The sequence below is a fragment of the Micromonospora sp. A200 genome (genome assembly GCF_029893845.1).
In the GTDB taxonomy this organism is placed as follows: Bacteria; Actinomycetota; Actinomycetes; order Mycobacteriales; family Micromonosporaceae; genus Micromonospora; species Micromonospora purpureochromogenes.
Genome location: NZ_JARXXY010000010.1, coordinates 1 through 55,753, shown reverse-complemented (window position 1 = coordinate 55,753; position 55,753 = coordinate 1). Strand labels below are relative to the sequence as shown.

The 55,753-nt window shown below is 74.8% G+C and carries 51 protein-coding genes, 1 tRNA gene, 3 pseudogenes and 1 riboswitch (1 of these 56 cut by a window edge); of the genes and pseudogenes, 22 read left to right on the top strand and 33 right to left on the bottom strand.

All coding sequences use genetic code 11. The features are described 5' to 3' along the window. The 4 genes from M2302_RS12035 to M2302_RS12020 all read right to left on the bottom strand — a co-directional run. On the bottom strand, positions 1 to 895 hold the 5' portion of the coding sequence (locus M2302_RS12035; RefSeq protein WP_280838116.1) for a MerR family transcriptional regulator. The gene continues 188 nt to the left of window position 1, outside the view; only the first 895 of its 1,083 coding nucleotides appear in the window; its start codon is at positions 893 to 895; its stop codon lies beyond the left edge, outside the window. 69 nt (positions 896 to 964) lie between these two features. Beyond that, positions 965 to 2,146 (bottom strand): saccharopine dehydrogenase NADP-binding domain-containing protein, encoded by a 1,182-nt coding sequence (locus M2302_RS12030; RefSeq protein WP_280838001.1) that lies wholly within the window; start codon positions 2,144 to 2,146, stop codon positions 965 to 967. A 30-nt stretch (positions 2,147 to 2,176) separates the two neighbouring features. Then, a complete protein-coding gene (locus M2302_RS12025; protein WP_280838000.1) occupies positions 2,177 to 3,349 on the bottom strand; it encodes a zinc-dependent alcohol dehydrogenase in 1,173 nt (390 codons plus the stop codon). Further along, entirely contained in the window at positions 3,346 to 3,786 is a 441-nt protein-coding gene (locus M2302_RS12020; protein WP_280837999.1) for a hypothetical protein, read from the bottom strand. Before M2302_RS12020 ends, M2302_RS12025 begins: the two co-directional genes overlap by 4 nt. 190 nt (positions 3,787 to 3,976) lie before the next feature. Between M2302_RS12020 and M2302_RS12015 the strand changes: the two genes are divergently transcribed. Continuing rightward, positions 3,977 to 6,682 carry a LuxR C-terminal-related transcriptional regulator gene (locus M2302_RS12015; RefSeq protein ID WP_280837998.1) on the top strand — a complete coding sequence of 902 codons (2,706 nt, stop codon included), beginning with the start codon at positions 3,977 to 3,979 and terminating at the stop codon, positions 6,680 to 6,682. Positions 6,683 to 6,742: 60 nt separating this feature from the next. Here M2302_RS12015 and M2302_RS12010 read toward each other — a convergent pair whose 3' ends face one another. The 3 genes from M2302_RS12010 to M2302_RS12000 are packed head-to-tail and all read right to left on the bottom strand — an operon-like array spanning position 6,743 to position 8,521. Continuing rightward, positions 6,743 to 7,291 carry a DsbA family protein gene (locus tag M2302_RS12010; protein WP_280837997.1) on the bottom strand — a complete coding sequence of 183 codons (549 nt, stop codon included), beginning with the start codon at positions 7,289 to 7,291 and terminating at the stop codon, positions 6,743 to 6,745. Beyond that, a complete protein-coding gene (locus M2302_RS12005; RefSeq protein ID WP_280837996.1) occupies positions 7,288 to 7,785 on the bottom strand; it encodes a redoxin domain-containing protein in 498 nt (165 codons plus the stop codon). Before M2302_RS12005 ends, M2302_RS12010 begins: the two co-directional genes overlap by 4 nt. Before the next feature lie 55 nt (positions 7,786 to 7,840). Beyond that, complete coding sequence (locus M2302_RS12000; RefSeq protein ID WP_280837995.1) at positions 7,841 to 8,521, bottom strand: BON domain-containing protein; 681 nt, start codon at positions 8,519 to 8,521, stop codon at positions 7,841 to 7,843. A gap of 176 nt (positions 8,522 to 8,697) precedes the next feature. Here M2302_RS12000 and M2302_RS11995 point away from each other — a divergent pair, with 176 nt between their 5' ends. Continuing rightward, positions 8,698 to 10,431 (top strand): hypothetical protein, encoded by a 1,734-nt coding sequence (locus M2302_RS11995; RefSeq protein WP_280837994.1) that lies wholly within the window; start codon positions 8,698 to 8,700, stop codon positions 10,429 to 10,431. Between the two features lie 200 nt (positions 10,432 to 10,631). Here M2302_RS11995 and M2302_RS11990 read toward each other — a convergent pair whose 3' ends face one another. Together M2302_RS11990 and M2302_RS11985 are read right to left on the bottom strand one after the other, a co-directional pair. Then, positions 10,632 to 11,033, bottom strand: coding sequence for a hypothetical protein (locus M2302_RS11990; RefSeq protein ID WP_280837993.1), 402 nt, complete (start codon positions 11,031 to 11,033; stop codon positions 10,632 to 10,634). Positions 11,034 to 11,153: 120 nt separating this feature from the next. Continuing rightward, complete coding sequence (locus M2302_RS11985; protein WP_280837992.1) at positions 11,154 to 11,297, bottom strand: hypothetical protein; 144 nt, start codon at positions 11,295 to 11,297, stop codon at positions 11,154 to 11,156. A gap of 337 nt (positions 11,298 to 11,634) precedes the next feature. Here M2302_RS11985 and M2302_RS11980 point away from each other — a divergent pair, with 337 nt between their 5' ends. Then, entirely contained in the window at positions 11,635 to 12,003 is a 369-nt protein-coding gene (locus M2302_RS11980; protein ID WP_280837991.1) for an STAS domain-containing protein, read from the top strand. On the opposite strand, the gene M2302_RS11975 is transcribed toward M2302_RS11980, so the two are convergent. After that, positions 11,952 to 12,251 (bottom strand): hypothetical protein, encoded by a 300-nt coding sequence (locus M2302_RS11975; protein ID WP_280837990.1) that lies wholly within the window; start codon positions 12,249 to 12,251, stop codon positions 11,952 to 11,954. The two genes, M2302_RS11980 and M2302_RS11975, sit on opposite strands and share 52 nt — an antisense overlap. 160 nt (positions 12,252 to 12,411) lie before the next feature. Between M2302_RS11975 and M2302_RS11970 the strand changes: the two genes are divergently transcribed. Next, positions 12,412 to 12,879, top strand: a complete 468-nt coding sequence (locus M2302_RS11970; protein WP_280837989.1) for an SRPBCC family protein — start codon at positions 12,412 to 12,414, stop codon at positions 12,877 to 12,879. Positions 12,880 to 12,892: 13 nt separating this feature from the next. Here the strand turns inward: M2302_RS11970 and M2302_RS11965 are convergent, their stop codons facing one another. The 5 genes from M2302_RS11965 to M2302_RS11945 form a co-directional block, all read right to left on the bottom strand. Continuing rightward, complete coding sequence (locus M2302_RS11965; protein ID WP_280837988.1) at positions 12,893 to 13,399, bottom strand: hypothetical protein; 507 nt, start codon at positions 13,397 to 13,399, stop codon at positions 12,893 to 12,895. Between the two features lie 117 nt (positions 13,400 to 13,516). After that, entirely contained in the window at positions 13,517 to 14,572 is a 1,056-nt protein-coding gene (locus tag M2302_RS11960; RefSeq protein ID WP_280837987.1) for a hypothetical protein, read from the bottom strand. Between the two features lie 4 nt (positions 14,573 to 14,576). After that, positions 14,577 to 14,708, bottom strand: a riboswitch (cyclic di-AMP (ydaO/yuaA leader). Between the two features lie 141 nt (positions 14,709 to 14,849). Further along, positions 14,850 to 15,764 carry a cation diffusion facilitator family transporter gene (locus tag M2302_RS11955; protein WP_280837986.1) on the bottom strand — a complete coding sequence of 305 codons (915 nt, stop codon included), beginning with the start codon at positions 15,762 to 15,764 and terminating at the stop codon, positions 14,850 to 14,852. A 156-nt stretch (positions 15,765 to 15,920) separates the two neighbouring features. Next, the gene (locus tag M2302_RS11950; protein ID WP_280837985.1) at positions 15,921 to 18,038 is read right to left on the bottom strand and encodes an AAA family ATPase; all 2,118 of its coding nucleotides are present in this window, start codon (positions 18,036 to 18,038) and stop codon (positions 15,921 to 15,923) included. A 132-nt stretch (positions 18,039 to 18,170) separates the two neighbouring features. Continuing rightward, positions 18,171 to 19,163: an alpha/beta hydrolase gene (locus M2302_RS11945; protein ID WP_280837984.1), complete on the bottom strand. Its 993-nt coding sequence runs from the start codon at positions 19,161 to 19,163 to the stop codon at positions 18,171 to 18,173. A 147-nt stretch (positions 19,164 to 19,310) separates the two neighbouring features. Between M2302_RS11945 and M2302_RS11940 the strand changes: the two genes are divergently transcribed. After that, positions 19,311 to 19,925, top strand: a complete 615-nt coding sequence (locus M2302_RS11940) for a carbonic anhydrase (protein WP_280837983.1) — start codon at positions 19,311 to 19,313, stop codon at positions 19,923 to 19,925. Between the two features lie 208 nt (positions 19,926 to 20,133). On the opposite strand, the gene M2302_RS11935 is transcribed toward M2302_RS11940, so the two are convergent. Then, the gene (locus tag M2302_RS11935; RefSeq protein WP_280837982.1) at positions 20,134 to 20,463 is read right to left on the bottom strand and encodes a hypothetical protein; all 330 of its coding nucleotides are present in this window, start codon (positions 20,461 to 20,463) and stop codon (positions 20,134 to 20,136) included. Between the two features lie 318 nt (positions 20,464 to 20,781). Between M2302_RS11935 and M2302_RS11930 the strand changes: the two genes are divergently transcribed. The 4 genes from M2302_RS11930 (at position 20,782) to M2302_RS11915 (ending at position 26,499) form a co-directional block, all read left to right on the top strand. Next, complete coding sequence (locus M2302_RS11930) at positions 20,782 to 21,273, top strand: DUF3145 domain-containing protein (RefSeq protein WP_088960915.1); 492 nt, start codon at positions 20,782 to 20,784, stop codon at positions 21,271 to 21,273. A gap of 95 nt (positions 21,274 to 21,368) precedes the next feature. Further along, positions 21,369 to 23,090 (top strand): glycoside hydrolase family 3 protein, encoded by a 1,722-nt coding sequence (locus tag M2302_RS11925; RefSeq protein WP_280837981.1) that lies wholly within the window; start codon positions 21,369 to 21,371, stop codon positions 23,088 to 23,090. Positions 23,091 to 23,182: 92 nt separating this feature from the next. Further along, positions 23,183 to 24,223: a glycosyltransferase family 2 protein gene (locus M2302_RS11920; protein ID WP_280837980.1), complete on the top strand. Its 1,041-nt coding sequence runs from the start codon at positions 23,183 to 23,185 to the stop codon at positions 24,221 to 24,223. After that, positions 24,220 to 26,499: a hypothetical protein gene (locus tag M2302_RS11915; RefSeq protein WP_280837979.1), complete on the top strand. Its 2,280-nt coding sequence runs from the start codon at positions 24,220 to 24,222 to the stop codon at positions 26,497 to 26,499. The genes M2302_RS11920 and M2302_RS11915 overlap by 4 nt, the downstream gene beginning before the upstream one ends. Before the next feature lie 37 nt (positions 26,500 to 26,536). On the opposite strand, the gene M2302_RS11910 is transcribed toward M2302_RS11915, so the two are convergent. The 9 genes from M2302_RS11910 to M2302_RS11870 all read right to left on the bottom strand — a co-directional run bounded on the left by M2302_RS11910 (position 26,537) and on the right by M2302_RS11870 (position 34,927). Further along, positions 26,537 to 27,169, bottom strand: a complete 633-nt coding sequence (locus tag M2302_RS11910; RefSeq protein ID WP_280837978.1) for a lipoprotein — start codon at positions 27,167 to 27,169, stop codon at positions 26,537 to 26,539. 88 nt (positions 27,170 to 27,257) lie between these two features. After that, on the bottom strand, positions 27,258 to 27,968 hold the full coding sequence (locus M2302_RS11905) for a class I SAM-dependent methyltransferase (protein WP_280837977.1): 711 nt from the start codon (positions 27,966 to 27,968) through the stop codon (positions 27,258 to 27,260). A 302-nt stretch (positions 27,969 to 28,270) separates the two neighbouring features. Next, positions 28,271 to 29,695 (bottom strand): carboxyl transferase domain-containing protein, encoded by a 1,425-nt coding sequence (locus tag M2302_RS11900; protein ID WP_280837976.1) that lies wholly within the window; start codon positions 29,693 to 29,695, stop codon positions 28,271 to 28,273. 22 nt (positions 29,696 to 29,717) lie between these two features. Further along, entirely contained in the window at positions 29,718 to 30,944 is a 1,227-nt protein-coding gene (gene fabF, locus M2302_RS11895) for a beta-ketoacyl-ACP synthase II (RefSeq protein ID WP_280837975.1), read from the bottom strand. A 1-nt stretch (position 30,945) separates the two neighbouring features. Beyond that, entirely contained in the window at positions 30,946 to 31,185 is a 240-nt protein-coding gene (locus tag M2302_RS11890) for an acyl carrier protein (protein WP_088960922.1), read from the bottom strand. Positions 31,186 to 31,271: 86 nt separating this feature from the next. Then, on the bottom strand, positions 31,272 to 32,216 hold the full coding sequence (locus tag M2302_RS11885) for a beta-ketoacyl-ACP synthase III (protein WP_280837974.1): 945 nt from the start codon (positions 32,214 to 32,216) through the stop codon (positions 31,272 to 31,274). Then, positions 32,213 to 33,382 carry an acyltransferase domain-containing protein gene (locus M2302_RS11880; RefSeq protein WP_280837973.1) on the bottom strand — a complete coding sequence of 390 codons (1,170 nt, stop codon included), beginning with the start codon at positions 33,380 to 33,382 and terminating at the stop codon, positions 32,213 to 32,215. Before M2302_RS11880 ends, M2302_RS11885 begins: the two co-directional genes overlap by 4 nt. 87 nt (positions 33,383 to 33,469) lie before the next feature. Then, on the bottom strand, positions 33,470 to 34,708 hold the full coding sequence (locus M2302_RS11875) for a helix-turn-helix domain-containing protein (protein ID WP_246158556.1): 1,239 nt from the start codon (positions 34,706 to 34,708) through the stop codon (positions 33,470 to 33,472). 63 nt (positions 34,709 to 34,771) lie between these two features. Next, positions 34,772 to 34,927, bottom strand: coding sequence for a hypothetical protein (locus tag M2302_RS11870; protein ID WP_280837972.1), 156 nt, complete (start codon positions 34,925 to 34,927; stop codon positions 34,772 to 34,774). An 81-nt stretch (positions 34,928 to 35,008) separates the two neighbouring features. On the opposite strand from M2302_RS11870, the gene M2302_RS11865 reads away from it, so the two are divergent. Beyond that, positions 35,009 to 35,416: a hypothetical protein gene (locus M2302_RS11865; protein ID WP_280837971.1), complete on the top strand. Its 408-nt coding sequence runs from the start codon at positions 35,009 to 35,011 to the stop codon at positions 35,414 to 35,416. Positions 35,417 to 35,452: 36 nt separating this feature from the next. Next, positions 35,453 to 36,379: an NADP-dependent oxidoreductase gene (locus M2302_RS11860; protein ID WP_280837970.1), complete on the top strand. Its 927-nt coding sequence runs from the start codon at positions 35,453 to 35,455 to the stop codon at positions 36,377 to 36,379. Positions 36,380 to 36,410: 31 nt separating this feature from the next. On the opposite strand, the gene M2302_RS11855 is transcribed toward M2302_RS11860, so the two are convergent. Beyond that, positions 36,411 to 37,079 (bottom strand): hypothetical protein, encoded by a 669-nt coding sequence (locus M2302_RS11855; protein WP_280837969.1) that lies wholly within the window; start codon positions 37,077 to 37,079, stop codon positions 36,411 to 36,413. Positions 37,080 to 37,356: 277 nt separating this feature from the next. Between M2302_RS11855 and M2302_RS11850 the strand changes: the two genes are divergently transcribed. Further along, the gene (locus M2302_RS11850) at positions 37,357 to 37,917 is read left to right on the top strand and encodes a copper resistance protein CopC (RefSeq protein ID WP_280837968.1); all 561 of its coding nucleotides are present in this window, start codon (positions 37,357 to 37,359) and stop codon (positions 37,915 to 37,917) included. Between the two features lie 125 nt (positions 37,918 to 38,042). On the opposite strand, the gene gltX is transcribed toward M2302_RS11850, so the two are convergent. Genes gltX through M2302_RS11835 form a run of 3 tightly spaced genes read right to left on the bottom strand, consistent with a single transcriptional unit; the run spans position 38,043 to position 42,092 of the window. Further along, positions 38,043 to 39,452, bottom strand: a complete 1,410-nt coding sequence (gene gltX / locus M2302_RS11845) for a glutamate--tRNA ligase (RefSeq protein WP_280837967.1) — start codon at positions 39,450 to 39,452, stop codon at positions 38,043 to 38,045. Between the two features lie 55 nt (positions 39,453 to 39,507). After that, positions 39,508 to 40,785 carry an MFS transporter gene (locus tag M2302_RS11840; RefSeq protein ID WP_280837966.1) on the bottom strand — a complete coding sequence of 426 codons (1,278 nt, stop codon included), beginning with the start codon at positions 40,783 to 40,785 and terminating at the stop codon, positions 39,508 to 39,510. After that, positions 40,782 to 42,092, bottom strand: a complete 1,311-nt coding sequence (locus M2302_RS11835; RefSeq protein ID WP_280838115.1) for a GH1 family beta-glucosidase — start codon at positions 42,090 to 42,092, stop codon at positions 40,782 to 40,784. Before M2302_RS11835 ends, M2302_RS11840 begins: the two co-directional genes overlap by 4 nt. 201 nt (positions 42,093 to 42,293) lie before the next feature. Here M2302_RS11835 and M2302_RS11830 point away from each other — a divergent pair, with 201 nt between their 5' ends. Continuing rightward, a complete protein-coding gene (locus tag M2302_RS11830; RefSeq protein WP_210776116.1) occupies positions 42,294 to 42,740 on the top strand; it encodes an SRPBCC family protein in 447 nt (148 codons plus the stop codon). 264 nt (positions 42,741 to 43,004) lie between these two features. Here M2302_RS11830 and aceE read toward each other — a convergent pair whose 3' ends face one another. After that, on the bottom strand, positions 43,005 to 45,749 hold the full coding sequence (aceE, locus tag M2302_RS11825; protein WP_348529417.1) for a pyruvate dehydrogenase (acetyl-transferring), homodimeric type: 2,745 nt from the start codon (positions 45,747 to 45,749) through the stop codon (positions 43,005 to 43,007). 182 nt (positions 45,750 to 45,931) lie between these two features. Between aceE and M2302_RS11820 the strand changes: the two genes are divergently transcribed. Together M2302_RS11820 and M2302_RS11815 are read left to right on the top strand one after the other, a co-directional pair. After that, a complete protein-coding gene (locus M2302_RS11820) occupies positions 45,932 to 46,396 on the top strand; it encodes a hypothetical protein (RefSeq protein WP_280837965.1) in 465 nt (154 codons plus the stop codon). A 23-nt stretch (positions 46,397 to 46,419) separates the two neighbouring features. Next, entirely contained in the window at positions 46,420 to 46,824 is a 405-nt protein-coding gene (locus M2302_RS11815; protein WP_280837964.1) for a YjbQ family protein, read from the top strand. Between the two features lie 139 nt (positions 46,825 to 46,963). On the opposite strand, the gene M2302_RS11810 is transcribed toward M2302_RS11815, so the two are convergent. Then, on the bottom strand, positions 46,964 to 48,628 hold the full coding sequence (locus M2302_RS11810; RefSeq protein ID WP_280837963.1) for an alkaline phosphatase D family protein: 1,665 nt from the start codon (positions 48,626 to 48,628) through the stop codon (positions 46,964 to 46,966). A 194-nt stretch (positions 48,629 to 48,822) separates the two neighbouring features. Next, entirely contained in the window at positions 48,823 to 49,410 is a 588-nt protein-coding gene (locus M2302_RS11805; protein ID WP_280837962.1) for an NADPH-dependent FMN reductase, read from the bottom strand. Positions 49,411 to 49,492: 82 nt separating this feature from the next. Between M2302_RS11805 and M2302_RS11800 the strand changes: the two genes are divergently transcribed. The 6 genes and pseudogenes from M2302_RS11800 to M2302_RS11780 all read left to right on the top strand — a co-directional run bounded on the left by M2302_RS11800 (position 49,493) and on the right by M2302_RS11780 (position 53,900). Further along, the gene (locus tag M2302_RS11800; protein ID WP_280837961.1) at positions 49,493 to 49,972 is read left to right on the top strand and encodes a MarR family winged helix-turn-helix transcriptional regulator; all 480 of its coding nucleotides are present in this window, start codon (positions 49,493 to 49,495) and stop codon (positions 49,970 to 49,972) included. A 51-nt stretch (positions 49,973 to 50,023) separates the two neighbouring features. Then, positions 50,024 to 50,362 (top strand): annotated as a pseudogene (locus M2302_RS33110) (transketolase); the annotation flags it as partial. A gap of 321 nt (positions 50,363 to 50,683) precedes the next feature. Further along, positions 50,684 to 52,633 (top strand): annotated as a pseudogene (locus M2302_RS11795) (transketolase C-terminal domain-containing protein); the annotation flags it as partial. Positions 52,634 to 52,744: 111 nt separating this feature from the next. After that, complete coding sequence (locus M2302_RS11790; RefSeq protein WP_154942662.1) at positions 52,745 to 53,182, top strand: DUF3052 domain-containing protein; 438 nt, start codon at positions 52,745 to 52,747, stop codon at positions 53,180 to 53,182. Positions 53,183 to 53,264: 82 nt separating this feature from the next. Beyond that, a complete protein-coding gene (locus M2302_RS11785; protein ID WP_210776123.1) occupies positions 53,265 to 53,732 on the top strand; it encodes a peroxiredoxin in 468 nt (155 codons plus the stop codon). Positions 53,733 to 53,825: 93 nt separating this feature from the next. After that, positions 53,826 to 53,900: transfer RNA gene (locus tag M2302_RS11780), tRNA-Val, on the top strand. An 83-nt stretch (positions 53,901 to 53,983) separates the two neighbouring features. Here the strand turns inward: M2302_RS11780 and M2302_RS11775 are convergent. Next, a pseudogene (locus M2302_RS11775) lies at positions 53,984 to 54,274 on the bottom strand (crosslink repair DNA glycosylase YcaQ family protein); the annotation flags it as partial. 376 nt (positions 54,275 to 54,650) lie between these two features. Here M2302_RS11775 and M2302_RS11770 point away from each other — a divergent pair. Next, on the top strand, positions 54,651 to 55,448 hold the full coding sequence (locus M2302_RS11770) for an alpha/beta hydrolase (protein WP_280837959.1): 798 nt from the start codon (positions 54,651 to 54,653) through the stop codon (positions 55,446 to 55,448). Positions 55,449 to 55,753: the final 305 nt, after the last annotated feature.

Below are 55,753 nucleotides of genomic sequence, written 5' to 3'. Positions count from 1 at the left end.
GGCCGAGCAGGCGCAGCCCGTCGGACTCGTCGAGGCCGAGCACGGTCACCGCCAGCGGCACGCCGTCGTGGTCCCGGGTGACGGTGGGCGCGTCGCCGTCGCGCAGCGCCGCGCGCAGGGCGGGCACGTCCACCGGGATCCGCCGTACGGGGGCGTCGCCGGCCGCCCGGTGCAGCAGCCGGCGGTAGTCGGGAAAGTCGTACGGCAGGGCGGTCGCGGTGACCGCGCGGCCCGCCACGGCGACCGTCACGTCGGGGCCGGCCAGGGTCAGGTGCGCCTCGGGGGTCAGCCCGGTGCCGGTGTCCAGCAGGGCGCGGACCTCGTCCACCGCGTCGACCGGGAGCAGGGCGCGCACCGTGGGGCCGTCCACCCGGCCCGGGGTACGCGCCAGCGCCAGGCGGTGCCGGTCGGTGGCGACCAGCCGTACGCCGTCGGCCTCCACGTCGAGCAGCACGCCGGAGAGCACCGGCAGCTCCGGGTCGGCGCCGACGGCGAAGCGGACGGCGTCGACGGCGGCGGCCAGGTCGACGCGGGACAGCACGATACGGGTGGTCATCGGGGTCTCCTCGGGATCGAGCAGGACGCGGATCCGGGAGAGTTCCCTGCGGGCGTCGGCCAGGCCGTCCTCCAGCCGGCGCAGGTGCGCGTCGAGCAGCCGCCCGACCACCGCCGGCTCGGCCCGGTGGCGCAGCGCCTCGGCGATGCCCGCCACCGGCATGCCGACCCGGCGCAGGCCGGCGACCAGTCGGGCCGGGGCCACCTGCTCGTCGGTGTACCACCGGTAGCCGGTCACCGGGTCCACCCGCGCCGGGGCCAGCACCCCGCAGCGGTCGTAGAACCGCAGGGCGCTGACCGTCAGGCCGCTGGCCCGGGCCAGCTCGCCGATGCTGCGCAGCTCGCTCTCCACGACGATGATCCTGTGGCCTCAACCAGGTCGAGGGTCAAGCGGCGGGGCGGCCGGCGCTCACCGCGGCGCGTCCAGCACCCGGAAGGTGATGCCGGCCTTGACCAGCCGGTCCAGCAGCGCGTCGCCCATCGCGGTCACCGGGGTGACCTGCCCGGCGGTGGCCGGCAGGTCGTCGCAGGCCAGGCAGAGCGCCGACTCGGCGAGCATCTTCGCCGTCTCGTCGTAGCCGGGGTCGCCGCCGGAGACCTCGGTCAGCACCCGCCGGCCCCCGCCGGAGCCGAGGAAGCGCACCCGGAACCAGGACTTCGCCCGCTGCTCGGCGGTCGGCCCCTGCCCGGAGGCGAGCCGGCCGAGCAGCCAACGCCGGGTCGGCGGCAGCTTCACCAGGCCGATCAGGCCGGCGAACCCGACCCCACTGACCAGCACCGTGGGCAGTCGCTTCACCGCGGCGAAGTGCCGGTACCGGAAGTCCGGGCCGTACTCCGGGCGGGCCGCCGCGGACCGGCGGACCACCTGCGGGTCGATGGTGGGCAGCGGCACCGCCCACATGCCGATCTCCTTCGACCGGCCCACCCGGCCCGGCACCGCGCGGACCCGCCGACCCTCGGGCCGGGGCTCGACCGCCTTGCGCTCCTTCGCCGCCCGGTTCGTCTCGCCGGTGCGGGAGAACGCGGTCAGCGCCGAGTGGTACGTGCCGGCGGAGAACCGCGCGCCGGCCCGGACGAAGCCGTCCACCGTGATCGGCGCGTCCGACGGGAGCTGCTTCACGGTGTACCAGGCGCCCAGGTCGTGCGGGATCGAGTCGAAGCCGCAGGCGTGCACCAGCCGCGCCCCGGTGCGCACCGCCTCGGCGTGGTGCCGCACGTACATCCGGTCGACGAACTCCGGCTCGCCGGTGATGTCCAGGTAGTCGGTGCCGGCGGCGGCGCACGCGGCCACCAGCGGCTCCCCGTGGTGGACGAACGGGCCGACGGTGCTGGCCACCACCCGGGCGCTCTCGGCGACCGCCCGCAGCGAGGCGGCGTCGGTGACGTCGGCGGTGAGCAGCGGCAGCTCCGCCAGCGCCGCGTCGATGTCGGCCAGCCGGTCGCGGACCGCCGCCAGCTTGGCCGGGTTGCGGCCGGCGAGGGCCCAGCGCAGCCCGGCGGGGGCGTGCCGGGCGAGGTACTCGGCGGTCAGGCCACCGGTGAAGCCGGTCGCACCGAACAGGACGAGGTCGTACGGGCGGTCGTCACGCATCCGCCGAGTCTGCCATCCGTGAGGTGCTTTTCACCCCTCCGGCGTGAAGACGGTTCGGACGCAGCCGTCAGCCCGGTCCCGGAACAGCGCGTACCCGGCCGGGCCCTGCTCCAGCGGGAACCGGTGGGTGGCCAGGTGTTCCGTGCGCAGTTCGTCGCGGGCCATCCGGTCCAGCAGCATGGGAATCCACCGCTGCCCGTGCTGGCGGGCGCTGCGCAGGGTGAGCCCCTTGTTCATCACCGCGCCGAGCGGGAAGGTGTGGACGAAGCCGGTGAAGGTGCCGGAGACGAAGACGGTGCCGCCCTTGCGGCAGGCGTGCACCGCCTCCCGCACCGCGAGCGGGTCCTCACCGTCGCCCCGGTGGCCGGTGAGCCGGGCGGCCAGCGACCCGGGCGTCCCGCCGCCGTCGGCCGCGCCGACCGCCTCCACGCAGACGTCCGGGCCGCGCCCGCCGCTGAGTTCGCGCAGCTCCGCGGGGACGTCGGTCAGGTCGTAGTTGAGCGTCTCCGCGCCGGTGTGCCGCTCGGCCATCTGCAGCCGCTCCGGATGCCGGTCGATCACGATCACCCGGTCCGCGCCGAGCAGCGTCGCCGCCTGCGCGGTCAACTGGCCCACCGCGCCCGCGCCCCAGACCGCGACGACGTCGCCGGGGCTCACCTCGCCCAGCTCCGCACCCATCCAGCCGGCCGGGGCCGCGTCCGAGGCGAAGACCGCCCGGTCGTCGCTGACCGGGTCGGGCACGGTGAACGCGCCGACGTCGGCGTACGGCACGCGGACGTACTCGGCGTGGCTGCCGGCGAAGCCGCCCAGCGCCGCGGGCTGGCCGTAGCAGCCGGCGGTGGGCTGACCCCACGCCGACTCGGTGACGGCCGGGGCGGTGCCGGAGTTGTCGCAGCAGGAGTGCAGCCCCTGCCGGCAGTACCAGCAGCTGCCGCAGGCCACCGCCGCGCTGACCACCACCCGGTCGCCGACCCGGTGCCGGCGCACCTCCGGGCCGACCTCGGCCACCTCGCCGACGAACTCGTGCCCCAGCACGTCCCCGGCGGCGGCGAAGGGCAGCCGGCCGTCGAGCAGCGGCAGGTCCGCACCGCAGGTGGCGCTGCGCCGGACCCGGACGATCATGTCGTGCGCGTTGCGCAGCTCCGGGTCGGGCACCTGGCGTACCGCCAGCGAGTCGACGCCCTCCCAGCAGAGCGCCCTCACCCCGGCACCGCCGGCCGGTCCACCGCCGAGCGGTCCGCGCGCAGCACCTCGCCGGTCTCGGTGAGCTGCTTGACCCGGCGCAGCACGTCCCGCAGGAACAGGCCCGGGTCGTCACCGACCAGGTGCGCCGCCATTCCGGGCAGGGTCGCCACCCCGCCGAGCGGCCGGGCGGCCAGCTCGCTGCCGCGCCCGCCGGGGGCCGGGCGCAGGCGCAGCTCCACCGCACCGTCCAGCGGGCGCAGCGGCTCCGGCCACCGGCCGCCGGGCAGCACCGCCGCGGGCGGGCGGTCCACCGTCACCACCTGCCAGCGGCCGGGTCGCGGGTCGGGCCCGGCCGCGCGGGGCCAGCGCCCCCGCCGGGGTACGACCAGCGCACGAAGTGCCACCCCGCCGGCGACCGCCGCGAGGGTGAGCCCGCCGAGGACCCGCCGTCCCATCCGTACCACCTGTCCCTCCGGTCTCCGGGCCGGTTGCGGTACGGGCGACCGGTCACGCGCGGCCGGTCGCCCGCGTACGCCGATGGTCGGCCCGGCCCGGGTGAGGTGTGCTCCCCCCGAAGGGGTGAACCCGTCCCGGCCGGGTAAGCGCCGCCGACCGGGGGAGGAACGCGTCGACGGGGGTGGGTGCATGCCGCAGCCGCAGGTCAGCAGCAACGGGATCGCCGAGGCGTCCGCCGGCCCGCCGCCGCTGCTCGCCTCCCGGCTGACCCCGCCCGCGCTGCCCGAGCCGCTGCTGCTGCGGCCCCGGCTGACCGCACGGCTGGACGCCGGGACCGCCGGACCGGTCACCCTGGTCCGCGCCCCGGCCGGCTGGGGCAAGACCACCCTGCTCGCCACCTGGGCGCGCGGCGCGCCCGAACCCGGGCCGGCGTGGGTCCAGGTGGAGGAGGGGGACACCGGGGAGCGGCTCTGGGCGTACCTGGCGGCGGCGCTGCGCGGGGTGGGGGAGGCGGAGGAGGAACCGGCCGTACCGGTGGCCCCGCCCCGCCCCGACCAGTTGGAGCTGCTCGCCGCCGCCCTGGCCGCCCGGGACCGGCCGGTGCTGCTGGTCCTGGACGACCTGCACCGGGTCACCGACCCGGCCGCGCTGACCGGGTTGGAGTTCCTGCTGCGGCACACCGACGGGCGGCTGCGCCTGGTCGCCGGGGCCCGCACCGAGCTGCCGCTGGCCCTGCACCGGCTGCGGCTGGCCGGCGAGCTGACCGAGCTCGGCCCCGAGGAACTCGCCTTCACCGACGACGAGGTCGCCGACCTGCTGGTCGCGCACGGCGCGCCGCTGCCCGCGGCGGCGGTCGCCCGGCTGCGGGAGCGGACCGGCGGCTGGCCGGCCGGGCTGCGGTTCGCCGCGCTGGCGGCCCGGGACCGTCCCGACCCGCAACGGTGGGCCGAGCGGTTCGGCGGCGACCAGCCGGACGTCGCCGCGTACCTGCGGGCGGAGGTGCTGTCCGGGCTGACGCCGGCGGCGCGGGACCTGCTGTTGCGGGCGGCGGTCGCGCCGGCGGTCCGCGCCGACCTCGCCGACGCGCTGACCGGCCGGGGCGACGGTGGGCAGGTGCTGGCCGGGCTGGCCCGCGACGGTGGCTTCCTGCACCGCGACGACAGCGACCCGCCCTGGTACCGGGCCCACCCGCTGCTGGCCGACCTGCTCCGCGAGGAACTCGACGGGCTGGGCGACGACGAGCGGCGCGACCTGCACCTGCGCGCCGCGGGCTGGTACGCCGGCCACGACCGGCCCGCCGAGGCGCTGCGGCACGCGCTGGCCGCGGGGGAGTGGGAGCGGGCCAGCGAGCTGCTGCTCAGCGGCTGGCCGGAGCTGGTCCCCTACGACCGGGAGGCCGCCGCCGGCCCGCCGCCGCCGGCGCCGCCGGCCGAGGCGGTGCGCCGGGACCCGGAGCTGGCCCTGGCCGGCGCGGCCGAACGGGCGTACGCGGGGGACAGCGCGACCGCCGCCGCCCGGCTGCGCGAGGCCGTGGCGGCGGCCCGGTCGCTGCCCGCGCCGCGCCGGGACCGGTTCCGCCGGCTGGCCACCGCGTTGGAACTCACCCTGGCCCGGCTCGCCGGCGACCACCGGGAGGTACGCGACGCCGCCGCCCGGCTGCTCGCCACCCGCGACCCGGGGCAGGTGGAGAGCCCGGACACCGACGATCCGCGGACCGGCGAGGACGCCGACGTACGGGCGGTGGCCGGCACCGCGCTCGGCCTGGTCGACCTCGCCGAGGGTGACCTCCGGGCGGCCTCGGCGACCTTCGGCGCGGCGCTCGACGCCGCCCGGCGGGCCGGTCGGCCGCGCACCGAGCTGGTCTGCGCGACACGCTGTGCGCTGCTGCACGCGCTGGCCGGGGAGTTGCGCGCGGCGGAGCGGACCGCCCGGGCGGCGCTGGAGATGCCGTCCTGCCAGGGGTGGTCGAGCCGGGCCGAGTGCGCCCACGCCCACCTGGCGCTGGCCCTGGTGGCGCTGCACCGCGACCAGCCCGAGGAGGCCACCGCGCACCTGGCGCTCACCGGCGGGGCCGGCGGGGACGCGACGGTCGCCGCCGCGGCGGCGCTGTGCCGGGGCGCGTTGCTGCGCGACGCGGCGGAGCCGGCTGGGGCGACCCAGCTGGTCGCCCGGGCCCGGGAGGAGCTGGCCTCCCGGTCCGCCGCCGGGGATCTCGCCGACCGGCTGCTCGCCGAGGAGGCGGACCTGCGCAGCGAGCAGGGCGACGTGGACACCGCGCGCGGGCTGCTCGCCGACCGGGCGCGGGCGCCCGAACCGGCGCCGGTGCTGGCCCTGGCCCTGGCCCGGGTGGAGCTGCGTGCCGGTGACGTGCGGGCGGCCGGTTACGCCCTGCCGGACTGGGACGCCCCGGCCGCCGGGGACTGGCCGCTGCCGGTACGCGTCGCCTCGGGCGTGCTGGAGGCGGTGCTCGCCCGCCGGGGCGGCGACGACCGGCGTGCCGGTCGGCTGCTGGAACGGGTGCTCGACCTGGCCGGCCCGGAGGGCTACCGGCGGGTGTTCACCAGGGCGGAGCCGGCGGTGCGCGACCTGCTCGCCGCCCACCTCGACTCCGGCACGGCGCACTGGCCGACGGTGAGCGACCTGGTCCGGGGCGCCGACGAGCCCGCCGACCGGGGACCCGCCGGCGCGGAGCGGGCGCTGGACGAGCCGCTGACCGAGCGGGAGCTGACTATCCTGCGCTACCTGCAGAGCATCCTGTCCAACGTGGAGATCGCCAGCGAGCTGTCGGTGTCGGTCAACACCGTCAAGACGCACGTGCGCAACATCTACCGCAAGCTCGACGCGACCCGTCGGCGCGAGGCCGTGCGGCGGGCCCGCGAGCTGCGGCTGATCTGACGAGGCGCGGGCCGACCGCCGCCGGGCGGTGCGATCCCGGCGGTGGTCGGCGCCGCCCGGTCAGCTGCCGGCCGCCGCGTCCACGGCGGCGAGCAGCTCCGGCAGGTCGTGCCCGCCCTCGTGCCGGACCTCGTTGATGAACAGGGTGGGGGTGCCGTTGACCCCGCTGCGGATCCCGCCGACGAAGTCCCGCCGTACCCGGTCGGAGTACGCCTGCCGCTCGACCTCGGCGCCCACCTCCTCGGGTGGCAGTCCGAGCTGTTCGACGCCGAGGGACAGGTGCACCGGGTCCAACTGGTCCTGGTGCTCGTAGAGCCAGTCGTGCATCTCCCAGAACCTGCCGCGCCGGGCGGCCGCCTCGGCGACCTCGGCCGCGCTCTCCGCGTACGGGTGGACGTTGGCGATCGGGAAGTGCCGGTAGACCAGCCGGACGGTGGCGGTGCGCTGGCGCAGTACCTCGGCCAGGTTCGGGTACGCCGCGCCGCAGAAGCGGCACTGGAAGTCCCCGTACTCGACGATCGTGACCGGCGCGTCCACCGGCCCCCGGACGTGGTCGGTCCCGTCCACCGGGGTGCGCAGCCGGGCGGTGACCTGGAGCGGCGTCGTCATCGGGTCACCACCCGCCGATCGGAGACGAGTTGCTCCAGCGCGTCGAGGATGCCGTCGGCGCCCGGATTCACCTCCGGCGGGGACAGGTAGCTCCAGGCCACCGTCTGGTCCGGGTCGAGCACCACCAGTGCCCGCGCCGATTCCCCGTGCGGGGTGTACGCGCCGTACCGGCGGGACACCTCGCCCTTGGGCTCGAAGTCGGCCAGCAACGGGAAGGTGATCCCCCTGGCCTCGGCGAAGGCCTGGTGCGACCAGATGCTGTCGACGGAGAGGCCGAGCAGCACCGCGTCGTACCGCTCGAACTCCGGCATCGCGGCCTGGTACAGCACCATCTGGTCACCGCAGACCGGGGTCCAGTCGGCGGGGTAGAAGGCGAGCACCACCGGCCGGCCGCGGAACTGCCCGGGGCCCGTACGCCGCCCGTCCGGGGTGGCCGGCAGGGTGAAGTCGGGCGCCGGGCTCCCGGGTGTGATCAGCCCGTCGGAATCAGTCATGACTCCCACGTTGCCCGCCGGCCGGGTGAAGTCGGTTCACCCGGGCGGGGTGGTCTCAGCGGCCCACCGTGACGTGGTTGTGGACCTCCCGGATGCCGGGGGCGGACCAGACGATCCGCTCCACCTCGTCGCGCTCGGGCACGGAGTGCACCAGGCCGTCGATGACCACGGTGTCGCCGTACACCCGGACGCTGATCCGGTCCGGCTCGGTGGCGCCGCTGCGGGCGAGCGCGTCGACGATCCGGTCGGGCAGCTCGTCGCCGGTCGGCGGGGTGGACGGCCGGACGGTGATGCCATTGCTGACTCCGCGTACGCCGGTGAGCCGGCCGACCACCCGCTCGGCGGCCCGGCGCTGGTACTCCCACTCCACCCGGCCGCGCAGCGTCACCCATGCGCCGGCGACGGTCACCTCCAGGTCCTCCACCGGCACGAAGGCGTCCCACTCCAGGGCCCGCTCGGCCGCCCCGGCGATCTCCGTGTCGGTGCGCTCGGCCGACGGGGTGATCCGCACGGCGAGGTCGTTGGCGACGGCCCGGACCCGGGCCACCCGGTGCGCGGCCCGCTCGGCGGCCCACTTCGCGGCGTAGCTGTCCACCCGTCCGGTCAGCGTCACCACCCCCTCGGCGACGGTGACCCCCACCTCGGCCGGGCTCACCCGGGGCTCCCAGGTCAGCTCGTCGAGCACGTCGGTCTGGATGTCCTGGTCGGTACGCGTGACGATGGTCGCGCTGGCCATGCGCTCACTCCTCCCGGGATCGGGACACGGGGCGGGCGTACATCCCGCCGAACCGCGATCCTGCCGGCACACCGGATGAGTCCCCCTCACCCGCACCGGGTGACCCTGCCCGCCCGGGCATCGACAACCCGGGGTGGGCTCGGGCACGATCTGGCGGTCGGCGATTGGCGGGGGCGATGGACGGGGTGCGCCGGGCGGGGCGGGCGCTGTGGCGGGTGGCCCGGCACGAGTGGACCCTCGTGGTGCTCGCGTCACTGCCGCTGGCCGCCGCGCTGACCTGGCCGACGCTGCGCGACCCGGCCGGCACCCTCCCGCAGGACACCGGCGACCCGACCCTGCAGGCGTGGCAGGTCGCCTGGGGCGGGCACGCGCTGCGCACCGACCCGGCCCGCCTCTGGCACTCGAACACGTTCTTCCCCGAGCCGTACACCTACGCCTACTCCGACACCCTGCTGGGCTTCGCCCCGTTCGCCCTCATCGGCGAGGGGCCGGTGGCCGCCGTCGTCCGCTACAACCTGCTCTACGTGCTGGTGCACGCGCTCGCCTTCGTCGGGGCGTACGCGCTGTCGCGGCAGTTGGGTGCCGGGCGGGCGGGGGCGGCGGTGGCCGGGGCGTCGTTCGCGTACGCGCCGTGGAAGCTGGCCCAGGCCGGGCACCTGCACGTGCTCAGCATCGGCGGGGTGGCCCTCGCGCTGGCCATGCTGGCCCGGGGCCACGGCTGGTCGCTGCGCCACGGGTACCGGCGCGACCGGGTTCGTCCCGGCTGGGCGGGAGCCGGTTGGGCGGTCGCCGCCTGGCAGGTCACCCTGGGCTTCGGCATCGGCCTGCCGTTCGCGTACGTCCTGGGTCTGCTCGGCCTCGCCGTCGCCGGGGCGTACGGCGTCACCTGGTGGCGGCGCCGGTCCCGGCCGGCGGTTCCGCGCGGCCTGTTCCTGGCCGACCTGGCCGGGGTCACCGGGTTCGCCGCGGTGAGCCTGCTGATGGCGGCGCCGTACCTCGAAGTGGTGGCCCGCCACCCGGCCGGCCGGCGGACGGCCGCGCAGGTGGCGATGTTCTCCCCGCCGGCCCGTGGCTTCCTGACGGCGCCGCCGGAGTCGTGGCTGTGGGGCGAGCGGCACGGCGCGGCACGGGCGACGCTCGGCTTCCCGGGGGAGATGACCCTGCTGCCCGGCGTCGTGCTGATCGCGCTGGCGGTGGCCGGGCTGGTCTTCTCGGCCTGGCGGGTGTGGCAGCGGGTCGCGCTGGCCGCCGGGGTGCTGGTCAGCCTCGCCCTCGCGGCGGGGACCAGCTTCGGCGGCGACGGTGACCCGGGCTATCTGACCCTGATGCGGCACCTGCCGGGCTGGGACGCGCTGCGCACCCCGGGCCGGCTGGTGCTCTGGACGACGCTGCTGCTGGGCGTGCTGGCCGCCGGGGCGCTGACGGTCCGGGAGCGGCCGCCGGCCGGGGCCGGTCGCGGCGACTGGCGTCGGTGGGCACGGGTGGCGCTGGCGCTCCCGGTGCTGCTGGTGCTGGCCGAGGGGGTGAACCGGACCCCGCACGTGCCGGTGCCGGCGCAGCCGGTGGCGTTGCGTGGCGTCGCGGGCCCGGTGCTGGTGCTGCCGCTGGGCGGCATCCGCGACTACCACGTGATGCTCTGGTCGACCGACGGCTTCCCGTCCACGGTGAACGGGCTGGCCTCGTTCACTCCGGACAGTCAGCAGCGGATCCGGGCGGCCGGCGAGGGTTTCCCGGACGCCGGGTCGGTGGCGTACCTGCGGGCGGCCGGGGTGCGCACGGTGGTGCTGCTGCCCCGGTACGCGACCGGCACGCCGTGGCAGGGCGCGGCGGCCCGTCCGGTCGACGGGCTGGGCATCCACCGCGAGCGGGTCGGCGACGCGGTGGTCTACCACCTCGATCGGGCGAGCTGACTGGGAGCGCTTCCGCAGAGCCACCAGCGTCGGCTTCCTCGGCAGCTCGAGCGGCAGCACCGGCGTGCCCGCGGTCACCTGCACCAGCCGCTGACCCGGCCGGCGCGACCGACCGTCCCACGCGACGTGGCGGTGTCCGGAGTCCCGGACACCGCCACCTCGTTCTGATCCACCCGGGCAGTCCCCGGCGTGCCGTCGCCTCAGCCGTCGAGGCCGACCGGTGAGTTCGGCCGGTCCACGTCGACGAACTCGATGTCGTCGACGGCCCCACCGTCCCGGCTGCCGGCGGCCCGCGCGGCGGTCCCGGCGGCCCAACCGATCGCGGCCCCGACCAGCGCCGCGCTGATCAGCAGCGCCCACGGCAGGGCCGGACGGCGCCCGGCGAGCGCGTCGAAGGCGAGCGTGGCCCGACGCCGGGCCTCGTCCGCCGCCGAGCCCACCAGGTCACCGGCGTCGGAAAGGTGGGTGCCGCCGCGGACCGACCGCGCCGTGTCCCGCACGCTGTCACCGGCGGAACCGACCGCCGAGACCAGCTGCTGCCAGGCCTGGTCGGTGATCCGCTCCGGCTTGCTGCGGCGCTCCAGCAGGTTGCTGCCGAACATGGGTACCTCCTCGGGGTGCCGAAGTCTGCGGCCACTTCGGACGTCGACGTCTGCGGCGCGTCACGGTCGCCTGTCCCGCCAGTGCCCATCCGGGACGCGCCGCAAACCCGGGTCGGAACCTCAGCGGACCATGACCACCGCGACGCCGCGGGCGAAATCGTCGTCGTCGTCATCGTCGTCGTCCCCGCCGCCGCCGAAGCCGCAGGCCAGTACGAGAGCGAGCAGCGCGCCGACACCGGCCAGGCCGAGCAGTCTCTTGAGCATCGATCGTTCCTTCCGTCGTGGTGGAACCCTCGCCCGCCGACCCTAGGCGGGTGGGGCAACACCGGGGGATCGGCGCGCGGCACCGGGGCTCGCCGGGCGGCCGGGTACGGAAATGACTGGACCGGGGTCGCTACCCTGGATCGGTTGGAGCGGCCGAACCCGGTCGCTCGTTGGAATGAACGGGACCAGGAACAACTCGGGAAAGAAGGGTCCGGTCCGTCCGGATCCGCGAATTGCTCATCCCGGGGGGTGGCGACCGAGGCCGTCGGAGGAATACTCTCGGTCGCGGCCCGCGTACTGATGAGGCGCCCGTGGACGGGCGAGTGGAGGTGCTCGCGTGAGCCTGTCGATCGTGAAGTCGGTTCTGCCGGGTGGTGTCATGGAGATCGCTCCGCGAGGGGAGATCGACGTCGACACCGCGTACGAGGTGCGTGAGGCGATCGCCGAGGTGCTCGCGAAGGGCCGTCCGTCCCGGATCGAGCTGAACATGCGACTCGTCACCTTCATCGACTCGGTCGGCATCAGCGCGATGGTCGCCGGGTTCCAGACGGCCGAGGTCAGCGGCGTCAAGCTGGTGGTCACCGAGCCCAGCCGGTTCGTCCACCGGCAGCTCTGGGTCACCGGCCTGCTCGGCCTCTTCGGCGCGCCGGAGCCCTACTTCGCCGGCGCTGCGGCCCCGGCCCCCGAGGTCCTCCCCGGCGCCTGACGCCGGCCGCTGGTGATCCACTCCAGGTCGCCGATGTGGCGGTGACCCGCGCCCGCCGACCCCGCCACGTCGCCGGAACGGAGTGGATCAAACCGGCGGTCGGCCACCGTCATCTGCACCTGGCCGAAGCTGGCCAGGGTGCCCCGCCGCACGCCGCGCAGCCGCCCGTGCGGCAGGTCCGGAGCGTTCACGTTGAGCACGCTCTCCACCGGCCCGGCGGTCAGCCGGGGCAGCAGGTCCAGCGCCACCCGGGCGGCGAAGTCCCAGTGCCGCTCCGCGTCGCGTACCCGGGCGGCGGCGGAGACCGCGGCGCCGCCGCTGACGGCGGTGGCCTCGCATGCCGCCTGCGATTGCCAGCCTGGCCGTCGTACGGGACGATCGGGCGACCGACGAGGGGTGGAGGGTGGAGTGGTCCGGCGGGAGTCGTTCAGCTACACGGTGCAGGCGCGCTGCTCACGGGCGGACGCGGTGGCGCTGTTGAGCGATCCGGCCCGGCAGGGGGAGCTGCATCCGCTGATCGTCCGGGTGCGCCGGCTGCGGACCCGTCCGGGCGCGCGGGCCAGCTACGCCATCACCGACCGGCTGGAGCTGGGTCCGCTGCGGTTCCCGGTCACCTACCAGGCCGACGTCCTGGTGGTCACCGATGACGAGATCGTCACGGTGGCCCGGCAGCAGCCCGGCACGACCGTGCGCAACCACACCCGGCTCCAGGAGGAGGGCGACGTGCTGCGGATCGACGTGGAGATCACCCTCTCCGCGCCGGCGCCGCTGTTCGGGTACGCGTTCCGGCAGGCCCGCGCCGCGCACCTGGGCCTGGCCAGCCGGCTCGGCGCGGTGCTGGACCGGGAGGCCGACGGCGGCCCGGTCCCGAACTGACGCCCCCGTCCACTCAGCGGCGGCCGGCGGGGGTCGCCGCCGTCCGGCGGGGCGGCGGGACGGCCCGGCGGTTGCGGCCCCACGGCTTCCAGGTGGAGATCACGGTCATGGTGACCAGCAGGCCGGTGGAGACCGCCGGGGCGACCACCACGTCGATGCGCTGGTGTGCGGTGGCGTCCGGTCCGGCGGCGGCGCGCAGGTTCGGCGTCAGCGCGAACAGCATCAGGCCGATCATCACCGTGGTGAGCACCAGCTTGACCACCACCCAGCGCCAGCGCAGCAGCCCCCAGGGGGTCAGCAGCGCGCTGGTCACGCCGATCACCCAGACCAGCACGCTCAGCGGCGCGAAGAGCCAGGTCGCCACCAGCGCCGCCGCCGGATAGACCACGCCCGGGTCGGCTCCGCGCAGCCCGGCGATGCCGAGGGTGAGTAGCACGAGGTCCGCGCCGAGCCAGCCCAGCGCGGTCACCAGGTGCAGGGTGAGCAGGGTCTTGCGGCCGTCGGGGGAGAGTCGGGTCATGCCTCGATGCTCGCCGGGCCGTCGCGCTGCGTCGTGGGCCGGTCGGCGACATCCCGGGTACGTCGGTGCGCGTACGGCGGGGCCCGTCCGCCTCGGACGGGCCCCGTCGCGGCTCGGTCAGTAGACCGACAGGTGCACGTGGTTGGTGTGGTCGCTGGACGGGTCCCCGCCGGCCCCGCTGTACGACTTCCACCCGCTGCTGGGCAGCCAGATCTGCCGGTACCAGATCACGTACAGCACCCCGAGTCGGTCGGCGTTGCGGACGTGGTACGCGGCCAGGTTGTTGCCGTACGTCCGGTCGCCGCCGGTCGCGTCCCCGCCGAAGCCGCTCTTCTGCGCCGCGAAGTCGCAGGCCCGGCCCTTGGGGTGCTCGCCCGACCCGCTGGGCCGGTAGCAGGAGACGTACCGGGTGAAGCCGGCCGCCTGGCTCTGCTTGAGCGCGTTGAGCATGCGCGGGGTGATGCAGCCGTTGGCCGGGGTCGGGTCGTTGACGCTGCACGACTCCGAGGGCCAGGACCCGTCGGGGTTGCGCGGCGCCGCCTTGGCGTTGGCGGTGGAGGTACCCGCGGTGGAGCCGCCGCCGGCGCTGGCGGCGGGCTTGTCGGCGGCGGCCACCGCCAGGGCCCGCTCGGCCTGCTGCTTGCGCTTGGCCATCACCGCGACCTGCTTGCGCTCCTCGACGATCTCCTTGTCGAGCGCGGCCCGGGTGCGGGTGGCGTCGTCGCGGGTCTGGATCAGGTTGCGCAGCTCCCGGTCCTCGTTGGAGGCGACCGTCTCCAGCGCCGCCGCCCGGTCCAGGAAGCCTTCGGGGCTGGAGCTGTTCAGCAGCGCCGACACCGGCCCGAGCCGCCCGGTCCGGTACGCCACGCCGGCGATCTCGCCGACCTTGCCCTGCCGGACGGTCAGCTCCGACTCGATGGTCTTGAGCTGGTTGCCGAGCTCCTGCTGCCGCTTGGTGGAGCGTTCCAGCGCGGCCTTGGCGTCGATCCAGCCCTTGCTGGCCGCGTCGAGCTGGGCGCGCAGCGCGGGGGTGCCGCCCTCGGGGTCGCCGGGGGCGGCGAGCCGGGTGGCGGGGGGAGCGGCGGTCGCCGGGACCGGCGCGGACGACACCCCGAGGGCGAGCGTCGCGACGACCGCGGCCGCCAGCCGTGCGGTGGTACGTCGTACGTGCATGCACATGTCCTTCCGTCAGCCGCCGACCGGGTTAGCTGACGGGTTCGGGACGGAAGATCCCTACCGCTGACGCGGATGCACCCCACGAACATGGTTCCCCGGCTCGCCCTGGCAGGCGATTAGGCGGCGGCCACCGCCGGCACCGGAGGGTGCCGCCTGGCGGAGGCCGGAACCGAGCCTACCGGTACGGGTGTGACACCCGCCCGTTTCGTGACTCAGGGTACTGGAGTGAACCATGGTGTAGGTGACACAATGGGACAATAGGTGCCCGATTTCGTCACCACTCGACCTGCCCGCAGGCGCCGGGGGCGGCCCCCGGCTCGATCTGGAGGGTGGCGTGCTCGATGTGGAAGTCCTCGTGCAGGGCGGTGCGGGCGGCGGCCAGCACCGTGCCGACCTCGGCGCCGGGGACCATGGTGAGGTGGGCGGAGGCGACCTCCATGCCGGAGGTGAGCGTCCAGACGTGCAGGTCGTGCACCTCGGCGACGCCGGGGACGGCGGTCAGCCGGTCGTGCACGGCGGTCACCTGCAGATGCTCCGGAGCGGCCTGGACCAGGATGCGCACCGCCGCGCGGCCGAGCCGCCAGGTGCGGGGGAGGATGAACAGGCCGATCGCGACCGCCACCGCCGGGTCGGCCCACCACCAGCCGGTGCCGGCGATGAGCAGCGCGGCCCCGATCACGCCCAGCGAGCCGAGCAGGTCGCCGAGCACCTCCAGGTACGCCCCGCGCAGGTTGATGCTCTCCCGCGCCCCCTCGCGCAGCAGCGCGAATGCGACGAGGTTGGCCAGTAGGCCGAGCACCGCCACGGCCAGCATCGGCCCGGTCCGCACCTCCGGCGGGTCGCCGAACCGGCGGACCGCCTCGATCAGCACGTAGATCGCCACCCCGCTGAGCAGGACGGCGTTGGCGAGCGCGGCCAGCACCTCCAGCCGGTAGAGCCCGTAGGTGCGCTGCGGGTCGCGGTCGCCGTGCCGGGTGGCGGTGATGGCGGCCAGCGCCATGCCGATGCCGAGCACGTCGGTGAACATGTGCCCGGCGTCGGAGAGCAGGGCCAGCGAGCCGGTGCCGAACGCGGCGACGGCCTCGACCACCATCAGCGTGGCGAGCAGCGCGAAGGCCGCCCAGAGTCGCCCCCGGTGGCGGTGCGCCGCGTTCGTGACCGACCCGTGGTGGTCATGACCTGCGCCCACGCCCACACCTTCCGTCGCCCCGGCGGCCCGAACCCAATCTATGCTCACATCGCTATGTATGCAACTAACCCCGCCCGCATCCCCCACTTTCAAAGAACGAGTGGCCACCGCGCCCGGTACAGCCACTCCTTCTCGGAACCTGCCTGACCCCGGGGGTCAGGGGGTCGGGTCGATGGTGGTGAGGCGTTGGGTGGCGCGGGAGAGGGCGACGTAGAGGGTGCGCACGCCCGAGCCGGGGTCGGCCCGGATCTCGCTCGGGGCGATGAGCACGACGCCGTCGTACTCCATGCCCTTGGCCTGGAGGCTGGTCACCACCTGGAGCCGGGAGCCGCCGCGCCCGCCCAGCCAGCCGGCCACCTCGTCGCGGCGCGGCACCGGCGTGATCACGCCGACCGTGCCCTCCACCTCGGTGAGCAGCGCGTCCACCGCCTGCACGGTCGCCGCCGGCAGCCGGTCGGCGGCGACGGTCAGCGCGACCGGCTCCACGCCGGTGGAGCGGACCGCCGTCGGCAGTGCCAGGTCGGGGTAGAGCCGGCGGATCTCCGCCGCCGCCACCGCGAAGATCTCCGCCGAGTTGCGGTAGTTCGTGGTCAGCGCGAAGCGGTGCCGCCGGCGCCGGCCGAGCGCCTGGTCCCGCGCCCGGTCCAGCTCCTGCGGGTCACCCGTCCAGGCGGTCTGCGCCGGGTCGCCCACCACCGTCCAGGAGGCGAGCCGGCCGCGCCGGCCGATCATCCGCCACTGCATCGGTGAGACGTCCTGCGACTCGTCCACCACCACGTGCGCGTAGTCGCGGTAGTCCTCCGGACGTTCCCGGGCCGCCGCCCGGGCGGCCCGCTGCCGGTCGGCGAACGTGCTCAGCTCGCGGACGCCACCGGCCAGCTGGTACGGGTCGCGCTTGGCCCGGGCCGGCCGCACCGGCTTGCCCAGCAGCGCGTCCAGCTCGTCGAGCAGGGCGATGTCGGCCACCGTCAGCCCCTGCGCGTCCAGCGCCCGGTACGCCTCGACCAGCAGCGCGGTCTCCGCCCGGGACAGGATGCCGCCGGCGTAGCGGCGCAGCCGCTCCGGCCGGGCCAGCCAACCCAGCACGTGCCGCGGGTGCAGCCGCGGCCACCACGCCTTGAGGAACTCGCGGAACTCCGGCCGGTCGATGATCTCGTCCTCGAAGGTGCGCTGCTCCGGCAGCCGGGTGACGGCCAGCCGGCGGGCCTGGGCGTACAGCGCCGCGAGGACCGCGTCGAAGGCGACCCGCCGGACCTCGTTGCGCCGCCCGCCCCGGGACAGCGCCCGGTCCCGGACGCCGTCCAGGTCGCGGCGCTCCAGCCGGAGCAGCTCGCCCCGGTAGAGCAGGCGCAGTTCGTCCGGCCCGCCCGGCACCGCGTCGCGCACCGCCCGCTCCAGCACCTTCCGCATCCGCAGCGAGCCCTTCACCGCCGCCACCTCCGGCGGGTCGGTCCGGGTCGCCGACATGCCCGGGAAGAGCGAGCCCAGCGAGTGCAGCGTGGCGGTCTCCTCGCCGAGCGAGGGCAGCACCGAGGCGATGTACTCCACGAAGACCGAGGACGGGCCGACCACCAGGATGCCGCCGCCGGCGTACCGGCTGCGGTCGGAGTAGAGCAGGTACGCGGCCCGGTGCAGCGCGACCGCCGTCTTGCCGGTGCCCGGGCCGCCGGAGACGATGGTGACCCCGGAGCCGGGGGAGCGGATCGCCTCGTCCTGCTCCCGCTGGATGGTCGCCACGATGTCGCGCATCCCCCGGCCGGTGGCCCGGGAGAGGGTCGCCAGCAGGGCCCCGTCACCGACCACCGTCATCTCGGCCGGCGCCGAGTCCGGGTCGAGCAGGTCGTCCTCGATCCGGGTGACCTTCTCGGCCGACGACTGGATGGTGCGCCGGCGCACCACGCCCAGCGGCTCGGCCGGGGTCGCCTGGTAGAACGCGGCGGCGGCCGGGGCGCGCCAGTCCACGACCAGCGTCTCGGCGTTCTCGCCCCGCACGCCGAGCCGCCCCACGTGCAGCACCTGGCCGGTCCGCAGGTCGAGCCGGCCGAAGACCAGCCCCTCGTGCTCGGCGTCCAGCACGTACCGTCGCTGCGCGGCGTGGAACACCATCGCGTCCCGCTCGACCAGCGCGCCGAAGTTGCCCACCCGGGCCAGCCGGTAGCCCTCCTTCTCGGCCTGCGCCGCCGAGCGGCGCAGTTCGGCCAGGCGGGCGTACACCCGGTCGAGATGCCGCTGCTCGGCGGCGATCTCCTGCTCCAGGGTGGTCTGGTCGGTCAACGTGACGGCTCCTGTGCGACGGCGGCGGCCGGGCGCGGGCGCACGCCAGGCGGAATGAGGGTACGGGCAGCCTGCCACCCCCCTTCGGGGCCATGCCGCGTCCCGCGACCTCCGCCACCCTCCACGGGCCGCTCAGCCGGCCGGAACCGGCTCCGTCGCGCCCGTCGTCGTCGGCCCGGTCCGGCCGATCTCCGTGGCGCCGATCTCGGTCGCGTCGATCTCCGGCGCGTCGGCCAGCACCCGGTCCAGCACCCCGGCCAGCGCGGCGTTCACCTCGTCCGGCCGCTCCATCATCAGCATGTGCCCGGCGCCGGGGCAGACGGTCAGCTCGGTCACCGGCAGCGCGGCGGCGATCGACTCCGCGCAGGGCGGCGGGGTGAGCCGGTCCCGGTCGCCGACCAGCGCCGCCGCCGGCAGGTGGGCCAGCTCGGCCAGCGTCTCCAGCCGGTGCTGGGCGCCGATCGAGGCGCGGAACCCGCCGATCGAGCGCAGCGAGGCGCGCGCCACCGCCGAGGTGACCAGGCGGATGTCGGACGGGTCGCAGCGGTCGCCGAAGAGCATCCAGCGGATGCTTGGCCGCAGCGCGCGCAGCAGCGCCCGTGGCGGGCGCCAGGAGCCGCAGCGGGCCAGCACCCCGGCGCCGGTGGTCTCGGCGATCCGGATCAGCCGGGCGATGCGCGGTGACAGCCCGTAGACCGTGTGCGTGTGCCCCTCGGCGGTGGTCGAGACGAAGACCAGCCCGGCGGTACGGGCGGCGAAGTGCTCGGGGTGGCGGTGGGCGTACTCCATCACCGTCATCCCGCCCATCGAGTGGCCGACCAGCACGACCCTGCCGGTCGGGGCCACCGCGTCGACCACCGCGGCGAGGTCGTCGCCGAGCTGGGCCAGGGTCGCCGTGCGCAGGGCCATGCAGCTGGACCGGCCGTGCCCGCGGGCGTCGTAGGTCACCACCCGGACCCGCCGGCCGAAGCGGGCCGTCAGGTCGGCGAGCTGCCGGTGCCAGGCCCGCCCGTCCAGCGTCCAGCCGTGCAGCATGATCACGGTGACCTCGGCGTCCGCCGACCCGGTCACCTCCACGTGCAGGCGCACGTCGTCGGGAAGCCGTACCTGCTGCTGCTCCGACATCGTGACCTCCCCCGGGCCGTCCGGTCCCCTCTCACCGGGTTAACCCGGCGGTAACACCGGCTACCCGTCATGACACCACGCCAACCGTGGTGGTGAGAAGATTCGCATCCCGCCCCGCCAGGCCGGATCCGTGACCAGGCTGGGGACATGACCGGTTCGAGCGCGGGAGCGGCGCGGACGCCCCGGGCCGCGCTGGCCGAGCTGCTGACCGGCAACCGCCGCTTCGTCAGCGGGCAGCCGGTGCACGGCCACGACGTCACCGCCGCCGCGGCCGTCGCCTCCGGCGACCAGCAGCCGTACGCGGTGCTGCTCGGCTGCATCGACTCGCGGGTGCCGCTGGAGGCGATCTTCGACCAGACCTTCGGGTCGATCTGCGTGATCCGCACCGGCGCGCACGTGCTGGATCGGGCGGTCTGCGGCTCCATCGAGTACGTGGTGGGCCAGCTCGGAGTGCCGCTGGTGATGGTGCTCGGCCACGAGCGGTGCGGGGCGGTCGCCTCGGCGGTGGACACCCTGCGCACCGGGGAGCGGCCGGGCGGCTCGCTGGCGTACCTGGTGGACCAGATCGCCCCGGCGGTGACCGAGGTGGGGGCGGACGACCCGCGCGCGCACCCGATGGCGGTACGCCGGCACGTGCTGCGCACGGTGGCCACCCTGCGCGCCGACGACCTGCTCACCGGGCCGGTCGCCGAGGGCCGGGTGGACGTGGTCGGCGCGGTCTACGACCTGGCCACCGGCGAGGTCACCCTGCTCGACCACTGACCGGCCCGCCGGCGCCGGCCCCGGCCCGGTCCAGGTCCCGGCCCCGTCAAGATCCACGCGAGATGGGGCGGGTCGCGGTATCCCGGCGGCGGGACACCGCGACACGCCGCAAACCGCGCCGGGCGCTACGGAGGCGTACCCGGGAAAGACGGAACCGCCCGCCGGGGTGACCCGACGGGCGGTTCCAGGTGGCGCTTGGGGGGAGGGCTCAGCCCTCGAAGACGCCGGCCTCGACGAGGCGCTTCTCGGTCTTGTCCCAGCCGTCGCCCGGGTGGGTGGCGGCGAGGTTGTTGATCTCAGCGCGGATCTTGACGGCGTGGCCGGCAGCGGCCAGCACCCGGATCTCCTCGACGAAGGCGTCCGAGTCGGTGCGCAGGTGCACGGTCTTGCCGTTGGTCAGGTTCCGCACGTAGGCGTGCTTGCCGCCGTTGAGCGGGATGAGGTACTTGAACTCGCCCAGCACGCTGAGGGCGCCACCCTGGCCAGCCTGGCCGGCCCGGACTGACGCGCGCGCGGTCTTAGAGGTGTTGCTCGCCACGGAGGTACTCCTTGCAAGACGTACGGGAGGACGGAAAACGTCCGGGGGCTGAATGCGGGAGACGCCCGGATGAGCCTCGGCCCGCGAAGATGTACGACGGCGCAGAACCGCCCACAGAACTGTACACGAACACGATGCCTGGTCGGCCACCGTGCCTGTCCGGAGAGCACAACCGGGTCACCGGTCCGGGTATTTCCCCCCGGCGAATCTTCCGATTCGCTGGCGCACCATCCGTCACACAGTCATCATGTGTTGCAGGAACCACTCGGGTTGTCGAGGTCGTAGGGGAAGACGCACCTCGGTCTCCGGGAGGTCACCGTGCCAACGCGTGGCGTCGTATACGTCCACTCGACCCCGCTCGCCGTGTGCTCACACGTCGAGTGGGCGATCGCGCGCGTCCTCGCCGCGCCGGTCAACCTGCAGTGGACGGGCCAGCCCGTCGATCCCGGCGCCCGCCGGGCCGAGTGCGGGTGGACCGGTCGCCCGGGGACGGGCGCCGAACTGGCTGCTGCCCTCCGGCAGTGGCCCATGATCCGTTTCGAGGTCACCGAGGAGCCCAGTCCGGGCGCCGACGGTGAGCGCTTCATGTACGTCCCCGGCCGGGGCCTGTTCCGCGCCACCGTCGGCGCGGCCGGCGACATCCAGCTCGGCGAGGACCGGCTGCGCAGCATCATGGCGACCGCCCGCGCCCCGGAGGCGCTGGCGCACGCCCTGGACAAGGCGCTCGGCACCGCCTGGGACGCCGAGCTGGAGCCCTACCGGTACGCCGGGGACGGCGCCCCGGTGACGCTGCTCACCCGGGTCGGCTGAGCCGGCGGCGCACCCGGACACCCGGTGGGGGACCGGCACACCGCACCGGCCGGCCGCCCGGCTCCGGTTGCCGCCACGAGTCGGCAGCGGGTTTGATGGGCCGCGTGCCGACCTCTCCGCGACGTGCCGGCGTCGCCCTCGCCGCCCTGACCGCGCTGCTCGTCTCCGGGTGCTCGGCGGAGCCGGAACGCCCGGCGCCGAGCCCGTCGGCCTCCGCCGCGTCCGGCCCGACCGGCACCCCGGCGGCCGACCCGGCCGCCCGGGCCGCCGCGCTGGTCGGCACGCTCGCCGACGAGGACCTGGTCGGCCAGGTGCTGATGCCCTACGCGTACGGCAGCTCCGCCACCGAGGTCACCGCCGCCTCGGCCGCCGGCAACCGGGCCCTCGCCGGGGTCGACACCCCCGCGGAGATGGTCGCGAAGTACCGCCTCGGCGGGGTGATCCTGGTCGGCTTCAGCGCCGACGACCCGACCTCCGGCAACCAGGCCACCACCAACGTCGACAACCCGGCCCAGGTGCGTGACCTCACCACCGGGCTGCGCGCCGCCGCGGCGAAGCTCCCCGCCGGGGCGGCGCCCTTCCTGATCGGCACCGACCAGGAGTACGGCGTGGTGACCCGGATCACCGACGGGGTGACCACCCTGCCCAGCGCGCTGGCCGCCGGGGCGGCCGACGACCCGGCGCTGACCGAGGCCGCCTGGCGGGCCGCCGGCGCCGAGCTGGCCGCGATGGGGATCAACCTGGACTTCGCCCCGGTCGCCGACGTGCTGGCCACCCGCAGCACGGTGATCGGCTCCCGCTCCTTCGGCGCAGACCCGCAGCGGGCGTCCGCCCAGGTCGCCGGCGCGGTGAAGGGCCTGCAGAGCGCCGGCGTCGCGGCCAGCGTCAAGCACTTCCCGGGTCACGGGCTCAGCGCCGCCGACTCGCACAAGGACCTGCCGGTGATCGGCCAGCCGCGCAAGGAACTCGACGCCACCGCGTTCCCGCCGTTCACCGCCGGCATCGACGCCGGTGCGATGGCGGTGATGTCGGCCCACCTCGACGTCAAGGCGGTCGACCCGGGCACCCCGGCCACCTTCTCCCGCAAGCTCCTCACCGACGTGCTGCGCGGGCAGCTCGGCTTCCGGGGCGTGGTGATCACCGACGGGATGAACATGGCGCCGGCCAAGCGCTGGGCGCCGGGTGAGGCCGCGGTCCGGGCGCTGCTGGCCGGCAACGACCTGATCCTGATGACGCCGCACGTCGGCCAGGCGTACGACGGGCTGTTGGCCGCGCTGCGCGACGGGTCGCTGCCCCGGCCCCGGCTGGTCGAGGCGGCCACCCGGGTGCTGACCATGAAGTTCCAGCTCGCCGACCGGCCCGCCCCGGCGATGTCCACGCTGAACAGCGCCGAGCACCGCAAGGCGGCGCAGGACCTCGCGGCGGCGGCGGTGACCGTGCTGCGCGGCGCCTGCGGCGCTCCGGTCCGCGGCCCGGTGACCGTCACCTCGTCCGCCGGCCGGGACCACACCCGGGCCGCGCTGACCGAGGCGCTCACCGCGGCCGGGGTGCCGGTGGCGCCGAGCGGCGGCACCAAGGTGCACCTGGTCGGCTACGGCGACGGCGCGGACGACCTGAGCGCCGACGCGGCGGTGACGGTGGCGATGGACACCCCGTACGTGCTGGAGAAGGCGACGTCGCCGACCCTGCTGGCCACCTACTCCTCCAGCCGTACCTCGATGACCGCCCTCGCCGACGTGCTCGCCGGCCGGCAGCGGCCGGGTGGCCGGGCGCCGGTGCGGGTGCCGGGGCTGCCGGCCACCACCTGCGCGGCCTGAGGTCCCCCCGCGACCGGCCCGGGCGGTCCCCGTCCGGCTGATAGCGTGCGGTGGTCCACCAGGGGAAAGACGCGCGGGAGGGGGCGAGCGCCGTGACGCGACCGGAGCCGGCCCTCTCGGTGGTGGTGCCGATGTTCGACGAGGTGAGCGTCCTGCCGCTGTTCGCCCGGCGGCTGCGCGCGGTCCTCGACGGCCTGGGCGAGGCGTACGAGGTGGTGGCCGTCGACGACGGCAGCACCGACGGCACCGGGGCCGGGTTGGCCGCGCTGCGCGCCGGCTGGCCCCAGCTGCGGGTGCTGCGGCTGCGCCGCAACAGCGGCCACCAGGCGGCCCTGGTCGCCGGGGTGCTCCGGGCCCGCGGCCGGTACGTGGTCAGCATCGACGCCGACCTCCAGGACCCGCCGGAGACGATCGTCGAGATGCTCCGCCTCGCCCGCGCCGACGACCTCGACATCGTCTACGGCGTCCGGGCCGACCGCCGCACCGACAGCGCGTTCAAGCGGTGGACCGCGGCCGGCTACTACCGGCTGATGCGCCGCCTGGTCGGCAAGCAGGTGCCCGCCCAGGCCGGCGACTTCCGGCTGCTCAGCCGCGCCGCCGTCGAGGCGTTGCGGGAGCTGCCCGAGCGCAGCCCGGTGCTGCGGCTGGTGGTGCCCTGGCTCGGCTTCCCCAGCGGCGAGGTCAGCTACCAGCGCGACGAGCGGGCCGCCGGGCGGACGAAGTACCCGCTGTCCCGGATGGCCGGGCTGGCCGCCGAGAGCGTCACCAGCTTCTCCGCCGCGCCGCTGCGCTTCGCCACCTGGCTCGGGCTGGCCGGGGTGGCGGTCTGCGGGGTGCTGGTGGTGGTGGCCGTCCTGGCCTGGCTGGCCGGCTCCACCGTCTCCGGCTGGCCCTCGCTCTACGTGGCGGTGCTCTTCCTCGGCGCCGTGCAACTGCTCTGCCTCGGACTGCTCGGCGAGTACGTGGCCCGGATCTACACCGCCGTGCAGGGCCGGCCGGCGTACTTCGTCGCCGCCGACAGCGCCGACAGCGCCGACAGCGCCGACAGCCCCGGCAGCGCCGACAGCCCCGCGGCCGGAGTGGACGCCGCCGGCCCGGCGGGTGCGGGCGAGCTGGCCGACAGCCTGCGGTGACCGCCCTCGCCACCGGCGACGCCGCCCGCGCCGCCGCCGCGCCGCGCCGCCGGCCGGCCCCGGCCCGCTTCGCGCCGGCCCTGTCCGGGTACGCCTTCGTCGCGGTCACCCTGCTCGCCGCCGGCACCCCCGCGGCGGACCTGATTCGCTACACGCTCTACGCCGCGCTCGCCGTGGCGCTGCCCGGCACGCTGCTCTGGCGCACGCTGCGCCGCCGGCCGCACACCCTGGTCGAGGACGTGGCGATGGGCGCCGCCCTCGGGCTGGTGCTGGAGCTGGCCGCCTGGGCCGCCTGCACCGCCGCCGGCCTGCCGGGCTGGCTGCGGCTCTGGCCGGTGGCGGTGCTGCTGCCGTACGCCGCCGTGCCCCGGCTGCGCCGGCACTGGCGGGCCGGCGCGACGACTCCGGTGCCGACCGGCTGGGCCTGGTCGCTCGCCGGGGTGGTCGCCGGGTTCACCCTCTACCTCAGCGAGTCGTTCCTGCGGGTCAACCCGGTGCTGCCCACCGACGAGGGGCAGGCCCAGTACATCGACCTGGCGTTCCAGCTCTCGCTGGCCGGCGCGGCCACCCACCAGGTGCCCCCGGAGGTCCCCCAGGTGGCCGGCGAGCCGCTGCACTACCACTGGTTCGGCTTCGCCCACCTCGCGGCGGCCAGCCTGGTCAGCGGCGTCGACCTGCCCACCGTCTTCTTCCGGCTCGCCGTGCCGGCGCTCTGCGCGCTCGCCGCCGTGCTGGTCGCGGTGGTCGGCTGGCGGGTCACCGGCCGGCCGTACGCCGGGGTGGTCGCCGCCGGGCTGATGTTCACCGTCGGGGAGTTCGGCTTCGAGAACGGGCTGCGGCAGCTCTTCGGCAGCCAGGTCACCTTCATCGTCTGGGGCAGCCCGTCGATGACCTACAGCTGGGTGCTGCTGCTGCCGCTGATCGCCGTGCTGGCCGAGATCGTCGGTCGGGCCCGGGGCAGCACCGTGCCGCCGGTGGGCCGGGGCGCCTGGGTGCTGGCGGTCCTGCTGCTCGCCGCCTCCACCGGGGCCAAGGCCAGCTCGGTGCCGGTGGTGCTGGCCGCGCTGGCGTTCACCGTCGCGGTGCTGCTGGTGACCCGGCGGCGGCCGCCCCGGCCGGTGCTCGTTGCGGCGGCGCTGGCCCTGGCGGCGCAGGTGTTCGCCACCGCCGTCCTCTTCGCCTTCGAGAGCCACGGCGTGACCGTGGAGCCCTTCTCCGGGCTGCGTCCGTACGTCGGCGAGGGGCACTCCGGCCCGGTGACCGCGTTGCTCTGGGCCGGGGTCCTGGTCGCCTTCCTGCTCAACCTCCAGCTCCGCCTCGCCGGCGTGGTGGCGCTGCTGAGGTTGCGGCGGTGGCGGCTGGAGCCGGCGCAGGTCTTCCTGCTCGGTGGGGCGCTGGCCGGTCCGGCGGTCTACCTGCTGCTCGCCCACCCGGGCAGCAGCAACCAGTACTTCACCCGGACCGGCTTCGCCTTCGGGGTGCTGCTGTCCGGCTGGGGCTTCGTGGAGCTGCTGGACCGGGCCGCGCTCACGACCCGGGGACGGGTGCTGCTCGGCGCGGGCGCGGCGAGCCTCGCGCTGGCGCTGGCCGCGTACCAGCTGCGCTTCCCGGCGATCGTGCCGCCCGACCGGCCGTACGCCGCGGTGCTGCCGCTGCTCTGCTGGGCGGCGGCCCTGCTGGGGGCGGTCGTCCTGGTGGCCCTGCTCTGGCCGGGGCTGGTCGACCGCTGGCCCGGGCTGGCCGGCCGCGGCCCGCTGGTGCTGCTCACCGCCGTGCTGGTGGCCGGCGCGCCGGGCCTGGTGCTCGACGCGGCGGCCGCCCGGTACTTCACGAACGGCGGGGCGTACGCGGTGGAGCGGATGCCGGCCTCCCGGGTGCAGGCCGCCCGCTGGGTGCGCGCGCACAGCGCGCCGGAGGACGTGCTGGCCACCAACGTGCACTGCCGGGTGGTGGTGAGCGGCTGGTGCGACGCCCGCTCGTTCTGGCTCAGCGGCTACGCCGAGCGGCCGGTGCTGGTGGAGGGCTGGGCGTTCGCGCCCCGGATGGTGGGCCGGCCCGAAGGCCCGTACGCCCCGTTCTGGGACGCCGAGCGGCTGCGCGCCAACGACGCCGCGTTCACCACGCCCACCGCCGCCGGCCTGGCCGAGCTGCGCGACCGGTACGGCGTGCGCTGGCTGGTGGTCGACCGCACGGTCGGCCCGGAGTCCCCGGACCTGGCCGAGCTGGCCGACCTGCGCCACGTGAACGCGCGGATGGCCGTCTACCGCCTGCGTTGACGCCCGGCCCGCCACCGGCGGGCCGGGCGCCCGGCGGTCACTTCGGCAGGTTGGTGCTCGACTTGGCCAGCTGGTACGCCGGGAGCATCGCGGTGAACTCCTCGTCGTCCGCCCCGCCGAGGGTGACCAGGATCTTGCCGTAGAGGCTGGACACCAGGATCGCCCGCTTCCGTCCGTCGTCACCGGTCCAGGTCGCCTCGAACGAGTCCAGCGGGCCGGCCTTGGTGCGCCGGTACTGCCGCTCCTCGGCCGTGCCGTAGTCGTCGATGAACTTGTCCAGGGTGATCTGCGGCGTCCGGGGCGTCGCCCCCTCGACCCGCCAGACCCGCAGGAAGCCGATGTGCCCGGCCGGCTTCGCGTCGATCTCGCAGAGCGGCACCGCCGGTCCGATCTGGAAGTCCTTGCCGGAGGTGACCGCCTTGACCTTCCACTTCGCCGGCACCGAGAAGGTGATCGGCAGCGGGCAGGTGCTGCCCTCCGGGCCGACCGTGGTGCCGGCGGCGGCCGGGGCGACCTCGTCGTACCAGGGTGGACCGGCCGCGATCGGCGAGGCGGTCGGGCTGGCCGACGGCGACGGCGACGGCGCCACGGCGGGCTCCTTCGCGTCCTCGGCGCAGCCGGTCGCCACGGTCAGGGTGAGCGCGGCCAGTACGGCCACCCGTCGGATCATCTGTCACGTCCCCCCGTCGGATCTCGTGCCGTCGATGCGACGGCCGGGAGATGCTAGCCGACGGGACGCTCCCGCGGGGGTCGGTGGCTCAGGCCGGGCGGTGGGCGCGCAGCATCAGCGAGACCCCGGGCAGCGACCGCACCGGCAGGTACCGCTCGGCGGTGACGACGGTGCGCAGCCCCAGGTTGACCAGCGGGTGCAGGTCGCCCAGGTCGCTGCCGGTGGAGGTGCGGCGCCGCCAGGCGGCGACCGGGCGGAGCAGCACGTTCCAGCTCCACAGCTCGTCGACCACCAGGCCGGCCTTCTCCACCACCGCCCGCAGCGACTCCCGGTCGTAGCGGCGGACGTGCCCGACCGCCACGTCGTGGGCCGACCAGAGCGCCATGTCGCAGGGCACCGCGATCAGGGCCGTCCCGCCGGGGCGCAGCGTGCGGCGGATCTCGGCGGTGGCCAGGTGGTCCTCGTCGAAGTGTTCGAGGATGTCGAAGGCGACCACTAGGCCGAGGCTCGCCGATCCGACGGGCAGGTGCCGGGCGTCGGCCCGGATCACGTCGAGTCCACGTTCCCGAGCCACCCCGGCGCCGTCGGCGCTGTACTCCAGGGCCAGCGGGCGCCACCCGTGCGCCCGCAACACCCGGGTGTTGCCGCCGCCGGCCGCGCCGACGTCCAGCGCCCGCCCGGGACGTGCCCCGGCGGCGGCCAGCCGGCGCAGCGACCGGGCCAGCAGGGCACGCCGCTCGCGGTACCACCAGTGGGTGTCCTCGAGCGCGGCGAGCTTGCGGATCTCCGTCGCTTCCACGGCGTGCTCCTCGCGGTTCGGCGGCCCCCACCCTAGCGGCCCGGATGGCTGCCGGCCGCCACTCGTCCCTGCCGGGGCCGGCCGCGGCTGCCGGCCGAGTCGGTGACGTGGGGTGTCGTGGTCGCGTGATCGACTCCGTTCCGGCGACACGGCGGTGTCCTGCTCGCGGCGATGCCGCCGTTCCGGCGACTCGGAGTCGATCAACAAAGGGGGGTGCGAGCCGGACCCGTGGCGCGAGCCGGACTGAAGGCGGTCAGGGCCCGCACCCGGAAAGGCGCGGACCCTGACTGGTACGACCGGTGCTACAGCGGGATGTTGCCGTGCGCGCCCCGTGCGGCGGGCGCCCCGGCGAGCGCCTCGGCGATCCGGCGCCGGGTCTCCTCCGGCTTGATCACGTCGTCCACCACGCCGATCTCCAGCGCCCGGTTCACCCCGCCGGCGACCCGGGTCTGCTCCTCGATCAGCTGCGCGCGCAGCGTCTCGCGCTCCTCCGCCGGGGCGGCGGCGAGCTTCTTGCGGTGCAGGATGTTGACCGCCGCGCTGGCGCCCATCACCGCGACCTCCGCGTTCGGCCAGGCGAAGACCGCGGTCGCGCCGAGCGAGCGGGAGTTCATCGCGATGTACGCCCCGCCGTACGCCTTGCGGGTCACCAACGTCACCCGCGGCACCACCGCCTCGGCGAAGGCGTGCAGCAGCTTCGCCCCGCGCCGGACCACGCCGTCCCACTCCTGGCCCAGGCCGGGCAGGTAGCCGGGCACGTCGACCAGCACGATCAGCGGCACCCCGAGCGAGTCGCACATCCGCACGAAGCGGGCCGCCTTCTCGGCGCTGGACGCGTCGAGGCAGCCACCGAGCCGCAGCGGGTTGTTGGCGATCACGCCGACCGTCCGGCCGGCGAACCGGCCGAGCGTGGTGACCACGTTCGGCGCCCACTTGGCGTGCAGTTCCACGCCGGGGGCGTCCAGCAGCGCCTTGACCACCGGCTTGACGTCGTACGCCCGGTTGGTCTCGGCCGGCATCTTCGCCATCAGGTCGTGCCCGTCCTCGACGCCGGTCGCCACGTCGTCGGGGGAGAGCCGGCCCTGGTGGCCGAGCAGCGCGGCGAGCTTGCGCGACTCGACCATCGCCGCCTCGTCGTCGGCGCAGGTCACGTGCACCACGCCGGAGCGCCGGCCGTGCGGCTCGGGGCCGCCGAGCCGCTCCATGTCGACCTGTTCGCCGGTGACGCTGCGGACCACCTCGGGCCCGGTGACGAAGATCCGCCCGGCGCCGCTCATCACCACGATGTCGGTCAGCGCCGGCCCGTACGCCGCGCCACCGGCCGCCGGACCGAGCACCACCGAGATCTGCGGCACCCGGCCGGAGGCGCGCACCATGGCGGCGAAGACCTGCCCGACGGCGTCGAGCGCGACCACGCCCTCGGCCAGCCGGGCACCGCCGGAGTGCCAGAGGCCGAGCACCGGCACCCGCTCCCGGACGGCGGTGTCGATCGCGTCGACGATGTGCCGGCACCCCTCGGTGCCCATCGCGCCGCCCATCTTCGTGGCGTCCGTGGCGTACGCGATCGCCGGCGTGCCGTCGACCTCACCCCGCGCCCAGAGGACGCCGGAGGTGTCCCGGGGTGCCAGCAGGCGCAGCGAACCGGCGTCGAACAGGGCCCGGAGGCGCAGCTCCGGATCCCGGTAGTCCACGGTGGATGTGTCCGCACCGACGGCGGTGGTGGTCACGTGAGCCTCCAAGGCTGTGGTCTCAGGCCCGCGTGAAGACGAGAGCCACGTTGTGTCCGCCGAAGCCGAACGAGTTGTTCAGCGCGGCGGGGATGTCCAGGTGGCGCGCCTTGTTGGCGGCCACCTCCAGAGTGAGGCCGTCATCCGGGTCATCGAGGTTGATCGTCGGGGGTACGACACCGTCGCGGATCGCCAGGATCGTGGCGATCGACTCCAGCGCGCCCGCCGCGCCCAGCAGGTGACCGGTCATGGACTTGGTGGCGGTCAGCACCGGGTGGTCGCCGAGCGCTTCGTGCAGCGCCTTGATCTCGGCGATGTCCCCGACCGGGGTCGAGGTGGCGTGCGCGTTGACGTGCACGATGTCGGACTTCGCCACGTCCGCGTCGGCGATCGCCTTGGCGATGGCCCGGATCGCGCCCGCACCGTCCGGGTGCGGCTGGACGATGTCGTAGCCGTCGGAGGTGATGCCGGAACCGGCCAGCCGCGCGTACACCCGGGCGCCCCGGGCGGCCGCGTGCTCGGCCCGTTCCAGCACCAGGATGCCGGCGCCCTCGCCGAGCACGAACCCGTCGCGGCCCTTGTCCCAGGGGCGGGAGGCCCGCTCCGGCTCGTCGTTGCGGGTCGACATGGCCCGCATCGAGCTGAAGCCGGCGATCGGCAGCTGGTGGATGACCGCCTCGGTGCCGCCGGCCACCACCACGTCGGCCCGGCCGGCACGGATCATGTCCATGCCGAGCGCGATGGCCTCCGCGCCGGTCGCGCAGGCGCTAGCCACCGAGTGGACGCCCGCCCGGGCGCCCAGCTCCAGCCCCACCCAGGCGGCGGGGCCGTTGGGCATCAGCATCGGGATGGTGTGCGGGGAGACCCGGCGCGGGCCGGACGCCTCCAGGATGTCGTCCTGGGCGAGCAGGGTCAGGGCGCCGCCGATGCCGGAGCCGACGCTGACGCCCAGCCGGTCCGGGTCGGGCCCGGAGTCGGCCAGGCCGGCGTCCGCCCAGGCCTGCTGCGCCGCGATGATCGCGATCGCCTCGGACCGGTCGAGCCGGCGGAGCTTGACCCGGTCCAGCAGGCCGGCCGGGTCGACCGCCAGCTGGGCCGCGATCCGGACCGGCAACTGCCCGGCCCACTCCTGGGTGAGCGCACTCACCCCGGAGCGGCCGGCGAGCATGGCGTCCCAGGTCGACGCGACGTCCCCGCCCAGCGGGGTGGTCGCGCCGAGCCCGGTGACGACGACGTCGGTGCGACTCATATCAGGACTGCGCCTCGATGTAGGTGACTGCGTCGCCGACGGTCTTGAGGTTCTGCACCTCGTTGTCCGGGATCTTGACGCCGAACTTCTCCTCGGCCGCCACCACGACCTCCACCATGGAGAGCGAGTCGACGTCGAGGTCGTCGGTGAAGGACTTCCCCTCGGCCACGTCGTCCGGGTTCACCCCGGCAACCTCTTCGAGGATCTCGGCGAGGCCGGTGGTGATCTCGTCACGGGTCATTTCGGTTGGTTCCTCTCATCGGGGGTAACTCGGCGGCCGGCGACGTGCCGACCGCCACTCCTCGGCGCTGGCGCGCCGGAGGGGTCTCAGGGGCAGCGGATGACCTGACCGGCGTAGGTCAGGCCGCCGCCGAAGCCGAACAGCAGCACCGGGGCGCCCGAGGGCACCTCCCGCCGCTCGATCAGCTTGGACAGGGCCAGCGGCACGCTCGCCGCCGAGGTGTTGCCGGACTCGACGATGTCCTTGGCGATGATCGCCTGCGGGATGTTCAGCCGCTTGGCGATGCCGTCGATGATCCGCGCGTTGGCCTGGTGCGGCACGAACGCGGCCAGCTCCGACGGGTCGACCCCGGCCCGCTCGCAGGCCTGCAGGGCGAGCGGCGCCAGCGCGGTGGTGGCCCAGCGGAAGACCGCCTGACCCTCCTGCGCGATGTACGGGCGCCAGCCCTCGATGCGTACCGCGTCGCTCTTCTCCGGCACCGAGCCCCAGACCACCGGGCCGACCCCGGCGGGCTCGCCCTCGGCGGCGGCGGTGACCACCGCGGCCCCGGCGCCGTCGCCGAAGATGATGCAGGTGGAGCGGTCGGTCCAGTCGGTGAAGTCGGAGAGCTTCTCCGCGCCGACGACGATGGCGTTGCGCGCCGCCCCGGCCCGGATCGCGTGGTCCACGGTGCCGAGGGCGTACGCGAAGCCGGAGCAGGCGGTGTTGATGTCGTACGCGCCCGGGGCGGCGATGCCCAGCTTGGCGGCGACCCGGCAGGCCACGTTCGGGCTGCGGTCGACCGACGTGCAGGTGGCCACGACGACCAGGTCGATGTCGGCGGCGGTGAGGCCGGAGTTGGCCAGCGCCTTGCCGGCGGCGGCGGTCGCCATGTCGGCCACCGTCTCCCCGTCGGCGATCCGCCGGGTGACGATGCCGACCCGGTCCCGGATCCACTCGTCGTTGGTGTCGACCAACTGGGCGATGTCGTCGTTGGTGACGACGCGGGAGGGCTGGTAGTGGCCCATCGCGAGGATCCGACTGCCGGTCATACCTGGCCTCCGATGCGGGCGAGGGGTTGGCCCGGCGCGACCGGGTCGTCGTGGTGGGCGAGCCACTCGGTGAGCAGGCCGCTGTCGTGCGCGGTCACCTCGACCGGCCCCTGCCGGGTCGCGATGTGGCCGATCACCTGGCCGGTGCGCAGGTCGGCGCCCTCGGCGAGGTCGGCGGTCGGTTCGAAGGTCCCGGCGGCGGGGGAGACCACCACCCGGAACTGGACCACCGGCTCGTGGCCGCGCAGCCCGCTGTGCCGGGCGATCAGGTCGCGCGCGGCCGGCAGGTCGTCGGGGGTGTTGAGGGTGACGATCTCGGGCCCGCCGGTGGCCTTCAGCTCCCGCTTGACCAGCCCGGCCAGGGTGCCGGCCGGGGGCAGCTCGACCACGCCGGTGACCCCGAGGTCGGCCAGCGTGCGCATGCACAGGTCCCAGCGGACCGGGGCGGTGACCTGGCGGACCAGCCGCTGCACCATCTCCCGGCCGTGGTTGACCGCCGAACCGTCGAGGTTGGACAGCAGGATCCGGGACGGCTCGGCCGGGGTGATGCCGGCGGCCACGCCGGCCAGCGCGGCCTCGGCCGGGGCCATGTACGGGGTGTGGAAGGCGCCGGCGACCTTGAGTCGGGTGATCCGGGCCTTCGCGGGCGGCTCGGCGGCGAGCTTGTCCAGCGCGTCGAGCGCCCCGGCGGCGACGATCTGGCCGGCGCCGTTGCGGTTGGCCGGGTGCAGCCCGTGCGCCGTGATCGCGGCGAGCACCTCGCCCGGGTCGCCGCCCAGCACGGCGGCCATCCCGGTGGGCTCCAGGGCACAGGCGGCGGCCATCTCCCGGCCACGTACCCCGGCGAGGGTGATCGCCGCCTCGGCCGGGAGCACCCCGGCGAGGGCGGCGGCGCCGAGCTCGCCGACGCTGTGGCCGGCGGTGACCGCGACGTCGTACATCGGCAGGTGCTCGGCGGCGAGCAGGGCCGCCGCGACCAGCAGCGGCTGCGTCCGGGCGGTGTCCTTGATCTCGTCGGCGTCGGCCTCGGTGCCGAGGTGCACCAGGTCGACCCCGGCGAGCGCGGACCACCACCGCAGGCGGGCCTCGGTGCCGGGCAGGTCGAGCCAGGGAGTCAGGAAGCCGGGTTTCTGGGAACCCTGGCCGGGAGAGAGTACGGCGAGCACGTCTATGACTCTCCTGGATACCTCTGGGTAGCGCTGTGTCGGCACCGACCAAACCGCACTAGAACCTTTGGAGGGATCCTACAAAAATCAACGGCGGTCATCACCCGTCTGTGATGTTTTCCTGACCCCTGGGGTCATTGTCTGGGTCGGGACGGCAGTGACCGCCGGGACGACCGGGTCGAGCCGCCCGACGGTCAGCGCCACCTGGAGGGCGAACGCGTCCCGGGGCGACAGCGGCGAGAAGCCGGTCACCTCGGCGATCCGGCGCAGCCGGTAGCGGACCGTGTTCGGGTGCACGAACAGCGACCGGGCCGCGCTCTCCAGCGTCCCGCCCGCGGTGAAGAAGGCGTCCAGGGTCTCCAGCAGCTCGCCGCCGGCGCGCACCAGCGCCGCGTACACGTCGTGCCGCAGCCGCCGGCGGGCCTCGGCGTCGCCGGCGAGGGCCCGCTCGGGCAGCAGCTCCGCCGCCGACACCGGGCGCGGCGCGGTCGGCCAGGCCGGCGCGGCGCGGAACCCGGCGAGCGCCGCCCGCGCCGACTCGGTCGCCTCGTCCAGGCTGGGTACGGCCGGCCCCACCACCACCGGCCCCTCGCCGAACGCGGGCAGCAGCTTCTCGGTGGCGGCCACCGGGTCCGCCGCCCCGCCGAGCACGATGACCAGCCGGTCGCCGTGCACGCCGCCGATCACCTCCACGCCGATCCGGCGGGCCTGCCGGTAGACGGTGTGCAGCACGGCGGCCACCTCCCCACCGGGGGAGCGGCCCACCGCCACCGCCACCGGCGGCGCGTCCGACCAGCCCAGCGCCGCCGCCCGGCTGGCCAGCACGTCGGGGGAGTCGCCGCGCAGCAGCGCGTCGACCAGCAGCGCCTGGAGCCGGGCGTCCCACGACCCGCGGGACTCGGCGGCCCGGGCGTACACCCGGGCGGCGGCGAAGGCGATCTCCCGGGAGAACCGCAGCACCGCCTCGCGCAGCTGCTGCTCCTCGCCCGGGGCGGCCAGGTGCGACACCTGCTCCTCGACCACGTCGATGGTCACCTTGATCAGCGCCACCGTCTGCTGGAGGCTGATCGAGCGCGCGAGGGCCTCCGGCGCGGTGGCGAAGACCTCGTCGGAGACCTCCTGGGTGCTGTCCGCGCTGCCGCCGCCCGAGCGCAGCCACTGCACCAGGGACCGGGCCCCGGCCTGGGCCACCAGCATGACCCAGGAGCGCTGGTCGGCCGGGAGCTCGCGGAACCAGGGCAGGCTCTCGTCCATCCGGGCCACGCTGGCGGTGGCCAACGCCCCCGCCGCCCGTTCGATCCGGCGGAGCGTGGCCGACAGCTCCATCCCGCCCGGCTCGCTCACCGGTCCAGCCTGACATGTGCTGACCTGGCGATCCACGCCGGGCGGTCAGTAGGCGCGGTCAGCGTCCGCCCGCACCCGGCTGCGCGGCGCCGGTTTCGCCACGATCCGGCTCACCTGGATCCTGGTGGTGCTGTCCGCCCCGGCCCGGGAGACGATCTTCCCGCGCCGCCCGAAGCGCTGACACCCGGGTACGCGCTGCACACGGCGTCGGTGCCGGCCAGTACGGTGACGTGGGCGCCGGGGCGATTTCCCGGCGCGCGACGCGAGCGTGAGGAGACCGGGATGGCGCACGGGGAGGCCGAACACGGCTGCGCCCAGGGCGAGCCCTGCCGGCTCGGCCACCACGAGCAGCAGGGGCCGCTGCGGCCCCACCGCCGGCTCGCGGCGGTGCCCTGCCCGACCGAGCAGGCCGGCCGGGCGCCCGAGCGGGTCGACGACGAGGTGGCGGTGCCCCGGCAGCGTCCCGCCGAGCCGGCGACGCCGGAGGCGGTGCCGTCCCGGCCGCTCGGCGTCGAGCCGGGCCAGCGCCCGCCGGCCGGCGAGCCGGCCGCGTCGGGCGAGCCCGACCCGACCACCCCCCGGGCCTGCCGCAGCGACCTGGCCGGCTGGGCCGGCGCGCACCGGCACGGCCCGGTCCGCCCCAGTCGCCGCCCCGACCGCCGGGAGCGGCCCCCGCACCGCTGGTGCTGACCACCTGACGGCCGTCCGGCCGCTAGCGTGGGCACAGTGAAGGCGATCGCGATCGACGCGTACGGCCCGGCCGAGCAACTCGCCCTACGAGACCTGCCGGACCCGCCGGTGGGCCCTGACACGGTGCTGGTGCGGGTGCGCGCGGCGGGCGTGAACCCGGTCGACTGGAAGGTCCGCGAGGGCCACCTGGCCGCCGCGATCCCCGGTCACTTCCCGCTGGTGCCCGGCTGGGACGCCGCCGGCGAGGTGGTCGCGGTGGGGCCGGCGGTGGCCGGGTTCGCGGTCGGCGACGAGGTGATCGGGTACGTCCGCCGCGACGACCTCCAGTACGGCACGTACGCTGAACTCGTCCCGGCCCCCGAGCGCTGCCTGGCCGACAAGCCGGCGCCGGCGTCCTGGGCGGAGGCCGCCGGCCTGCCGCTGGCCGGGCTCACCGCGTACCAGGCGTTGCAGGCGGCGCGCACCGGCGCGGGGGACACCGTGCTGGTGCACGGGGCCTCGGGCGGGGTCGGCCACCTGGCCGTGCAGGTGGCCCGGGCGCTCGGCGCCGACCGGGTGATCGGCACGGCGAGCGAGGCCAACCACGACTTCGTCCGCGCGCTCGGCGCCGAGCCGGTCGGCTACGGCGACGGCCTGGCCGACCGGCTCTGCGCGATCGCGCCCGACGGGATCGACGTGGCGCTGGACCTGTTCGGCGGGGAGGCGCTGGACGTCTCCGCCGAGCTGCTCGCCCGCCCGGCCCGGCTGATCTCCACCGCCGACCCGGAGCACGTGACCCGGCTCGGTGGCAGCTACGTCTTCGTCAAACCGTCCACCCAGGACCTCACGGTGCTGGCCGGGCTGGTCGACGCCGGCCGGCTGACCGTGCACGTCGAACGGACGTTCCCCCTGGCGCAGGCCGCGGACGCGCAGCGCCTGGTGGCGGCGGGGCACGTCCGCGGCAAGGTGGTGCTGGAGGTCTGAGCCTGCTGGAGGTCTGCGCCGCCCGGGTGGCTCAGCGGGTCCGGCGGCGGACCAGCAGCGCGATCCCGGCCAGCCCGGAGGTGATCACCAGCATCACCCCGGCGTTGAGCAGCAGCAGGCGCTGCAACTCGCTGATCGCGGCGTCGATGTCCCGGCCCGGGTTGAGGGCGTCCTCCGGGATGACCCGCTCGCCGCCGCCGACGCCGCCGCTGACCGTGCCGAACTGCCGCTCCAGCGGCACCCCGGCGGTACGCAGCGTCTCCGACATGTTGAGCCGGCCGAGGAACCAGCCGGCGCTGGTCTTGCGGGAGTCCGGCTGCTTGGCCGGCCGGTAGGCCCGGGGCCCGCCCTTGGCCAGCGGGTAGAGGTCGAAGGTCTGCTTCGGCACGTCCCCGGCGAGCACCACGATCGTGTACTTCGGACCGAGGTCGGCGCGCTTCGGACCGGCGGCGGCGCCGCTGCGGCCGAACCAGTTGACCTGGTCGATCACCGCGAGCACGTGGGCTGGCTGGCTGTCGGCGCGCAGCCGCAGCGGCTCGGTCAGCCCGTGGCCGGTGATGTCCACCCCGGCCGGGGGCGGCTTCGGGGCGGCCCGTTGCGGGCCGGTGGCCTGCGCGGGCGCGGCCATTCCGGCGCTGAGCAGCACGGCTGCCGCCATCGCGACCACCACGCCGAGCAGCCGCCTCACCCTTCCGACCATAGCCGCCTCCTCGCCCCGTTCGATGGATGGCTGTGCTGCAGGGTCACGCGTTGGTCGTCGATGGCGGTGACCGTGCCCGCAGGCCGGGGTTTCCCCATCTCAAAGACTCCGCAGAACGGCGCTAGGTTGCAGCTGCTGGACCATTATCTGGAACTATCTGCGATCCGGGCCCGACTAATGGTCAGCCGTTGATCAGCGGGCGGATCGTACCTTTGCGGAGGGGTTCATGGGGGGCAGGGTCGCACGTATGGCGCGTACCTCGCTAGCGGTTACGGGCGTGGCGCTCGGTGTGTCGCTGCTGCTGCCGGCGACGCCGGCGGCCGCGCACAACTCGCTGACCGGCAGCGACCCGGCCGACGGCGCGCGGGTGGCCGCGGCGCCCGCCCGGATCGAGCTGCGTTTCCTGTCCAGGGTCGACCCGGCCACGACGAGGATCACAGTGCTCGGGCCGGACAACGTGCCGGCCGCCGGCGCCGCGCCGCGCTTCGCCGGCAGCCGGGTCGCCGTGCCGTTCAAGCCCGGAAAGGCCGGCCTCTACATCGTCGGCTACCAGCTCTCGTCCAGCGACGGCCATCCGGTGCGGGGGGAGGTGCGCTTCACCCTCACCACCGGCACGCCGGCCGATCCCGCCTCGCCGTCGCCGTCCTCGGCGGCCCCGTCGCCGTCCGTCGGGACGGCGGTGCCGCCGACGGGCGCCGCGACGACGGCCGGGCCGGCCGTCCCGGCTGCCCGATCCGACGACGACGGCACGCCGGTCTGGCCCTGGCTGGTCGTCGCCGGGCTGGTGGTGGCCGGGCTCGGCGCCGCCCTGCTGCGCCGCCGCGCCACCCGCTCCTGACCGGTCCCGCACGTCTCCGGCCGGGGATCGACGCCGTACCGCCGTGACCGGGGTCGGTCACCGGGTCCGACGCAGCTACGACGAAGGGCCCGCCGGGGAACCGGCGGGCCCTTCTCGGGTACGTCTCAGACCAGGCGGACCCGGGCGGCGCGCAGCCGGGCCAGGGTGCGCTCCCGGCCGAGCACCTCCAGCGACTCGAACAGCGGCAGCCCGACAGTGCGGCCGGTGACCGCCACCCGGACCGGCGCCTGCGCCTTGCCCAGCTTCAGGCCGCGCTCGGCGCCCACCGCCTCCAGGGTCGCCTTCAGCGACTCGGCGTCCCACGACTCCAACGCCTCGTACGCGGCGATCGCCGCGTCGAGCAGCTCGGCCGCGCCCTCCTTCATCGCCTTGGCCCAGGCGGCCTCGTCGATCAGCGGGTCGGCCAGGAAGAGGAAGTCCACGTTCGGCACGATCTCGCTGAGCACCGCGATCCGGGTCTGGGCCAGCGGCGCCACCGCCGCGAACGCCTCGGCGTCGAACTCGGCCGGCTGCCACGGCGGCGGGGCGATCGTCTCGGTGCCGGTCAGCCAGGGCTGGCAGGCGGCCACGAACTCGTCGACCGGCAGGGCGCGGATGTACTCGCCGTTGAACGCGCGCAGCTTCTTCTCGTCGAAGAAGGCGGAGGAGGCGTTGACCTCCTCCAGCCGGAACTCCTCCTCGATGACCGACCAGGGCACGATCTCCCGGTCGCCCGACGGCGCCCAGCCGAGCAGCATCAGGTAGTTGCGCATGGCGTCGGCGAGGTAGCCCTCGTCCCGGTACGCCTCCAGGGCGACCTTGTCGCGGCGCTTGGAGAGCTTCTGCCGCTTCTCGTTGACCACCACGGGGACGTGGGCCCAGACCGGCGGCTTCACCCCGAGGGCGTCCCAGAGCAGCTGCTGCTTGGGAGTGTTGGGCAGGTGCTCCTCGGCCCGGACCACGTGGGTGATCCCCATGGTCATGTCGTCGACCACGTTGGCCAGCAGGAAGACCGCGGAGCCGTCGCTGCGGGCGATGACGAAGTCCTCGATCAGCTTGTTCTCGAAGGTCGGCTCGCCGCGGATCAGGTCGACCACCACGGTCTCGCCCTCGTCCGGGGTGCGGAAGCGCAGCGCGCGCCCCGGGCCGGGCTCCAGGCCCCGGTCCCGGCAGAAGCCGTCGTAGCCCTGGTACTGCGAGCCGGTGCGGGCCTGCACGTCCTCCCGGGTGCAGTCGCAGTAGTACGCCCGGCCGGCCTCGTGGAGCCGCTGGGCGGCGGCGCGGTGCTCGGTGGCGTACTGCGACTGGAAGTAGGGGCCCTCGTAGCTGCCCCGGGCGATGCCGATCCACTCCAGCGCGGACAGGATGCCCTCGGTCCACTCGGGCTTGTTGCGCGCCGCGTCGGTGTCCTCGATGCGCAGCACGAAGACCCCGCCCTGCTGCTTGGCGTAGATCCAGTTCTGCAGCGCCGAGCGGGCGCCGCCGACGTGGAACATACCGGTCGGGGAAGGGGCGAAGCGCACACGTACCGTCACGTCCTCCAGCCTACGGCCGCCCGCACCCCCATTCCCTCAGGGGGGCGGGTGGGGGTCAGCGGACGGCGCGGATCTTGAGGACGAGGGCGCTGCCGAGGAGGGTGACCGCGGCCGTCACGGCGTAGAGGGTGGGGTAGCCGCCGAGGTGGACCACGATCGGGGCGGAGATGGCCGGGCCGAGCACCTGCGGGGCGGAGTTGGCGATGTTGATCACCCCGAGGTCCTTGGCCCGGTCGGTGGCGCGCGGCAGCACCTCGGTGATCAGGGCGGCGTCCACCGACAGGTAGACGCCGTAGCCGGCGCCGAGCAGCAGCGCGGCGGCCACCGCCATCGACCAGACCGGCGCGACGGCGAGCAGCAGCGCCGCCACCGCCATGATCACCCCGGCGGCGATCACGAAGACCTTGCGCCGGCCGGAGCGGTCGGAGAGCCGGCCGGCGACCACCGCGGTCAGCATCATCCCGACGGTGTAGAGCAGGATCAGCACCAGCAGCGCGCCCTCGGGGTCGGGGTGGCGCACCCCGTCGGTGAGGAAGTACAGCAGGTAGAGGGTGCCGAGCGCGTTGCCGATCTGGACCAGGAACCGGGTGATCCAGGCCCAGGCGAAGTCCGGGTGCCGGCGCGGGCTGATCCACATCGAGGCGGCCAGCGCCCGCCAGCGCAGCGCCGGGCGGTGCGCCCGGGGCAGCGGGTCGTCGGCGGTGAGCAGCGCGAACGGCAGCGAGAGCAGCAGCACGGCCATTGCGATGGCCGCGTACCCGGCGGTGGTGCCACTGACCACGGCGGTGACCAGCACCGCGCCGACCACCAGGCCGAGGGCCTGCGGGATGCCCACCCAGCCGGAGACGCCGCCGCGCTGGGCGACCGGCACCCGGTCCGGGATGGCCGCGGTCAGGCTGGCCAGCATCGCGTTGAAGCACACCTGCGCGGCCACCCAGCCCACCGTCACCCCGGCGATGGTGTCCTGCCGGGCCAGCAGCACCAGGGCGAGCGCGCCGAGCACCGCGCCGCCCGCCGCCCAGACGTGCCGGCGGCCGAACTCCCGCCCGCCGATCCGCAGGCAGGTACGGTCCGACAGCGCCCCGGCGAGCGGGTTGGCGAGCACCGCCGCGAGCGCGCCGATCCCGGTGACGACGGCCAGCATGGCCTCCTTGTCGAGCGGGGCGATCCGCTCGACCTGCTGCGGCAGCAGCACCTGGATCGGGGTGAAGAAGGCCATCCAGACGCCGAGGTTGGCCGCGAAGATCAGCGCGATCCAGCCCCGCCGGACCGGCACCATCGGCTCGGCGAGCGCCGCCGGCAGCGAGGTCGGCGTCGGGTCGATCGTGGTCATCGCCGGACGACCTGGTCCCGGTACCAGGCGTACGAGGACTTGGGCGTGCGGACCTGGGTGCCGAAGTCGACGTGCACCAGGCCGAAGCGCTTGGTGAAGCCCTCCGCCCACTCCCAGTTGTCCAGCAGCGACCAGACGAAGTACCCGGTCACGTCGACGCCGTCGTCGATCGCCGCCCGGACCGCCCGCAGGTGCCCGTCGAGGTACGCGATCCGCTCCGGGTCGTGCACCCGGCCGTCGGCATCGGGTACGTCGTCGTAGGCGCAGCCGCTCTCGGTGATCTGGATCTCCGGCAGCGCCTCGCCGTAGGTGTCGTGCAGCCAGGTGAGCAGTTCGCGCAGCCCTTCCGGGACCACCGGCCAGTCGAAGCCGGTCCTCGGGTAGCCCTCCAGCGGCACCATCTCGAACGGCAGCGGCGCGTCCTCCTCGGGCGCGCGGATCCCGGTCGGGTTGTAGTAGTTGACTCCCAGCACGTCGATCGGCGCGGCGATGATGTCCAGGTCCCCGTCGCGCACCGGGGCGTCCTCGAAGCCGGGCGGGTAGCCCCGGCCGAGCAGCGGGTCGGTGAAGAGCCGGTTGTGCAGCGCGTCGTACGCCGCCCCGGCGGCCCGGTCGGCGGCGGTGCCGCCGAGCAGCCGCACCGGCGAGTAGTTGTTGGCGATGGCGACCGGACTGGTGCTGCGGGCGCGCAGCGCGGCGACCGCGAGGCCGTGCCCGAGCAACTGGTGGTGGGCGACCGGCAGGGCGTCGAAGAGCAGGAACCGGCCCGGCGCGTGCACCCCCGTGCCGTGGCCGAGGCTCATGTGGATGAACGGCTCGTTCAGGGTGATCCAGAGCTTCACCCGGTCGCCGAGGCGGGCGGCGACCAGGTCGGCGTACTCGGCGAAGCGGTGCGCGGTGTCCCGGTTCAGCCAGCCGCCGGCGTCCTCCAGCGGCTGCGGCAGGTCCCAGTGGAAGAGGGTGGCCACCGGGTCGATGCCGGCGGCGAGCAGGTCGTCGACGAGCCGGTCGTAGAAGTCGAGGCCGGCCGGGTTGGCGGCCCCGGTCCCGCCGGGCTGCACCCGGGGCCAGGCGATCGAGAACCGGTACGCCGAGACGCCCAGCCCGGCCATCAGCGCGACGTCCTCGCCGTGCCGGTGGTAGTGGTCGCAGGCCACGTCGCCGGTGCTGCCGTCGGCGATCCGCCCGGGGGTGTGCGCGAAGGTGTCCCAGATGGACGGCCCGCGTCCGTCGGCGTCGGCGCCACCCTCGATCTGGTACGCGGAGGTGGAGACCCCCCAGCGGAAGCCGGCGGGGAACGCGGGCATCGGCGCGGTCGTCACAGTCGCCCTCCCAGAAACGTGAGACGTGTTCGGGACTCTAGGACGCGGACCCTCGAAGCGCCATAGGCCCGCAGCGGTGCGGGCGCAAGGGTTTTCGGCGTGTCTTTTCCGAACCCGTCCCAGTACGTCCGAATTTGCGCATACAGTGCGGAATATCGCGGATGTCCTCAGTGGGGGAAGACAGAAATGATCCTCGTGGAACGCAGTGCGCACGTGATGGCGCCGATGGAAGCGGTCTGGGACGTCGTGCAGCGGGCCGAGCAGTTGCCGGCCTGGCTGGCGGGCGTCCGCGCGGCCGAGGTCCTCTCGGGGGAGGGCTTCGGCCGGCGACAGCTGGTCCAGGCTGGGCGCGGCGCGGCGCACGAGGCAGAGGTGATCGCCTACCAGGAGCCGACCCTGATCGGGTGGCGGGAGCGGGCCAGGGGCGCCGGCGCCCGGGCCGAGGCGCGCACCGAGATCTACGTCCAGCTGACTCCGGACGAGGAGCAGGGCGGGACGATCGTGCGGCTCATCGTCGTACGGTGGCCGGCTGGTCCGGTCAAGGCGGCCCTGCTCCGGCTCGGGCTGCGTCGGGTCGGCGCCGACCTGGAGGACTCGCTGGCCCGCCTCACCGACCTGGCCGCCGTCGGCTGAGCAGGGCGCGTCCTACGGCGTCACCCGCGACGGCGGTGGCCCGGCGTCCCCGCCAGGGGCTCCGGACCACCGCCGCTTCCGTAGCCGGGCCCGCTCCGGCGCCGCACGCCGCCTCGTGATCGACTCCAGGTCGGCGAGGTGGCGGCATCGTCGGCACCGGGACACCGCCACGTCGCCGACCTGGAGTCGATCACGAGGCGGCGTGCCGGAAACGACAGCGGGCCCGGCGCGTGGTGCGCCGGGCCCGTCCGTCGTACGCGGGGACTAGCTGTCGCCGCCGGTCTCGCCGACCGGGGCGGCGGTGACGTCCTCGAGGGCGTACTTCTTGGCCGCCTCGGCCGGCGTGTTCGCCGGCACCGTGCCGCGCAGCGCGAGCTGCCGCAGCGTCGCGACCGCCACCGACTCGGCGTCGACGTGGAAGTGCCGGCGCAGCGCGTGCCGGGTGTCCGACATGCCGAAGCCGTCGGTGCCGAGCGAGGTGTAGTCGCCGGGTACCCAGCGCGAGATCAGGTCCGGCACCGCGCGCATCCAGTCGCTGACCGCGACCTTCGGCCCGTCGGCGTCGGCCAGCTTCTGCTGGATGTACGGCACCCGCGGCTCGCTGCCCGGGTTGAGCAGGTTGTGCTCCTCGCACTCCACCGCGTCGCGGCGCAGCTCGGTCCAGGAGGTCACCGACCAGACGTCGGCGGCCACCCCCCAGTCCTGGGCGAGCAGCTCCTGCGCCCGCAGCGCCCACTGCATGCCGGTGCCGGAGGCCAGGATGTTGGCCTTCGGCACGTCCCCGCCCACCTCGGGCGCCGGGGAGTAGCGGTAGATGCCCTTGAGCAGGCCCTCGACGTCCACGCCGGCCGGCTCGGCCGGCTGGAGGATCGGCTCGTTGTAGACCGTCAGGTAGTAGAAGACGTTCTCCTGAGCGTCCCCGTACATCCGGTGCAGGCCGTTCTCCAGGATGTGCGCGAGCTCGTACGCGAACGCCGCGTCGTAGGCGACCACCGCCGGGTTGGTGGCGGCGAGCAGCAGCGAGTGCCCGTCCTCGTGCTGCAGACCCTCACCATTGAGCGTGGTCCGGCCGGCGGTGGCACCGAGCAGGAAACCGCGGGCCATCTGGTCCGCCGCCGCCCAGAGCCCGTCGCCGGTGCGCTGGAACCCGAACATCGAGTAGAAGATGTACATCGGGATCATCGGTTCGTCGTGCGTGGCGTACGACGAACCGGCCGCGGTGAACGAGGCGACCGAGCCGGCCTCGTTGATCCCCTCGTGCAGGATCTGCCCGCCGGTGGCCTCCTTGTACGACAGGAAGAGCTCCCGGTCGACCGAGGTGTAGCGCTGGCCGTGCGGCGAGTAGATCTTCGCCGTCGGGAAGAGCGAGTCCATGCCGAAGGTACGGGCCTCGTCCGGGATGATCGGCACCCAGCGCTTGCCGAACTCCTTGTCCTTCATCACGTCCTTGAGCAGGCGGACGAAGGCCATCGTGGTGGCCACCTTCTGCTTGCCCGAGCCGCGCTTGACGTCGGCGAACCGCTCCGGGCCTGGGATGGTCAGCCGCTTGGTGCTGGTCCGCCGGGACGGCAGGTAGCCACCGAGCTGCTGGCGCCGCTCCTTCAGGTAGGCGATCTCGTCGGACTTCTCGCCGGGGTTGATGTACGGCGGGAGGTACGGGTTCTCCTCCAGCGCCTTGTCTGGGATGTCCAGGTAGAGGCGGTCGCGGAAGAGCTTGAGGTCCTCCAGCGTCAGCTTCTTCATCTGGTGGGTGGCGTTGCGGGCCTCGAAATGCGAGCCGAGCGTCCAGCCCTTGATCGTCTTTGCCAGGATCACCGTCGGCTGGCCGGTGTGCTCCATCGCCGCCTTGTAGGCCGCGTAGAGCTTCCGGTAGTCGTGCCCACCCCGCTTGAGGTTCCAGATCTCATCGTCGCTCAGGTGCTCGACCATCTTGCGGGTCCGCGGGTCGCGGCCGAAGAAGTGCTCCCGGACGTACGCCCCGGACTCCGCCTTGTAGGTCTGGTAGTCGCCGTCGGGCGTGGTGTTCATCAGGTTGACCAGCGCGCCGTCGGTGTCCGCCGCGAGCAGCGGGTCCCACTCCCGGCCCCAGACCACCTTGATCACGTTCCAGCCGGCGCCCCGGAAGAACGCCTCCAGCTCCTGCATGACCTTGCCGTTGCCGCGGACCGGTCCGTCCAGCCGCTGGAGGTTGCAGTTGATCACGAAGGTGAGGTTGTCGAGCTCCTCGCGGGCGGCCACGCCGATCGCGCCGAGGGTCTCCGGCTCGTCCATCTCGCCGTCGCCAAGGTAGGCCCAGACGTGCTGGTCGGAGGTGTCCTTGATGCCCCGGTGCTGCAGGTACCGGTTGAACCGGGCCTGGTAGATGGCGTTCAGGCCGCCGAGCCCCATCGAGACGGTGGGGAACTCCCAGAAGTCCGGCATCAGCCGCGGGTGTGGGTACGACGGCAGCCCGCCGCCCGGGTGGGACAGCTCCTGCCGGAACCCGTCGAGCTGGTCCTCGCTGAGCCGCCCCTCCAGGAACGCCCGCGCGTACATGCCGGGGGAGGCGTGACCCTGGTAGTAGATGTGGTCGCCGCCGCCAGGGTGGTTCTTGCCCCGGAAGAAGTGGTTGAAGCCCACCTCGTAGAGCGAGGCGGAGCTGGCGAAGGTGGAGATGTGCCCGCCCACGCTGATCTCCGGGCGCTGCGCCCGGTGTACCAGCATCGCCGCGTTCCACCGGATGTAGGCCCGGATCCGCCGCTCGATGTGCTCGTCACCCGGGAACCACGGCTCGCGCTCCGGAGCGATGGTGTTGATGTAGTCGGTGGTGGTCAGCGACGGCACCCCGACCTGGCGCTCGCGGGCCCGCTCCAGCAGGCGCAGCATGACGTAGCGGGCGCGTTTGGTTCCGCGCTCGTCGATGACACCGTCGAGTGACTCGACCCATTCGCCGGTCTCTTCAGGGTCGATGTCCGGAAGCTGGCTCGGCAGACCAGCGGTGATCACCGGGCGCTTGCGTTCCGTAGCCACAGGCGTTCCCTCGGTTGTGTGTGGGATAGGTCTCTAGCGCCATCCTGCCCCCTGGTGGCACCCGTCGTCACGTCTAGCTCCCCCAGACGCGACGCTCAACACAGGTACCCGTCAGTAACTTTGCGCAACTGGCCGATGCGCTAGTCGACCGGGCGCTTGTCCGCCGTCCCTACCCTTCGGGCATGCGATGGCGACTGGTGCTCCTGGGGCTCGTGACGGTCGTCGCCGGCGTGGCCGGCATGGCGGTGGGGCTCGCCGGCCTGCTGGCGGGGAGGCCGGAGATGGTGGGGTTCGTGGCACTGGGCGCGCTCGCGCTGCTGCTCGTCGTCGGACTGGCCCGCGACGCCCGCCGTCCCCGCCGCCGGTCCCGCGCCGACGACGCGGCGGCCGGCTGGTACGCGGCGGGGCCGTACGGGGACGCCGGCGCGGACCCCGGCTGCGACGTCCCGGACCCCGGCCCGTCGGACTCCGGCTGGAGTCCGTCGGAACCTGGCCCGTCGGATTCCGGCCGGGGCGGCGGCTCTGGCTTCTGGAGCGGGTCCGGTTTCTGGGGCGGCTCCGACGGTGGGTCGGGTTCCCACAGCGGCTCGGACGGCGGCGGATCGAGCTGGGGCGGCTCGGACGGCGGAGGCGGCGGCAGCTGCTGAGCCGGTGCGGCAGAATGCGCGGTATGCGCAGTGAGGTGATCACCGTCCGGACCGGGTCCCGGCCGACCGTCCAGGACATCACCGCCGAGGCCGAGCGGTTCGTCGCCGGCCAGGGCGACGGGCTGCTGCACGTCTTCGTGCCGCACGCCACCGCCGGCCTGGCGATCATCGAGACCGGCTCCGGCTCCGACGACGACCTGCTGCGCGCGCTGGACGACCTGCTCCCCACCGACGACCGGTGGCGGCACCGGCACGGCTCGCCGGGGCACGGACGCGACCACGTGCTCCCGGCGTTCGTGCCCCCGTACGCGACCCTGCCGGTGCTCGACGGCCGCCTGGCGCTGGGCACCTGGCAGTCCCTCACCCTGGTCGACAGCAACGGCGACAACCCCACCCGCCAGGTCCGCTTCTCCTTCCTCCCCGCCTGACCCGCGTCCCCGTCCCCGGGCCGCCTCGGGGACCCTCTTTCACGGAAAGAGTGGCCATCCCGCGCGGAATGGCCACTCTTTCCGTGAAAGTGCGCCCAGAGGGGTGCGCCCGGAGGGCGCCCCGGGGAAGGGGTGGGGGTCAGGGACGCGAGGTTTCCGTCTCGACCGTGTACCGGTCCTGGTCGATGCCGGGGGCCAGGCGGGCGGTGGGCGCGGGAGGCCGGTCGTACGTCTGGTGCAGCCCGGGCACCCGGTCCTCGATCACGAACGAGGCGCGGGTGTACGCGGGCGCGTCCGGCCGGCTCACGTACGGCAGCACCGCGAAGTCGGCCTTCAGCTGGCCGGGGGTGATGGTGGTGCGGACGAAGCCGCGCAGGTTGTTCTGGAAGCGCAGGTGCGGATTGGTCGTCAGCCACGGGTGCGAGCCGCTGGCGGAGTCGAAGCCGTCCCCGCCCGAGGTCACCGAGGAGCAGACCAGTTCGCTGCCGACCGTCCGCGAGGTCGGGTCGGCGTAGTCCAGCTTCAGGTCGCTGGCCCAGTGCGCGTGCACGTCCCCGGTGAGCACCACCGGGTTGCGCACCCCGGCGGCGACCCAGCCGCGGGTGATCCGGTCCCGGGAGGCGACGTACCCGTCCCAGGCGTCCATGCTGGTCACGGTGACCGGCCCGGCGTCCCGGTCGCGCTGGGCGAAGAAGACCTGCTGGCCGAGGAGGTCCCAGCGGGCCTCGGAGCGGCGGAACCCGTCCAGCAGCCAGGCCTCCTGCTCGGCGCCGGTGATCGACCGGGCCGGGTCGGCCGCCGCCGCGCAGTCGCGGTAGCCGTCCCCGCAGGCCTGGTCGTCGCGGTACTGCCGGGTGTCGAGCAGGTGGAAGGTGGCCAGCCGGCCCCACCGCAGCCGCCGGTAGAGCTGCATGTCGATGCCGCGCGGCACCGAGCTGCGGCGCAGCGGCATGTTCTCGTAGTACGCCTGGAAGGCCGCCGCCCGCCGGGCAGGGAAGTCCGGGTCCGGCGTCTCGGGCACCTCGTCGGCCCAGTTGTTCTCCACCTCGTGGTCGTCGAAGACCACCGCCCAGGGAGCGACCGCGTGCGCGGCCTGCAGGTCCGCGTCGCTCTTGTACTGGGCGTGCCGCTGCCGGTAGTTGGCCAGCGTGCGGGTCTCCGGGCCCTCGTGGCCGCGCGGCCGGTTCGGCCCGAACTCCCGCGCGTACTCGTACTGGTAGTCGCCCAGGTGCAGGATGAGTTCCGGCTCCGTCTCGGCCAGCCGCCGGTACGCCGTGAACCAGCCCTGCTCGTAGTGCGAGCAGGAGGCGAAGCCCATGGCCAGAGCGGCGGGCAGGGTCCACGGCGCCGGGGCGGTCCGGGTCCGCCCGACCGGTGAGGTGTGCCCCTCGGCCTGGAAGCGGTAGAAGTACTCCCGGCCGGGCAGCAGACCGGCCAGCTCGACGTGCACGCTGTGCGCCGATTCGGGGCGGGCGGTCGCCGTGCCCCGCCGGACCACCTGCCGGAAGCGTTCGTCCGCGGCGACCTCCCAGCGCACCTCCACGGACCGGCGGGGCATCCCGCCGAGGCCGTCCTCGGCCAGCGGCTGCGGCGCCAGCCGGGTCCACAGGACGAAGCCCTCGTGGTCGGGGTCGCCGGAGGCCACGCCGAGGGTGAACGGCCAGGCCAGCCGGCGGAACGTGGCCCCGCCGACCGGTCCCGCCGAGTGGTCCGCGCCGGCGGCCGCGGCGGGCGGGCCGGTTGTCGCGCCGACCGCGCCGAGCGCCGCGCCGGTGATCAGGACAGCACGTCGGGACAGTGCCATGTTTCCTCCCCAGGGTCCGGTTCCGTACCGGCCCGGGAAGCGTCGCGAGCGTGCGTGACCGTCAGGTGACGCCCAGCGCCACACCCCGCCGACACTTGAGGAACAGCAGGGCGTCCACCCCCGGTGATCACGACGTTGGCGGCCTGCCGATCCTCCTGACGTCGCCAACCTCGTGATCGACCGGGGCTGGCGGGTCAGGCGGTGGCGGCGGCGAGCTGGGTGACGCGGATCTTGGTGACGAGGGCGTCGAGGAGGGCGCGCAGCAGCGTCTCGGTCGTCTCGTCCTTGACCCCGCCGTCCTCGGTGAGCTTCTCGTGGGCGTTCGTGACGATGATCTCCGGCTTGGTGACCACCGCGGAGTCGGTCCAGAGGAAGAGCTGGCGCAGCTGGAGCTGGGCGCGGACGGTGCCCATCCCGGTCGGCGCGGCGCCGACGATGGCGATCGGCTTGTGGGCCAGCGGGGAGACCCACGAGGTGATCGGGAAGCTGGGGCGCGACGCCCAGTCGAGGGCGTTCTTCAGCACGCCCGGTACGCCGTAGTTGTACTCGGGGGTGGCGATGAGCAGGCCGTCCGCCGCCGCGATCCGCTCCCGCAGGTCCAGCACGGCCGCCGACGGCTCGGGCTCGACGTCCTGGTTGAACGGTGGGATCGCGCCGAGGCCGGTGTACTGCTCGATGGTCAGGCCGGCCGGGGCGAGCCGCTGCGCGGCCCGGATCAGCGCGGTGTTGAACGACGCCTCGCGGAGGCTGCCGGAGATGGCGAGGACGGTGAGGTCGGACATGGTGGAGCCTCTCGGTCGCAGATGCGTGAGCTTGCCAATAGTAGAGCCGCTCAACTATTTGCCCGCAAGTAGGATGTGAGACATGACGCAGAGCACCGTTCCCACCGGATCCGACCTGGGCGACCGCTCCGGGCTGGCCGGGGACGCGGTGCGCCGGATCATGCACATCGCCTCCGCCATCCGGCACTACCAGGACGTCGAGGTCGGCGAGCTGGGGCTGACCCCGGCGGCGGCCCGCGCCCTGCACGAGCTGGACCCCGACCGGCCGTTGCCCGCCCGGGACCTCGCCGAGCAGTTGCGCTGCGACCGGTCCAACGTCACCGCGTTGGTCGACAAGCTGGAGCAGGCCGGCCTGGTCGAACGCCGGGTCGACCCGGCCGACCGGCGGCAGAAGACGCTGGTCGTGACGGATGCCGGCCGCCGGATGCGGGAGCGGGTGCACCAGGTGATGAGCGACTCACGACTGCTCGCCGGCCTGAGCACCGACGAGCTGGCCACCCTGCGCGAACTGGTCTGGAAGGTGTCCGACGGCGGCTGCCCGGAGCAGTGCGGCCCGGAGTGAGCCCGGCCGGGCGGATCGTGTCCGAGTGGGCGACCCTGGCCTCCGTCGGTAATGCTGATCGACGTGACCACCGCGCAGCATCTCGACGACCGGTTCCGGGAGAGCCTGGGCGCGCTGCCCGAGCCCGAGCGGCGACGTGACCCGGCGCAGCCGGTCCGCGACGGCGTCGCGCTGACCGGGCACCAGCTGCTCGCCCTCTTCGACGCCCAGGTCACCAGCCGCCAGCTCGACCTGGCCGGCCGCTGGCTGCGCAGCTTCGGGGAGGGCTTCTACACCATCGGCTCGGCCGGGCACGAGGCGAACGCCGCCGTCGCCGCCGCGCTGCGTCCCACCGATCCGGCCCTGCTGCACTACCGCTCCGGCGCCTTCTACTGCGCCCGCGCCGCCCGGGCCGCCGGCGAGTTCCCGGCCGCCGACGGCGACGACGAGGCCACGCCCACCGCCGGCGCCCCCGAGCCCGCCGGCGCCCCCGATGACGCCACGTCGCCGGTGGTGGGTGACGAGCCGTCCGACGAGCGGACGGCCCGCCCGGAGTCGTCCCCGGTCGGCGGCGCACTCATGGGCGCGGCCGCCTACCAGGTCGGCGCGGACGGCACCGCCGAGGCGGTCCCCGCCCCCACCGATCCGGTCGCGGACCCCACCGACGACCCGGCTGCCGGTGGCGGCGCGACCTCGGGCGGCCCGGCGTTCGGCGCGGTCCAGCCGGACGCGTACGCCGCCGCCGCGCGGGACGTGCTGCGCGGGATGGTCGCCTCGACGCGGGAGCCGCTCGCCGGGGGCCGGCACAAGGTCTTCGGCCGGGCCGACCTGGCGGTGGTGCCCACCACCTCCACCATCGCCTCGCACCTGCCCCGGGCGGTCGGCCTGGGCCTGGCCCTCGAGCGGCTGCGCCGGGTGGAGACGGCCGGCCGTCGGGACGTCGCCGCCGCCCCGCCGCGCTCGCCCTGGCCGCGCGACGCCATCGTGGTCTGCTCCTTCGGCGACGCCTCGGTCAACCACGCCAGCGCCACCGCCGCGCTGAACACCGCCGGCTGGTACGACCACACCGGGCTGCGCATCCCGGTGCTCTTCGTGTGCGAGGACAACGGGCTGGGCATCAGCGTCCGCTCGCCGCAGGGCTGGGTCGAGCGAACCCTGCGGGCCCGGCCCGGGCTGCGCTGGTTCGCCGCCGACGGCGCGGACCCGGTCGAGACGTATCGGGTGGCTGCCGAGGCGGCGGCCTGGGTGCGCCGGCACCGGCGGCCGGCGGTGCTGCATCTGCGCACCGTACGGCTGCTGGGGCACGCCGGCGCGGACGCGGAGAGCGCCTACCGCAGCGCCGCCGAGATCGCCGCGGACGAGGCGCGCGACCCGGTGCTCGCCACCGCCCGGCTGCTGGTCGACGCGGGACTGGCCACCGGCGGGGAACTGCTGTCCCGGTACGACGAGCGCGGCTGGCAGATCCGCCGGATCGCCGAGGAGGTGCTCGACGAGCCCAAGCTCGCCACGGCGGCCGAGGTGGTGGCCCCGCTCGCGCCCCGCCGGCCGGCCCGGGTCGCCGCGGCGGTGGCGGAGGTGGCGGCGCGGGCCGGCGGGTCGGGGGCCGGCGCCCGCGTCGAGGCGTTCGGCGGGAAGCCGCCGGAGCTGGCCGGCCCGCTCACCCTCGCGCAGAGCATCAACGCGGCCCTGGCCGACGGGCTGCTCGCCCATCCGCAGCTGGCGGTCTTCGGCGAGGACGTCGCCGCCAAGGGCGGGGTGTACGGGGTGACCAAGGGGCTGCGCGAGAAGTTCGGCCCGGCGCGGGTCTTCGACACGCTGCTCGACGAGACCTCCGTGCTGGGGCTGGGCCTGGGGGCCGGGCTGGCCGGGCTGCTGCCGGTGCCGGAGATCCAGTACCTGGCGTACCTGCACAACGCCGAGGACCAGCTGCGCGGCGAGGCGGCCACCATGCAGTTCTTCTCGCAGGGGGCGTTCCGCAACCCGATGGTGGTGCGGGTGCCGGGGCTGGCGTACCAGGAGGGGTTCGGCGGGCACTTCCACAACGACAACTCGGTGGCCGTACTCCGGGATGTGCCCGGCCTGGTGATCGCGGTGCCGGCGCGGCCGGACGACGCCGCGCCGCTGCTGCGCACCTGCCTGGCCGCCGCGGCGGTGGACGGCAGCGTCTGCGTCGTCCTGGAGCCCATCGCGCTCTACCACACCCGCGACCTGTACGAACCCGGCGACGGCGAGTGGCTGGGGCAGTACGCGGAGCCCGGCGGGTGGACGGCCGGGCACGTGCCGATCGGCCGCGCCCGGGTCTACGGCGTCGGCTCGGCCCAGGATGTCACCATCCTCACCTTCGGTAACGGGGTGCGGATGTCGCTGCGGGCCGCCGCCGTCCTGGCCGACGAAGGGATCGGCACCCGGGTGGTGGATCTGCGGTGGCTGGCCCCGCTGCCGGTGGCGGACATCATCCGTGAGGCCTCGGCGACCGGCCGGGTGCTGGTGGTGGACGAGACACGCCGGTCCGGCGGCGTCGGCGAGGGGATCATCGCGGCGCTGGTCGACGCCGGATATGTGGGTGCCGCGCGGCGAGTAGCCGGAGTCGACTCGTTTGTACCATTAGGTCCGGCCGCCCGTCAGGTTCTGGTCTCCGAGGAAGCCATTACCCAGGGTGCCCGTACGCTGCTGGCACGGTAAATTCCGTTCCACCCGGTGCGCCACTTGCGCGTGGGCCCGCAACTGTGTGGACTTTGCCTGACGGCGTCGCCCGACGCCGCGAGCAGGGATGAGATGAGGAGGCACGCGACAGTGAGCGCGACCGCAGGTCAGGCCGCCGACGGGGTACGCAGCCTGGCGGACCGGTTCGGGATCGAGCCGGGGATGGTCGTCATGGAGATGGGGTACGACGACGACGTCGACCAGGATCTCCGCGACGCCCTGACCGACCGCTGTGGAGATCTGGTCGACGAGGACACCGACGAGGTGGTCGACGCGGTGCTGGTCTGGTACCGCGACGGCGACGGTGACCTCTTCGAACTCCTCGTCGACGCCCTCGGCCCGCTGGCCGACGCCGGAGTCGTGTGGCTGCTGACCCCGAAGGCCGGCCGGGACGGGCACGTCGAGCCGAGCGAGGTCGCCGAGTCGGCGCAGACCGCTGGGCTCCAGCAGACCTCGACGATCAACGCCGGCCGGGACTGGAGTGGTGCCCGCCTGGTGCTGCGGCGGGGGTCCAAGGGCAAGAAGTAGTTCCGCCGCCTGTGGCCCGCCGGCGGTCGCCGCCGGGTGTGGCAGGCTGTTCCCACCTCCAGACTCAACCCAAGGAGCTCGCATGCCCATCGAGGTTGGCGCCGAGGCGCCGGACTTCGTGCTCAAGGACCAGAACAACCAGGAGGTCCGGCTCTCGGACTTCCGGGGCAGGCGCACCGTGCTGCTGGTCTTCTACCCGCTCGCCTTCACCGGCATCTGCCAGGGCGAGCTGTGCGAGGTGCGGGACAACCTCAACGAGTACGTCAACGACGACGTCCAGGTGCTCACCGTCAGCGTCGACTCGGTCTACAGCCACAAGATCTGGGCCGAGCGGGAGGGTTACCAGTTCCCGCTGCTGGCCGACTTCTGGCCGCACGGGGCGGTCGCCCAGGCCTACGGCGTCTTCAACGACGTCGCCGGCATCGCCAACCGGGGCACCTTCGTCATCGACAAGGCCGGCGTCGTCCGGTTCGCCGAGATGAACATGCCGGGCGAGGCGCGCGACCAGGAGGGCTGGCGCAAGGCCCTCGCGGAGGCCGTCGCCGCCTGACGCCCGACAGCCGCTAACCGGGCACACCGTTCGACCGGGCCGGAGGCCGGCAGGTAAGCTTGCCACCCTCCGGCCCGCCGTACGGGGCGTTCCGGGCGCGTAGCTCAGTGGGAGAGCACCCGCCTTACAAGCGGGGGGTCGCAGGTTCGAAACCTGCCGCGCCCACCACTCACCGCAGTACGAGATCCAGTGCGAGCCAGTCGGCCAGCTCCCTGAGCTCGCCCTCGACGGCGGCGGTCACGGTCCGGTCGAAGGCGACGTCCTCGTGGATCGCGTCGACCCGGAGAGCCCTTCCGCCCGGCGACGGCGACCTCGCCCCGCCGCACCATGAACTCCAGCAACTGGGTGACGTTGCGGTTGTTGGTCCACCCGCTCGACTTCCACGGCACCGCGCAGGTGTCCGGAAGGTCGCGTGACGGCAGGGGCCCCATCGCGCCGAGCCGGTCGAGGATGTCGCGCCGACACGCGTCGTTGGCCCGTACCCAGTCCCGGTTGGCCTCCTGCCAGTCGCGCAGCTCCCCGCGCCCGGGCCACTCGGCCATCTCCGCGCGGTAGAGGGCCAGGTCTTCGGCGGGCCGGATCATCGCCCCGAAGCTCGAGCAGGGTCCGGTCCGCCAGGGCCGCCTCCAGCTCGGCGGGCGAGTACGACGACCCGAGGCGACTCCACGCCACGAGATCGGCGCTCGGCGCGATGGCGGCGGTCGGGTCGATCTGGAGCAGCGTCAGGCGGCGCACCAGGTCGGGCAGGTGGGCCGGCCGCGAACTGTCCAGGAGCTGCGCCCGCACGGCGATGCGGCGCGCGTCGATGCGGGAGAGCTCGTGGACCGCCACGAACCGAGGCTGGACGACGGGTCCGCGCGGCGTCGTAGGGCGTTGTCAGGATGGGGGCGGCACGGGGACGAACGGGAGGCACCGCCGGTGAGCTACGCGGACGTCAACGGTCTGCACCTCTGGTACGAGACGCACGGCAGCGGCCGGCCGCTGGTGCTGCTGCACGGCGGGTACGGCGCGGTGGAGATGTTCGCCCCGGTCCTGCCCGTCCTCGCGCAGCGGCGGCAGGTGGTCGCCGTCGACCTGCAGGGGCACGGGCGCACCGCCGACGTCGACCGTCCACTGCGGTACGAGACGATGGCCGAGGACGTCGCCGCCCTGCTGCGGCACCTCGACCTGCCCGGCGTCGACCTGCTCGGCTACTCCCTCGGCGGCGGGGTGGCGCTGCGTACCGCGATCCAGCATCCCGGGCTCATCCGGCGGCTGGTGCTGGTCTCCACCCCGTGCCGGCGGCAGGGCTGGTATCCCGAGGTGCTCGCCGCGATGGCCGGCCAGGACGGGCGGATCGGTGAGCAGATGCGGGGCACGCCCCCGCACGAGCTGTACGCGCGGGTCGCGCCCCGCCCCGAGGACTGGCCGCGGCTCTGGGCCAAGGGTGGCGACCTGCTGCGCCGCGAGTACGACTGGTCGGCCGAGGTCGCCGCCCTCACCGTGCCCACCATGCTGGTCTACGCCGACGCCGACTCGATCCCGGTCACCCACATGGCGGAGTTCTTCGGGCTGCTCGGCGGCGGCCGGCGGGACGCCGGCTGGGACGGCACCGACCGGCCGGCGTCCCGGCTGGCCGTGCTGCCCGGCCTCACCCACTACGACATCGTCGCCGCACCGGCCCTGCCCGCCGCCGTCCTGCCGTTCCTCACCCACGAGGTCCGCGCACCGCAGTGAGCGACCCGGCCGGCTCCGGCCCCGCTCGGGGCCGGTCCCGGCTCCGATACCGATCACCGCCCCGGGTGACCGAACCCGAGCTGATGGGCCGGGTGACCGTTGAGCGGGTGATACCTCAGAGGTATCAATATGCCGCTGAGGTATCACGCTCGTGGTTCCGTCCGCCCCCAGCACCGTGGCGGGTGGGGGGGGCCCGGGCCCCCCCCCCCCCGCCCCCCCCCCCCCCCCCCCGGGGGCCCGGTGTCTGCCCCCGGCGCGGCCCGCCACCCCCCCCCGGCGGCTCGCGCGGGGTGGCCCGCGCCCGG

Excerpts from the sequence above, each read along its gene's own strand:
- M2302_RS11985 (WP_280837992.1), bottom strand. The coding sequence starts at position 11,297 with ATGCTCAAGAGACTGCTCGGCCTGGCCGGTGTCGGCGCGCTGCTCGCT.
- M2302_RS11940 (WP_280837983.1), top strand. The coding sequence starts at position 19,311 with ATGACCGGTTCGAGCGCGGGAGCGGCGCGGACGCCCCGGGCCGCGCTG.
- M2302_RS11885 (WP_280837974.1), bottom strand. The coding sequence starts at position 32,216 with ATGACCGGCAGTCGGATCCTCGCGATGGGCCACTACCAGCCCTCCCGC.
- M2302_RS11965 (WP_280837988.1), bottom strand. The coding sequence starts at position 13,399 with ATGACCCGACTCTCCCCCGACGGCCGCAAGACCCTGCTCACCCTGCAC.
- M2302_RS12015 (WP_280837998.1), top strand. The coding sequence starts at position 3,977 with ATGCCGCAGCCGCAGGTCAGCAGCAACGGGATCGCCGAGGCGTCCGCC.
- M2302_RS12010 (WP_280837997.1), bottom strand. The coding sequence starts at position 7,291 with ATGACGACGCCGCTCCAGGTCACCGCCCGGCTGCGCACCCCGGTGGAC.
- M2302_RS11855 (WP_280837969.1), bottom strand. The coding sequence starts at position 37,079 with ATGGTCGGAAGGGTGAGGCGGCTGCTCGGCGTGGTGGTCGCGATGGCG.
- M2302_RS11990 (WP_280837993.1), bottom strand. The coding sequence starts at position 11,033 with ATGTTCGGCAGCAACCTGCTGGAGCGCCGCAGCAAGCCGGAGCGGATC.
- M2302_RS11910 (WP_280837978.1), bottom strand. The coding sequence starts at position 27,169 with ATGATCCGACGGGTGGCCGTACTGGCCGCGCTCACCCTGACCGTGGCG.
- M2302_RS11830 (WP_210776116.1), top strand. The coding sequence starts at position 42,294 with ATGATCCTCGTGGAACGCAGTGCGCACGTGATGGCGCCGATGGAAGCG.
- M2302_RS11820 (WP_280837965.1), top strand. The coding sequence starts at position 45,932 with ATGCGATGGCGACTGGTGCTCCTGGGGCTCGTGACGGTCGTCGCCGGC.
- M2302_RS12030 (WP_280838001.1), bottom strand. The coding sequence starts at position 2,146 with ATGCGTGACGACCGCCCGTACGACCTCGTCCTGTTCGGTGCGACCGGC.
- M2302_RS12005 (WP_280837996.1), bottom strand. The coding sequence starts at position 7,785 with ATGACTGATTCCGACGGGCTGATCACACCCGGGAGCCCGGCGCCCGAC.
- M2302_RS11925 (WP_280837981.1), top strand. The coding sequence starts at position 21,369 with ATGGGCCGCGTGCCGACCTCTCCGCGACGTGCCGGCGTCGCCCTCGCC.
- M2302_RS11960 (WP_280837987.1), bottom strand. The coding sequence starts at position 14,572 with ATGCACGTACGACGTACCACCGCACGGCTGGCGGCCGCGGTCGTCGCG.
- M2302_RS11805 (WP_280837962.1), bottom strand. The coding sequence starts at position 49,410 with ATGTCCGACCTCACCGTCCTCGCCATCTCCGGCAGCCTCCGCGAGGCG.
- fabF (WP_280837975.1), bottom strand. The coding sequence starts at position 30,944 with ATGAGTCGCACCGACGTCGTCGTCACCGGGCTCGGCGCGACCACCCCG.
- M2302_RS12020 (WP_280837999.1), bottom strand. The coding sequence starts at position 3,786 with ATGGGACGGCGGGTCCTCGGCGGGCTCACCCTCGCGGCGGTCGCCGGC.
- M2302_RS11800 (WP_280837961.1), top strand. The coding sequence starts at position 49,493 with ATGACGCAGAGCACCGTTCCCACCGGATCCGACCTGGGCGACCGCTCC.
- M2302_RS12000 (WP_280837995.1), bottom strand. The coding sequence starts at position 8,521 with ATGGCCAGCGCGACCATCGTCACGCGTACCGACCAGGACATCCAGACC.
- M2302_RS11875 (WP_246158556.1), bottom strand. The coding sequence starts at position 34,708 with ATGGAGCTGTCGGCCACGCTCCGCCGGATCGAACGGGCGGCGGGGGCG.
- M2302_RS11865 (WP_280837971.1), top strand. The coding sequence starts at position 35,009 with ATGGCGCACGGGGAGGCCGAACACGGCTGCGCCCAGGGCGAGCCCTGC.
- M2302_RS11785 (WP_210776123.1), top strand. The coding sequence starts at position 53,265 with ATGCCCATCGAGGTTGGCGCCGAGGCGCCGGACTTCGTGCTCAAGGAC.
- M2302_RS11810 (WP_280837963.1), bottom strand. The coding sequence starts at position 48,628 with ATGGCACTGTCCCGACGTGCTGTCCTGATCACCGGCGCGGCGCTCGGC.
- M2302_RS11890 (WP_088960922.1), bottom strand. The coding sequence starts at position 31,185 with ATGACCCGTGACGAGATCACCACCGGCCTCGCCGAGATCCTCGAAGAG.
- M2302_RS11835 (WP_280838115.1), bottom strand. The coding sequence starts at position 42,092 with ATGCCCGCGTTCCCCGCCGGCTTCCGCTGGGGGGTCTCCACCTCCGCG.
- M2302_RS11945 (WP_280837984.1), bottom strand. The coding sequence starts at position 19,163 with ATGTCGGAGCAGCAGCAGGTACGGCTTCCCGACGACGTGCGCCTGCAC.
- M2302_RS11815 (WP_280837964.1), top strand. The coding sequence starts at position 46,420 with ATGCGCAGTGAGGTGATCACCGTCCGGACCGGGTCCCGGCCGACCGTC.
- M2302_RS11995 (WP_280837994.1), top strand. The coding sequence starts at position 8,698 with ATGGACGGGGTGCGCCGGGCGGGGCGGGCGCTGTGGCGGGTGGCCCGG.
- M2302_RS11840 (WP_280837966.1), bottom strand. The coding sequence starts at position 40,785 with ATGACCACGATCGACCCGACGCCGACCTCGCTGCCGGCGGCGCTCGCC.